We start from the raw sequence: 57,671 nt of genomic DNA on the forward strand, positions 1-57,671 counted from the left end.
CTTCCTGCGCCCGGTGTGCTACCAGAACCTGCCCCAGGGCCTGTTGCCCGAGGCCATCCGCGACGGCAACCCGGCCGGCGTCAGCCGCCTGGTCGGCGGCAAGCGCGAGGCCTGAGGCCAGACGTTCACGTACAGATTGGCAAGCGGTAAGTGTTTGGCGGCCCTCGGGCCGCCTTTTTTATGACGCATCGCAAACGGCGTCGAGCAGGCGAGAGGATGATCCATATCCGGCTGGCGATTAATTCAAACGTTCGTTACATTTTGGTGGTGACGCCCAATAACCACAATGCACGAGGAAACCGCCATGCCCACACATCGATTGCTCTCCCTTGTTCTCGGGATAGGGCTCGTGTTCGCACCGACGCTCTCGGCCCTGGCCTGGGAAAACGAGCTATTCTCGCTACGCAGCCGCTGGGAGCACACCACCACCGCCATGCCGGAGGCACGGCGCGCCGACGCCCTGGAGGCCCTCGCCGCGGAGGCGAAGACGCTGGCGCAGGTCAATCCCGACGCCGCGGCCGTGAGGGTCTGGCAAGGCATCATCCTGGCATCTCTGGCCCGGGAGAGCGGCGGCCTGGACGCCCTGGGAGCGGCCAAGGAAGCGCGTCGGGTGCTGGAATCGGCCCTCGAGCTCGATCCCCAGGGCTATCATGGCTCGGCCTATGTGACCCTCGGCGCGCTCTATGATCGGGCGCCGGGGTGGCCGGTGGCCTTCGGCGACGACGATACCGCCGCACAGATGTTCCAGCGTGCCGAAGCGATACGTCCCGACGGCATCGACGTCAATACCTATTACGCGGCTTTCCTCGAGGACGAGGGGCGGGACGCCGAGGCCTTGGCCCATGCGCGGCGCGCCCTGAATGGCCCGATCCGAGAGGGGCGCGAGGCCTCCGACGCCGCGTTGCGCGCCCAGGCAAGGGCCATGGTCGAGCGCCTGGGGAACGAATAGCCCGCGGCGGATTTCAGGGCGGCTGACGACGGTTCGATGAGCCGCGAGGTTGGCAGGCCTGCCACGGACCCTGATAATGGACCCTTTCGTATTCACCGGAGGGGCCATGTCGGACACCGATCGCACCCAGCCGCTCGATGCCCTGGCCGCCGCGCCTTTCGATGCCGGCGACGTGGAGCTGACCGAGCGCCGCTGCCTGCACCAGGGGTTCTTTCGCCTCGATGAGCTGCATTTGCGGCACCGCCTCTTCGAGGGGGGCTGGAGTGCTCCGATGGTGCGCGAGGTGCATCACCGCCATGACGCCGTGGGCGTCCTGCTCTACGATGTGGAACGAGACGCCGTGGCGCTGGTGGAGCAGTTTCGCCCCGGTGCCCTGGCCGATCCCGACTCGCCCTGGAAGCTGGAAATCGTGGCGGGGCTGGTCGAGCATGGCGAGAGTCTGGCCGAGGTGGCCCGTCGGGAGGCCGAGGAAGAGGCCGGTTGTACGGTGGGCGAGCTGATCGAGCTGCATACCTACTATCCGAGCCCCGGGGCCTGCGATGAGCGGGTCACGCTGTTCTGCGGCCTCGTCGACAGCCGCGGCCTGGGCGGTATCCATGGCCTCGACGAGGAACACGAGGATATTCGCGTGCATGTGCTGTCCTTCGCCCGCGCCTGGGAACTCCTGATGGCCGGTCGACTCGACAATGCCATGTGCCTGATCGCCTTCCACTGGCTGGCGGCGGAGCGGGCCTCATTGAGAGCGAGGAGGTAGCGTGTCGAGAAACGCCTACGTGACTGACCTGAAGACCCTGCAGGGCGAGTGCACCGCCAACTACGTGCGGCTGAGCCGCCTGCTGGGCGACATGGAGGTCGGCGAGACGCGTGAAGTGGAGCTGGTCAGCCATGGGCGCCGGGTCGGCGCGCTGTGCCTGGAGCTCCTGGAGCGAGCGCCCTACACCAGCATCGTGCGGGTCTCCCAGCGCGGTGTGCTCGATGGGGTGCTCGAGACGCCGCGCATGCGGGTGCACCTCTATCACGACGTGCGCATGGCCGAGGTCAACGACTTCCAGCGCCAGCGGCACTTCGATGGTCGCTATCGCTACCCCAACGCCCGCATGCACCAGCCCGACGAAAAGCTCCAGCTCAACCGCTTCCTCGGCGAGTGGCTCGACCACGGGCTGGCCCACGGCCATTCCCTGGATCTGCCCGAACTTCCCTGACGCCTTTCCTCGACAAGCTTCACCGATGAGCCGCCTGGTCCAATGCGACTGATCCAACTGACCGACTGCCACCTGCATGCCGACCGCCACGCACGCTCGCGCATCGGCGTGCCGCAGCGACAACTCGAGCGCGTGGTAGCCGCTGCCTTGCGCCTGCGCCCCGACCTGGTGCTGGTTACCGGAGACGTCAGCGAGGATCGCTCTGCGGCGTCCTATGCCGAGGCGGCACGCCTGTTCTCGGGCTTCGGCTGCCCATGGAGCTGGCTGCCCGGCAACCATGACGAGCCCCGCCTGATGGCCGAGTGCCGCCACTTCGACGCGACCCTGGCGCTGGGCGAGCGTCGGTTGCTGCTGCTCGACACCCAGCGAATTGGCGAGGAGGCCGGCGAACTCGGCGTGGCGCGCCTGGCGGCGCTGGACGAGCGGCTCGCCGAGGATACCCGTCCGACCCTGGTGGCCATGCACCATCCGCCCGTGGCGGTGGGCTCCGCCTGGATGGACGCACTAGGCTTGAGGGATGCTGCGGCCTTCTGGGACTGCCTGGCCGGCCACCGGCACGTCGAGGCGGTGTTGTGTGGCCATATTCACCAAGCCTTCAGCGGCCACGGCCCCGCATCGGCCGGCAGGGTGCCGGTCTACGGCTGTCCCTCGACCAGCGACCAGTTCCTGCCGGGCTCCATCGACTTCGCCGTGGACGAGGCCGCCTGGCCAGGTTTCAGGGTGATCGACCTGGGAGTAGGGAAACTCGAGACCTGGGTCGAGCGCGTTGCGCCTTGATAGCTCTATTACGTCTAAAAAGATAGATATTAATTCTTTTACGTTATTATCGCGAAGACGGTACCCTCTGTCGCATGATTCCCTTTCCGCCCACGTCATGCGAGGTAGCCGGGCCATGAACAGTCTTCATGCACCGACACGCGAGAGCGCCGTCCAGGCCGAGGGCAGCAGCGCCCCCGCCGGCCTGACGCCGCGGCGGCTGACCCATCTGCAGCAGCTGGAAGCCGAGTCCATCCATATCATCCGCGAGGTGGCGGCCGAGTTTTCCAACCCGGTGATGCTCTATTCCATCGGCAAGGATTCCTCGGTGATGCTGCATCTGGCGCGCAAGGCCTTCTATCCGGGGCCGCCGCCGTTTCCGCTGATGCACGTCAACACGACCTGGAAGTTCCGCGAGATGATCGAGTTCCGCGACCGCATGGCCGCGGAGTCCGGGATGGAGCTGATCGAGCACATCAACGAGGAAGGCCGGGCCGCCGGTATCAACCCGTTCGATCATGGCTCCAGCGGTTATACCGACGTGATGAAGACCCAGTCCCTCAAGCAGGCCCTGGACAAGTACGGTTTCGATGCCGCCTTCGGCGGCGCGCGCCGCGACGAGGAAGCCAGCCGCGCCAAGGAGCGAGTGTTCTCGTTCCGCGACAAGTATCACCGCTGGGATCCCAAGAATCAGCGCCCCGAGCTGTGGAACCTCTACAACGCCCGGGTCAACAAGGGCGAGTCGATCCGCGCCTTCCCGCTCTCCAACTGGACCGAGCTGGACATCTGGCAGTACATCTATCTCGAGTCGATCCCCATCGTGCCGCTGTATTTCTCCGCGCCGCGTCCGGTGGTCGAGCGCGACGGCATGCAGATCATGGTCGACGACGACCGCATGCCGCTCGAAGAGGGCGAGGTGCCCGAAGAGAAATGGGTGCGCTTCCGCACGCTCGGCTGCTACCCGCTGACGGGCGCAGTGGAGTCCAGGGCTACCACGCTGCCCGAGATCATCCAGGAAATGCTGCTGACCCGCACCAGCGAGCGCAGCGGCCGCGCCATCGATCACGACCAGGCCGGCTCGATGGAGAAGAAGAAGCGCGAGGGGTACTTCTAACGCGCCTCCGGCGTGTTAGAAAGCCGGAAGCCCTAAGCTTGAAGCTGAAAGACACCCCAGGAGGGATTCCTGGCAGGATTCGGGAAGCTTCAGGCATGCAGGTCACCGGCAAGGTTATCCAACGCAAGATATTCAGCGGTGAGTCGGGGAACTCCGGGGTTCTTCCAGCTTCCGGCTTACAGCTTACAGCTACAGGTGTGTTACATGGCACATGCATCGGATTTGATAGCCGACGATATCGAAGCCTATCTCCACGAGCACGAGAACAAGGACCTGCTGCGCTTCATCACCTGCGGCAGCGTCGACGACGGCAAGTCGACCCTGATCGGCCGGCTGCTGCACGACTCCAAGATGATCTTCGACGACCAGCTGGCGGCCATCACCCAGGCGTCGAAGAAGAGCGGCACCACCGGCGAAGAGGTGGACCTGGCGCTGCTGGTCGATGGCCTGCAGTCCGAGCGGGAGCAGGGCATCACCATCGACGTGGCCTATCGCTTCTTCTCCACCGACAAGCGCAAGTTCATCATCGCCGATACCCCGGGACATGAGCAGTACACCCGCAACATGGCCACCGGGGCTTCCACCGCGGGTCTGGCAGTGATTCTGATCGACGCCCGCTACGGCGTGCAGACCCAGACCAAGCGGCACAGCTTCATCGCCGACCTGGTCGGCATCCGCCACCTGGTGATCGCGATCAACAAGATGGACCTGGTGGACTACAGCCAGCAGCGCTTCGACGAGATCGTCGCCGAATATCGCGCCTTCGCCGAGCAGCTCGGTGCCGATGACATCCGCTTCGTGCCGCTCTCGGCGCTCAAGGGCGACAACGTCGTCAACAAGAGCGAGGCGATGAGCTGGTACGCCGGCCCGGCGCTGCTGGAACTGCTCGAGAGCGTCGAGGTGCGTGCCGACCATAACCTGACCGACCTGCGCCTGCCGGTGCAGTACGTCAACCGCCCGAACCTGGACTTCCGCGGCTACGCCGGGACCCTGGAGGCGGGCGTGCTGCGCCCCGGTCAGGCGATCAAGGTGCTGCCGTCCGGCAAGACCTCCACGGTCGAGCGCATCGTCACCTTCGACGGCGATCTGGAGGATGCCTGGCCGGGTCAGGCGATCACCGTGACCCTGGCTGACGAGATCGACATTTCGCGTGGCGACTGGATCGTCGCCGCCGACGCCGAGGTGGCCGAAGCCATTGCCTTCGATGCCGATCTCGTGTGGATGAACGAGCAGGCCCTCGAGCCGGGCCGTCAGGTCGACATTCGCCTCGCCGGGCGCTCCGTGGCCGGTCAGATCGAGGCCATCCACTACCAGGTGGACGTCAACACCCTGGAGCATCACGACGCCGAACGTCTCGAGCTCAACGCCATCGCCCGCTGCCGTGTGGCGCTGACCGGCGAAGTGCCGATCGACGCCTACGAGCGCAGCCCGGGTACCGGCAGCTTCATCGTCATCGACCGGCTGTCCAACGTCACCGTGGGGGCGGGCATGATCCGCGGCGCGGCCGAGGCCGGTGACGGCGTGGCGTCGGGCGAGGTCGACTGGGCCGGTTTCGAGGTCGAGCTCAATGCCCTGGTGCGCAAATACTTCCCGCACTGGGAGGCCAAGGACGTTCGCGAGCTGCTCAAGTAAGCGTATGCTCCTGCCATCAAGGGCCCGGCGACCTCGGTCGCCGGGCCCTTGGCGTCTCATCGGGTGGCATCATGTGGCGGTGACACCGATCTGCCGGTTCGCCGCACAACGAGAAAGCCGCTCTTTCGGAGCGGCTTTCTCGCGTCTGCCCTGTGGATGGGACGACCCCGAGGGCGCGTCAGGCCTTCTTGAGCATCCGGTAGCCGGCCAGCAGGACCAGTGCGCCCACGATGGCCGTGACGAAGCTGCCCAGGCTGAAGTCACCCATCGAGCCGACCCCGACGAGGGAGCCGAGCCAGCCGCCCACGAAGGCCCCGGCGACACCGATCAGGATGGTCACGATAATGCCGCCCGGGTCCTTGCCCGGCATGATCCATTTGGCGAGGACGCCGGCGATCAGGCCGAACAGAATCCACGATAGAAATCCCATGATGGCTCTCCTTGCTTGGTAGTGGTCCGTCTCGATGACGGCCACAGGCCCCGTTCCCGTGCGGCAGGTGCCGACAAGGTGGGAGTGGGCGTGTGGCGCCGGCCACCACGGTATCACACCGCTTTCCAGGGAAGCGCTGAATAAATGTGAAGCGACTTCCTCGCAGCCAATGTCCGCGGTAGCCGATATCAGCCCGGCCGGTTGGCGATCAGCACCGCGCGGCGCGGTGCCGGGTGACCCTCGCGAGTCTGCGACGGATCCTCCGGGTCGAGGAAGTCGGCCAGCGACTGGAAGGTCATCCAGTCGGTGGCGCGCTGCTCGTCCAGCGAGGTGTCGGCCTCGTCGACCACCCGCACGTTGTCGAAGCCGGCGCGCTCGAGCCACTGGCACAGCGCGGCGGAGGAGGGCAGGAAGTAGACGTTGGGCATGGCGGCATAGCGCTCGCCCGGTAGCAGCACCGTGGTGGCGTCGCCCTCGACCACCAGGGTCTCCAGCACCAGCTCGCCGCCGGGGCGCAGCGCGGCCTTGAGCTGAGCCAGGTGCTCGAGCGGCGAGGGACGGTGGTAGAGCACGCCCATCGAGAACACGGTGTCGAAGAAGGCCAGCTCTTCCGGCACGTCCTCGATGCCCACCGGCAGGAAGTGCACTGCGCCGCCGTCGGCATCGCCGACGAAGTGGCGCACCGCCTGGAACTGCCAGTAGAAGCGTGGCGAGGGATCGATCACCAGCACGAAGTCGGCGCCGTCGCCGGCCATGCGCCAGGCGTGATAGCCATTGCCGCCGCCCACGTCGAGCACCTTGCGGCCGCTCAGCTGTGCCAGGTGCGGGGCCACTCGCTGCCACTTCCAGTCGGAGCGCCACTCGGTGTCGATGGTCACCCCGCCGAGTCGATAGGGGCCCTTGCGCCAGGGTGCCAGCACGCGCAGCAGGCTCTCGCTCTGGCGGCGTCGCGAGGCGTCGAGGGCGACGTCCACGGTGACGTGGTCGGCGTCGAGGCGCACCTCGCGGCCCTCCGGCAGCGGCGGCAGCTTGGCCACCGCCTTCTCCCAGGCCGGCAGGTCGCCGAATCGCGAGCGGTCGAGGCCACGAGCCAGCTGCTCGGGCAGCCGGGCCAGCCAGGCGTCGAGGCCGCGGTCGAGGAAGGCCTGGTAGAGCGGGCGGTGGGCGGCGGGAATCGGCACTTCAATCCTCCTTGAAGGCGATCAGCGAGGCGAAGTTCAGGTACTGGAACCACACCAGCGAGCGCGAGAAGCCGGCACGGGCCAGCCGCGCCTGGTGGGCTTCCAGGGTGTCCGGCACCAGCACGTTCTCCAGCGCGGTACGCTTCTGGCTGATCTCCAGTTCGCTGTAGCCGTTGGCGCGCTTGAAGTCGTGGTAGCGCTCCACCAGCCAGGCGTTGTCCTGCTCGTCGGCGGCCTTGATCTTCTCGGAGAGCACCAGCACGCCGCCGGGCTCCAGGGCGTCATAGAGGCTTGCGATCACGGCGTCGCGATCTTCGGGCGCCAGGAACTGCAGGGTGAAGTTGAGCAGGATCATCCCCGAGGGTTCGTAGTCGAGGGCGCGGATATCGCCCTCGGTAACCGTCAGGTCGTGATCCGGACTTTCGGTGGTCAGCGTCTCGCGGGCCCGCTCGACCATGGTGGGGGAGAGGTCCACCCCGGTGTAGCGGAAGGCCGCCGGTGGCAGCTGGCCGGCCAGGGCCAGGCCGGCGGCACCCAGCGAGCAGCCCAGGTCGTAGACATGGCCGCCGTGGCGCAGGTGTCGACGGGCCAGCGGGCCGAGCATGGCCAGGATCTGGCCGTAGCCTGGCACCGAGCGGCGAATCATGTCGGGAAAGCAGGCCACTACCCGCTCGTCGAACGAAAATCGTGCCACCCGGTCCAGGGGTGTGGAAAAGATGGCGTCACGGTAAGATGCGTCACACATGGGCAGGGCTGGGGAAGTGGGCTGAAAGGCCGCCATTCTACGCCTCCCTGCCGTCGGCTGCACGAAAGACCCAGGAGGCCACCATGAGCCACCCCCCCGTCGATCAGCGGGGTGCTTGGCGCGCCCTGAAGGACCATGCCGCGAGCATGGGGCAACGCCACCTGCGCGAGCTCTTCGCCGAGCACCAGGGACGATACTCCACCTTCACCCGGCACGCCGCCGGACTGACGCTGGATCTCTCCAAGCAGCGCTGGAGCGAGCAGACGCTCGACATGCTGCTGGACCTGGCCCGGGATGCCAAGGTCCCCGAGGCCGTTCACCGGCTGCTGGCCGGCGAGCGTGTCAATCGCAGCGAGGACCGGCCGGCGCTTCACACCGCCCTGCGGCTGCCGGCGGATGCCCGGCTCGAGGTCGAGGGGCAGGACCTGGTGGCCTCGGTGCATGCCACCCTGGATCGCATGGAGGACATGGTCGAGCGCTTTCATGCCGGCCAGTGGCGCGGTGCCACCGGCAAGCCGATCCGTGACGTGGTCAATCTCGGCGTCGGCGGCTCCGACCTGGGGCCGCTGATGGTCACCCATGCGCTGGCCGACTACCGCCCCGACGATGTCCATCGCGTCGACGTGCACTTCGCCTCGACCATGGACGGCTCGCAGCTCGCCGACTATCTGGCGCGGCTCAATCCCGAGACCACGCTGTTCGTGCTGTCGTCGAAGTCGTTCACCACCATCGACACCCTGTCCAACGCCCGCACCGCCCGCGACTGGCTCAAGGCGCGGTTGCTGGGCGGCGCACGCCAGGAGGGCGTCGACGAGTCGCTGGTGATGCGCCAGCACTTCATCGGGGTCTCGGCGAGCCCCGAGAAGATGGCCGAATGGGGAATCGCCCCGGCGCACCAGCTCGAGTTCTGGGAATGGGTGGGCGGACGCTACTCGCTGTGGGGCGCCATCGGGCTGCCCATCGCCCTGGTGGTGGGCATGGCGAATTTCCGCGGCCTGCTGGCCGGGGCCCATGCCATGGATCGCCACTTCCACGAGGCGCCGCTGGCCGACAACCTGCCGGTGCTGCTGGCGCTGGCGGGGATCTGGAACGTCAACTTCCTCGATATCCGCGCCCACTCCATCCTGCCCTACGACGGCCGACTGGAGTACTTCGCCGCCTACCTGGAACAGCTCGAGATGGAGTCCAACGGCAAGTCGGTGACCAACGACGGCGAGCCGGTGGGCTACTCCACCTGCCCGGTGCTGTGGGGGCAGCTCGGCCCCAACGCCCAGCACGCCTTCTACCAGCTGCTCCACCAGGGCACCCAGGCCGTGGAGTGTGACTTCATCGCGCCCCGGGTGCGCTACGACGATGTCGCCGACCCGGCGACCCGCGATCACCTGATGGGCCAGCATCGCCTGACGCTGGCCAACTGCTTCGCCCAGTCCCGGGCGCTGATGCTCGGCGACGCCGCCGTGGCCGATGACGGTCCGCGACCCGGCCATCGCCGCTATCGCGGCAATCAGCCGTCCAGCACCCTGCTGCTCGACCGGCTCACTCCCCAGACGCTGGGAGCGCTGGTCGCCCTTTACGAGCACAAGGTGTTCGTCCAGGCGACGATCTGGGACATCAATCCCTTCGACCAGTGGGGCGTGGAGCTGGGCAAGACCCTGGCCGGAGAGACGCAGCGCATCCTCCAGCGCGAGGCCGGCCTCGAGGGCATGGACGACTCCACGCGCGGGCTGATCGAGGCGGTGTGGGCGGCCGAACCGCAGGCGGACGCATGATCCGCTCGAGGTCCATGATCGGTGTCGGGCTGGCCATTTATACAGGGTGTCGGGTATGCTGAGCGCCGGTCTGCCGCGGGTGCCGACCAGCGGGGTGCTCTACCTGCATGGCTTCAACAGCGGCGCCGCCTCGCCCAAGGCGGCGCTGGTGCGCGAGGCCTGCGCGGGACTCGGCTTGCCCTGTGCCACGCCGGACCTGCCGCATCGTCCCGAACAGGCTTTGGACGAAGCCGCCGCCCGGCTCGGCGCATTGGGCGATCGTCCGCTGGTGGTTGGCAGCTCCATGGGCGGCTTCCTGGCCACGGTGATTGCCGAGCGCCACGATCTGCCGGGGGCGCTGATCAATCCGGCGGTCACCCCGGCACGGCTGGTGGACGCCTGGATCGGCGAGGCCTTCGTCAACCCGTACAGCGGCGAGCGTTTCGTGGTCGAGGCCGCCCATCGTCGGGCGCTGGAGCACATGACGCCGACCCGGATCACGGCTGAGCGCTACCTGCTGCTGCTGGGCACCGCCGACGAGACGCTGGACTGCCGCGACGCCTTCGCGTTCTATCAGGGGGCCAGGACCATCCTCCACCCCGGCGGCGACCACGGTTTCTCGTCACTGGCCGACTACCTGCCGGCGATCCTCGCCCAGGGCGGTCATGCCCTGGCGCCTGGCCGAGTGGCAGCCCGCGGCTGAACGCGTGGATTCGAACATGCATAGGAAACAGACGACGCCATGACCCAATACAGTGCCAGCTCGATCGAGGTGCTCGCCGGGCTCGAACCGGTGCGCAAGCGCCCGGGCATGTACACCGACACCGCGCGCCCCAACCACCTGGTGCAGGAGGTCATCGACAACAGCGTCGACGAGGCGCTGGCCGGTCACGCCAAGCGCATCGGCGTGCGACTGTTCGAGGACGGCGGCGTCGAGGTCAGCGACGACGGCCGCGGCATGCCCATCGACATCCACCCGGAGCACGGCGTCTCCGGGGTCGAGCTGATCATGACCAAGCTGCACGCCGGCGGAAAGTTCTCCTCCTCGAGCTATCGCTTCTCCGGCGGCCTGCACGGCGTCGGCGTCTCGGTGGTCAACGCGCTCTCCAAGCGTCTCGAAGTCGAGGTGCTCAAGGGGGGCGAACGCCACGGCATGGCGTTCGAGCACGGCGAGACGGCTTCGCCGCTGGAGGTCATCGGTTCCGCCGCCAAGCGCGCCACCGGCACCCTGGTGCGTTTCTGGCCGGAAGGAAGCTACTTCGATTCGCCGCGGCTGTCCCTGTCGCGCCTCAAGCACCTGCTGCGTGCCAAGGCGGTGCTCTGTCCTGGGCTCGAGGTCACTCTCACCGAAGCCGACGGCACCCAGAGCGTGTGGCAGTTCGAGGACGGCCTGCGCGACTACCTGGCCCAGGCCACCGACGGCTATGAGGTGCTGCCGTCCTCACCCTTCGTCGGCCACTTCGCCGACGAGGAGCACGGCGTGGACTGGGCCGTGCAGTGGCTGCCGGAGGGCGGCGAGCCGCTGCTCGAAAGCTACGTCAACCTGATCCCCACGCCCCAGGGCGGCACTCACGTCAACGGCCTGCGCGCCGGCCTGCTGGAAGCGCTGCGCGAGTTCTGCGACTACCGTAGCCTGCTGCCGCGCGGCGTGAAGCTGACCGCCGAGGACCTCTGGGAGCGGGTCGCTTTCGTGCTCTCGGTGAAGATGCTCGATCCCCAGTTCGCCGGCCAGACCAAGGAGCGGCTGTCGTCGCGCACCGTGGCCGGCTTCGTCTCCGGGGTGGTCAAGGATGCCTTCTCGCTGTGGCTCAACCACCACGTCGACCAGGCCGAGGCGCTGGCCGAGCTGGTGATCAGCGCCGCCCAGCGGCGCCAGAAAAGCGCCAAGAAGGTGGCGCGCAAGAAGGTCACCTCGGGCCCCGCTCTGCCCGGCAAGCTGGCCGACTGCAGTGGCCAGGATCCCGCCGCCAGCGAGCTGTTCCTGGTCGAGGGCGACTCGGCAGGCGGCAGCGCCAAGCAGGCCCGGGACCGCGAGAGTCAGGCGATCCTGCCGCTGCGCGGCAAGATCCTCAACACCTGGGAGGTGGAGTCCCACGACATCTACGGTTCCCAGGAAGTCCACGACATCGCCGTGGCGATCGGCATGGACCCGGGCAGCGACGACCTCTCCAAGCTGCGCTACCACAAGATCTGCATCCTCGCCGACGCCGACTCCGACGGCCTGCACATCGCCACCCTGCTGTGCGCGCTGTTCGTGCGCCATTTCCCGGCGCTGGTCGACGCCGGCCACGTCTTCGTGGCCATGCCGCCGCTGTATCGCATCGACCTGGGCAAGGAGGTCTTCTACGCCCTGGACGAGAGCGAGAAGGCGGCGATTCTCAAGCGCCTGGAAGGCAAGCGTGGCACGCCCAACGTCCAGCGCTTCAAGGGCCTGGGCGAGATGAGCCCGCTGCAGCTGCGCGAGACCACCATGGCCGCCGACACCCGTCGCCTGGTGCAGCTGACCCGCGAGGAAGGCGACGGCACCCTCGAGATGATGGACATGCTGCTGGCCCGCAAGCGCGCCTCCGACCGCAAGAGCTGGCTCGAGGACTACGGCAACCTCGCTGAGATAGAAGTTTAAGCTGGAAGCCGGAAGCTTGAAGAAAACCCGCGATGTTCCGGGGGAAACTTCCAGCTTCAAGCTTCCAGCTCATCACAGAGGTTGAAGAGGGCACTCTCCTCAAAGATCCCACGATCGTATAAGAAGGTCACCGTGCTATGACCATGGATATCCAGGTGGCGGAGGGCGACGTCGAGCGCCTGTCCCTCCGCGAGTACACCGAGAAGGCGTACCTCGACTACTCGATGTACGTCATCCTCGACCGGGCGTTGCCGCATATCGGCGACGGCATGAAACCGGTCCAGCGGCGCATCGTCTACGCCATGCGCGAGCTGGCGCTGAACGCCAGCGCCAAGTACAAGAAGTCGGCGCGTACCGTCGGCGACGTGCTCGGCAAGTTCCATCCTCACGGTGACAGCGCCTGCTACGAGGCCATGGTGCTGATGGCGCAGTCGTTCAGCTATCGCTATCCGTTGGTGGACGGCCAGGGCAACTGGGGCAGCCCCGACGATCCCAAGTCCTTCGCCGCCATGCGCTATACCGAGGCGCGGCTGTCGAAGTTCGCCGAGGTGCTGCTCGCCGAGCTCGGCCAGGGCACCGTGGACTGGACGCCCAACTTCGACGGCACCATGCAGGAGCCGGTGGTGCTGCCCTCGCGGCTGCCCCACGTGCTGCTCAATGGCGGTACCGGCATCGCCGTGGGCATGGCCACCGACATTCCGCCCCACAACGTGGGCGAAGTGGTCGAGGCCACCTGCCATCTGCTGCGCCATCCCGAGGCCACCACCGGCGATCTGGTGGAGTACCTGCCGGGGCCGGACTTTCCCACCGCCGCCGAGGTCATTACCCCCCGGGCCGAGCTGCGCAAGGTCTACGAGAGCGGCCGCGGTTCGGTGAAGATGCGCGCCCGCTACGGCCTGGAGGAGGGCAGCGTGGTGATCAGCGCGCTACCCTACCAGGTCAGCGGCGCCAAGGTGCTCGAACAGATCGCCGGCCAGATGCAGGCCAAGAAGCTGCCCATGGTCGCCGACCTGCGCGACGAGTCGACCCATGAGGAGCCCACCCGGCTGGTGATCGAGCCGCGTTCCAACCGCGTCGATATCGAGGCGCTGATGGCGCACCTGTTCGCCACCACCGACCTCGAGAAGAACATCCGCATCAACATGAACGTGATCGGCCTGGACGGCCGGCCGCGGGTCATGCCGCTGCCCGACCTGCTCGGCGAGTGGCTGCGCTTCCGGCGCAGCACGGTACGCCGGCGCCTCGAGCACCGACTGGGCAAGGTTCAGGATCGCCTGCACATCCTCGAGGGCCTGCTCGCGGCCTACCTCAACATCGACGAGGTGATCCGCATCATCCGCGAGGAGGACGAGCCCAAGGCCGCGTTGATCGAGGCCTTCGGCCTCAGCGAGCGTCAGGCCGAAGCGATCCTCGAGCTGCGCCTGCGTCACCTGGCCAAGCTCGAGGAGATGAAGATCCGCGGCGAGCAGGACGACCTCGAGGCCGAGCGCGCCCGCCTGGAAGAGCTGCTCGGCTCCGAGGCCGCGCTCACCGACCTGATCGAGGAGGAGCTGCGCACCGCCGCGCAGGACTACGGCGACGAGCGTCGCTCGCCGCTGGTCGAACGCGAGGAGGCCAAGGCGCTGTCCGAGGTCGAGCTGCTCGGCGCCGATCCGATTACGGTCGTGCTTTCCGAGAAGGGCTGGATCCGTGCCGCCAAGGGCCACGACATCGACCCGACGGGGCTCTCCTACAAGGCCGGCGACCGCTTCGCCCTGGCTGCACGAGGCAAGACCAACCAGCCGCTGGTGCTGCTCGACGACACCGGCCGCGCCTACACGCTGGCCGCGCATAACCTGCCCAGCGCCCGCAGCCAGGGCGAGCCGGTCACCGGTCGGGTCAACGTGGCGGCCGGCGCGCATATGGCAGGCGTCATGCTGGCGCTGCCGACCACCCGTTACCTGCTCGCCTCGGATGGCGGCTACGGCTTCGTCGCCAGCCTCGAGGCGCTCACCGGCAAGAACAAGGCCGGCAAGGCGGTGCTCAGCGTGCCCAAGGGCTGCAACGTGGTGCCGCCCCTGGCGGTGCCGGACGGCGAGGGCATCAGCGTCGCGGCGGTCTCCAACGAGGGGCGGCTGCTGGTCTTCCCACTGGATCAACTGCCGGAGCTGGCCAAGGGCAAGGGCAACAAGATGCTCGACATCCCCGGGGCGCGGGCGGCGCGACGCGAGGAATTCCTGCGCGACCTGGCGCTGCTGTCACCCGGCCAGGCCCTGGTGGTGCACGCCGGCAAGCGCAAGCTGACGCTCAAGGCCGAGGATCTCGACTACTATCGGGGAGAACGCGGCCGCCGTGGCAGCAAGCTGCCCCGAGGCCTGCAGAAGGTCGACCGCCTGGAAAGCTTGAAGCCGGAAGCTTGAAGCGTGAAGAAAACCCGGCTCGGCGCTGGCAACCGGCACACTTCCGGCTTCCAGCTTCGAGCTTCTAGCTATCGGGGTTGCAATGACTAGACGACTATTGATCCGCGCCAGCGGTCCCGCCAGGCCTGGCCAACTGGCCGGCCTGGGCCGGGCCCTGGCCCAGAGCGGCGCGCGGCTGCTCGACATCAACCAGAGCGTGACCTTCGGCATCGTGTCGCTGGAGGCGCTGGTGGGGCTCGATCATGACGTGGACCTGGAGGGGGCCCTGGCGGCGGCCGGCGATCACCTGGGGCTCGATGTCCAGGCCATCCAGGTCAGCGCCGAGGACTATCACCGCTGGAGCGTGCAGGCCAGCCAGCCGCGGCTGATCATGACCCTGCTGGCGCCGCACCTGCCGGCGGGCATCCTGGCCGAAGTCGGCGCGCTGACCGCCGAGCACGGCCTGACCGTGGAGCTGATCCATCGGCTCTCCGGACGCGAGCCGCTGGACGGTGGCGTCCCCGGCGAGCATGACGCCATCCAGGGCGCCTGCGTCGAGTGCTGGCTGCGCGGCGAGGAGATCGACCTCGAAGCCCTGCGCGAGAAGGCCCTGGCGCTGGGGGCGGCGCACGGCGTCGACATCGCCCTGCAGGAAGATTCGATCTGGCGCCGGCACCGGCGCCTGGTGTGCTTCGACATGGATTCGACCCTGATCCAGGCCGAAGTGATCGACGAGCTGGCGCGCCGCCACGGCGTCTACGACGAGGTGGCCGAGGTCACCGAGCGGGCCATGCGCGGCGAGCTGGACTTCCAGCAGAGCTTTCGCGAACGCATGGCGAAGCTCCGCGGGCTCGACGAGTCGGTGCTCGCCGAGATCGCCGAGGAGCTGCCGCTGATGGACGGCCTGGAGCGCCTGATGGGCCAGCTCAAGCGGCTGGGTTACCGCACGGCTATCCTCTCCGGCGGTTTCACCTACTTCGCGCGTCACCTGCAGGACAAGCTTGGCTTCGACGAGGTGCATGCCAACGAGCTGGTGATCGAGGGCGGCAAGGTCACCGGAGAGGTTCGCGAGCCGATCGTCGACGCCGACCGCAAGGCCGCGCTGCTCCACGAGATCGCCGAGCGCGAGGGGCTGGCCATGGAGCAGACCATCGCCGTGGGCGACGGGGCCAACGACCTCAAGATGCTGGCCGCCGCCGGGCTCGGCATCGCCTTTCGCGCCAAGCCGCTGGTGCGTCAGAGGGCCCGGCATTCCATCTCCACGCTGGGGCTGGATGCCGTGCTGTACCTGATCGGCTACCGGCAGGGCGATCTCGAGGAGGGCTGAGGCGGTTTTCGCTGGCGTCGTCGGGCCAGGCGGGGTAGCGTCGAGGGACGCTCACCACAACGCCAAGGAAAGCGCCATGCCACAGCCCAGCTATACCCCGGAACTGCTCGACGAACTCAAGGTGCTCGGCCTGTTCAACCCGGTCAATCATCAGGAAGGCATCAAGGTGCATTCGAATGCCGAACCGGAGATGATCGAGGCCACCCAACGCCTGCATCGCAAGGGGCTGGTCACCCAGGCCGATGGCGGTTATCTCACCACCCTCGGGCAGGAAGCGGCCGAGCATGCCCGCGACCTGATGACCATCCTCGGCTCGGCGGAATTGAGCACCTGAGCCTCGCACGGAGCGGCCCGGAGGCAGGCAGGAGTTGACAAGCCGTCTCCGGGCTGATTTGCTAGAGCCATGAACACGACATCGTACAACCTCGTTCTCGACCTACGACTACTAGCCCGCCGCTGAGTGCGCTGGGCGATGCCGCTTGCATCGTCGTCTGTTTCGTCGAACCGAGGTTGTCACATGTCCCACACCGCTAACGCTATTCCCATGAACATCGCCGCTGCCTGTGTCGTACGCGCCGCCCGACCGGTTCGTGGGGTCGCGATGGTCATGACCGAACACTTCGACGACGCCCCGTCTGCCTTCCGGCAGCCGGGGCGTCGCCGTTTCTGAATCCGACAAACCGTCCCTGGGAGAACGCCGCCATGATGCTCGATAACCCCTCCGCCAAGTACCGCCCCTTTGTGGCCGTCGACCTGCCCGATCGCCAGTGGCCCAGCCGCCGCATCGAGACGCCCCCCCAGTGGTGCGCGGTCGACCTGCGCGATGGCAATCAGGCGTTGATCGATCCCATGGACCAGGAACGCAAGCAGCGCTTCTTCGACCTGCTGGTGAAGATCGGCTTCAAGCAGATCGAGGTCGGCTTTCCCTCCGCCTCCCAGACCGACTTCGACTTCGTGCGCTCGTTGATCGAGGATGGCAAGGTGCCGGACGACGTCACCATCCAGGTGCTCACCCAGGCCCGTCCGCATCTCATCGACCGCACCTTCGAGGCCCTGAAGGGCGCCACGAATGCCATCGTTCACGTCTACAACGCCACCGATCCGGTGTTCCGCCGCGTGGTGTTCAACGTCAACAAGGCCGAGTGCATCCAGATCGCCGTGGATGCCACCACTCGCATCCGCGAGCACATGGCGGCGGCCCCTGAGACGAACTGGACCTTCCAGTACTCCCCGGAACTGTTCTCCACCACCGAGATGGACTTCGCGGTCGAGATCGTCGATGCCGTGGAGGCCACCTTCGGGGCCAGCGCCGACAAGCCGATGATCGTCAACCTGCCGGCCACCGTGGAATGCGCCACGCCCAACAACTATGCCGACCAGATCGAGTGGTTCTGCCGTCATATCGCTCGTCGCGACCACATGATCGTCAGCGTCCATCCGCACAACGACCGTGGCACCGGCGTCGCCGCCGCCGAGCTCGCGGTGATGGCCGGCGCCGACCGGGTGGAGGGCTGCCTGTTCGGCAACGGCGAGCGCACCGGCAACGTCGACCTCGTCACCCTGGCCATGAATCTCTACACCCAGGGCGTACACCCGGGGCTCGACTTCTCCAACATCACGCCGATCATGCGTGAGGTGGAGTATTGCAACCAGCTGCCGGTGCACCCGCGTCATCCCTATGTCGGCGACCTGGTGTTCACCGCCTTTTCCGGCTCCCACCAGGATGCCATCAAGAAAGGCATGGCCGAACGTCGCGAAAACCCGGACGGCGTCTGGGCCGTGCCCTACCTGCCGATCGATCCGCTCGACGTGGGTCGCAGCTACGAGGCGGTGATCCGCGTCAACAGCCAGTCCGGCAAGGGCGGGGTCTCCTACCTGCTCGAGCAGGAACACGGCATCGAACTGCCGCGCCGGCTGTCCATCGAGTTCAGCCAGGTGGTACAGGAAGTGGCCGACCGACTGGGCAAGGAGATCACCTCCGAGATGATCTACCAGGCGTTCGTGGACGAGTATCTCGATCAGCGCGTGCCGTTCGGCCTGATCAGTCATCGCATGTCTTCCGAGCCGGACAGCCCCACCGTAAGCCTCGAGGCCACCATCGAGGAGGGCGGCGAGCGGCGCGTCATCCAGGGGCAGGGCAACGGGCCGCTGGCGGCCTTCATCAAGTCGCTGGCCGCCGAGGGCCACGACGTGGAGATCATCGACTACCACGAGCATTCCCGGGGCCAGGGCGCCGACGCCGAGGCGATCGCCTACGTGGAAGTGCGCGTCAACGGCGAGGCGGTGTTCGGCGTCGGCACCGACGAGAGCATCACCAGCGCCTCCATCAAGGGCGTGCTGAGTGCCATCAACCGCAAGCACTCCACCGAAGCGCCGGCGGCCAACGTGACCGCCGCCTCCTTGGCTTGACGCCATAAGCTGGAAGCTCGAAGAAAGAGCAACCCCATCGGGCCCTCCCGGTGGGGTTGTTCTTTATGGGGCGCTAATATGCCGGGCTGCGGGCTGCGGGCTGCGGGCTGCGGGCTGCGGGCTGCGGGCTGCGGGCTGCGGGCTGCGGGCTGCGGGCTGCGGGCTGCGGGCTGCGGGCTACGGGCTACGGGCTATTGGCAGCGGCTGCGGGCTGCGGGCTGCGGGCTGCGGGCTGCGGGCTACGGGCTACGGGCTACGGGCTACGGGCTGCGGGCTGCGGGCTACGGGCTACGGGCTACGGACTACGGACTACGGACTACGGACTATTGGCAGCGGCTGCGGGCTACGGGCTAAGGGCTTCGAGCAATTACAAGCGTGGATCGGCCTCGGCTGCCGCCGGCCCGGTTCGGGTGGCGGCGCGGCATTCGCTGGGCGTGAGGCCGAACTCGCGCTTGAAGGCGGTGGCGAAGTTGGGCGCGCTGCTGTAGCCGGCCAGCTCGGCGGCGCTCTCGATGCCGACCGCATCGCGCGTCAGGGCATCGCGGGCCAGTGTCAGGTAATAGCGTCGCAGAAAGCGTCCCAGGGATTCGCCCCGCTGGGCACGGAAGCGCCGCTGCAGATTGCTCAGGCTCATGCCTAGTCGGCGGGCCAGCTCGGCCTGGGTGCTGCCCCCCGCCTGGCCGCTGTCGATGAGCTCCATCAGCAGTGTCAGGCGGCGATCGCCCGGGGCACCACGCGCTGTGAGCGATCGCTGGCGGGTAAGGGGGCCCGACGCTATTGAGGTAAGCGCCTCGCCCGCCAGTGAGAGAGCGACGCCGCTCAACTGCAGGTGATGAGCCGTATCGTCGCGTGCCAGGACGTCGGGCGTGAAGAGTCTCGAGGCCTGGGCGAGGAGGCCCTGTGTAGGGTTCCAGCGCACCAGGCGAGGGCTGTCAGCTTCCAGCAGCTCCTTGAGGCCATGGCGTGCCAGCCAGTGTGGCGACAGGCCAAGGGTCAGGGTGCGCTCGAAGCCTCCGGGCCGGCCCAGTCGGGCGAATTCGGTGGCTGTGGGCAGGGCAACCACTAGACCGGTGCTGTCGGCCTCGGGGCCCAGATGGACCTCATGGGGGCCGTAGCGCACCCGGGCTGTTCCCTTGATGACCAGGGCGATCTTGAGACCGGCCGGTAGCTCCGCCCGACTGGTGAGGCCGAAGCGGTCGCGAACGTCGGCCAGCCGCAGCCGCATGCCCGGCTGCAGCTCGGCGACGCTCATATGGCCGTCGAGCAAAGCAGTGCGTCGATCCCAGGCGGGCGCCTCCAGGCGCTGGCGATTGACCAGCGGCTTGGACAGTTCCCGCAGTTCTCGAGCGCCGATCCCGTGTTTGAACGCTGGTTGGCCCACGTCACTCTCCCGTCGATGTCGATCGGACGCCGATGCCGAGGTCATTCGCAGCATCGGCAAAGGCATCCGCCGTATTCGCAAAGGCGGCCGCTCCCCCGCGGCTGGCATAATGCGATGCCGCTTTCGTGATTGTAACGCATTCTCATTTGAATCGGCGCGCCGGCGGTGGATCGAAACGACAAGGGAACGCAGCATGACGATACGAGAAGGAGGCATCCGTCGCTCGACGACGGTGGTCGGTGGCGTGGTGGCCGTGTTGAGCTTCACCCAGAACGCCCTGGCGCAATCGATCGAAGAGGCCACGCGCCTCGAGACCATCACCGTCGAGGGCAACCGGCTCTATGAGATGCTGCCTTCCGAGACGACCGGCGGCTATGGCGTCGATGCCGCTACCGTGGGCACCAAGACTCCGGCCGCGCTGCGCGACATTCCCCAGTCGGTGAGCGTGGTGACGCGCGATGCCATCGAGGATCAGAACTTTTCCACCCTGGACGAACTGGGTCGGCGCACCCCGGGAATGCGCGTGCTGTCCAACGACAACGGTCGCTCCTCGATCTATGCCCGCGGCTACGAATACGACGAGTACAACATCGATGGCCTGCCGGCGCCGATGTCGAGCATCACCGGCTCGGTGCCCTCGCTGGCCGCCTTCGACCGGGTCGAGATCATGCGTGGCCCCTCGGGGCTGTTCAACAGCACCAGCGAGATGGGCGGCATCGTCAATCTGGTGCGCAAGCGACCCACACGCGAGTTTCAGGGACATGCTACCGGCAGTCTCGGCAGCGACGACCGGCGAGGCGCGCAGGTCGATATGTCGGGACCGATCGATGCCGACGGGCGCATCCGAGGCCGGCTGGTGGTCGACCACACCGAGCATGCCCGGTTCGTCGATCACAACGACAACGATCAGGACGACATCTACGCGGCACTGGACATCGACCTCGACGAGGCAACCACCCTGGGGCTCGGCTACCTGCACAACCGCAAGGACATCGTGGTCAATAACGGCCAGCCGGTGGGTAGCGAGGGAGAGCTGCTATACGGGTCGCGTTCGGACTTCTACGGCGCCGACTGGAACGACTTCGAGAGCCGTTCCAGCGACTGGGTCGCCGAGCTGACCCATCGCTTCGATGGTGGTGGCATCGGCCGATTCGCCGCACGCTACGTCGATCGCGAGGCAGACTATAACTACGCCTTCGGCGGCAGCGCCCTCGACGAAGACGAGACGCTGTCGGTGGCGGGGGCCGCCGGCGAGGTCGACCAGCAGGCGCTATCGCTGGATGCCAGCTACAGCCAGCCGTTCTCGGCGTTCGGCAACGTCAGCGAGTTCGTGGTCGGCGCCGATCACAAGCGCTACGACACCGATACCCGGTCCGGTCGCTCGCGTGGCGTGGTGTCCGGCCGCGTGACCCGCGACGAGCTCCACGACCTGGCCTTCGTCGACGTACTCGGCAACGCTCGTGCCAGCGGGAGGGGATACGGCGATACCGAGACCACCCTCGAGGAGACCGGGCTCTACGGCAAGTTGACGCTACGTCCCGTGGCGTCGCTGGCGCTGATCGCCGGGGGACGACTGAGCCACTACGATGTCGAGCTGACGGATCGGGTGGCCGACGACCGGCAGCGCCGCAGCGACGATGAGTTCACGCCCTATGCCGGCCTGGTCGTCGACCTCGACGCCAACCACTCCCTCTATGCCAGCTATTCGCAGGTGTTCAAGCCGCAGACATCCTACGACGCCGACGGAGACCTGCTCGAGCCGCGTGAAGGCGAGCAGTATGAAGCCGGGATCAAGGGCAGTTACTTGGGCGGCGCCTTGAACGCCCGGGCCAGTGCCTTCCGGCTGTATGACGAGAATCGGGCGGCCACGCCGGACGATCCCGGCGCCGACTATTCCGTCGGGGTGGGCAAGATGCGCATCCAGGGTGCCGAGTTCGAGGTCACCGGCAGCCTGACCGACCAATGGGACCTGATCGCCGGCTACACCTATCTCGACACCGAGATCGAGCGGGCTTCCACGACCCGTGACGACGGCGTCTTCCTGTTGATGCCGAACAATATCGTCAACCTGTGGACCCAATACGCCTTCGCGGACGGGGCGCTGGACGGCCTGAGCATCGGCGGCGGGGTGATGGCAATGAGCGACTTCGCCTCGAGCAGCGGCGTCGAGGCGCCCGGCTATGCGGTGGTCGATGCCATGATCGGCTACGACTTCAGCGCCAATCTGAGTGGCCAGATCAACGTCAACAACGTGCTGGATCGCGACTATTACAACCGCGTCGGTGGAGTGAACACCTTCAACATGGCCGGTGCCCCGGCCAGCGCCGTCGCCTCGCTGCGCTATGATTTCTGATCCGAGTCTCACGTTGACGAACCAGTGGCGCCACGGCATGTCGTGGCGCCCGCCCTTCCTGCGAGCAGTGCTTGTGCGAGGGCTGCTGTCGCTCTGTTGCCTGGTACCGGTCATGGCCCAATGCGCGACGCCCCATGGCGTTACTCTGCCCGATACACGCACGTTCACCCTGAGCTCGGCCGAGAGCGGTGGCGATTACCTGATCCAGGTGGCCCTGCCCGAAGCGCCGCCGCCGGCAGAGGGCTATCCGGTGCTTTACCTGCTCGACGGCAATGCGCGCCTGCCGCTGGCTCAGGCTGCACGCGATACCCTGACCCGAGGTAGCCCCGATGAGGACGGCAGCTCGCTGCTGATCGTGGCCATTGGCTATCCCGGAGTGGAACGCTTTGCCCTCGAGCGACGCGCCCTCGACTACACGCCGACGGTGGCGGGGAGTGACGATGTCGATGGCAACTACGGTGGGGCGGAAGCCTTTCTGGACTTCATCGAGGCACGGCTCAAGCCGGAGATCGCCGCTCGCTTCTCGGTCGATACCCACCGAGAAGCGCTGTTTGGCCACTCCTTCGGTGGGCTGTTTGCATTGCATGCCCTCATGACACGGCCGGCGAGCTTCGAGCGCTTCATCGCGATCAGCCCGTCGTTGTGGTGGTACGGGCAACATCCCCTCGAGGCCCTGGTCGACCTCGAGACGACGCAGGCGGTGGAGGGCGCGGCTCCACGGGTGCTGATCGGCGTCGGCGGGGACGAACAGACGCCGCGCGAGGTCGATTGCGGCACGCCGCGCGCCGAACGGCTGCGCGAGCGGGCCATGGTCGACAACGCCCGGGACTTCGCCGACTGGCTCGCCGAGCGCCACGACGGCTGGCGAGTGCGCTTCATGAACTTCCCCGGCGAGGATCACGGCAGCGTGATGTGGCCGGCGACCCGGGCGGCGCTGGCGTTCCTCGAGGAACCGTGAGCTGCAGCTCGAAGCGGGACTTCAGCTTGAAGCGGGAAGAGCGCGGCTGGCGCCGCTGGAAGCTGGAAGAAAACACCTGCTGCCACCAGGTTTGGGTTCAGCATTGCTTCCAGCTTCCAGCTTCCAGCTTCCAGCTTCCAGCTTCCAGCTTCCAGCTTCCAGCTTCCAGCTTCCAGCTTCCAGCTTCCAGCTTTCAGCTTTCGGCTTCAGAGCGGCGTCTTGCTGGCCTCGCCCGGCACCTCGCGCACCAGGGTCGGCATCAGGAAGCCAGGCAGTCGCGTGCGCAGCGTGGCGACCAGCGTGCGGGCCGCGTCGTCGGCCACGTCGAAGTGGGCGGCACCGCTCACCGGGTCGAGCACGTGCAGGTAATAGGGCAGGATGCCGGCCTCGAACAGCCGCTCGGAGAGCGCGGCCAGCGACTCGACGTCATCGTTGACGCCGCGCAGCAGCACGCTCTGGTTGAGCAGCGTCACGCCCGCCGCCTGCAGCCGCCGACAGGCCTCGATCACGGTCGCGTCGATCTCCTGGGCGTGGTTGATGTGCAGCACCATGACCTTCTGCAGCCGCGTGCCGCCCAGCCAGTCGAGCAGGGCGCCATCGATGCGGTCGGGGATCACTACCGGCAGCCGGGTGTGGATCCGCAGTCGCTTGAGGTGGGGAATTGCGGCCAGGCGCTCGACCAGCCAGGCAAGCTGGCGGTCGCTGGCCGCCAGCGGATCGCCGCCGGAGAGAATCGCTTCAACGATGGAAGCGTCATCGCGCAGGTAGGTCAGCGTCTCCTCCCACTGTGCCCGCGAGGGCGCGTTCTCCTCATAGGGGAAGTGGCGACGGAAGCAGTAGCGGCAGTTCACCGCGCAGGCGGGGCTCGCGATCAACAGCACCCGGCCGGCGTACTTGTGGATCAGCCCGCGGCGGGGCGTGTGGTCGGCTTCCTCGAGGGGGTCGGCCACGTAGCCGGGCGTGGCCTCGGCCTCCTCACCGAGCGGCAGCACCTGGCGCAGCAGCGGGTCGTGTGGGTCGCCGGCGCGGATGCGGGCCAGGTAGGACTCGGGTACGCGCACCTCGAACAGCGCATGGCCGGCCTCGGCGCCGGGCACCCATTCGGGATCTAGGCCCAGGCGGCGGCAGAGTTCGTGCGGGTCGCGGATAGCGCCGGCCAACTGGGCCTGCCAGGCGCCGGGAGCGGGCTCGGCGGGGTGGCACTGCAAAGGAATCGGGCTTCGGGTTATCATGCGGGGCACACTTCGAGGCGAGCGAGGGATAGCCCCTCGGCCACTGTCATTTGCTTGCTCGCGCCCGCGGCATCGGCCGCCGGCGCGCTGGAATATGGAACGATCATCATGGCGAACTATTCTACCAACGAATTCAAGGGCGGTCTGAAGGTCATGCTGGATGGTGACCCCTGCGCCATCCTCGAGAACGACTACGTCAAGCCGGGCAAGGGCCAGGCCTTCAACCGCGTCAAGCTGCGCAACCTGATGACCGGCCGCGTCTGGGAGCGCACCTTCAAGTCCGGCGAGTCCCTGGAAGGCGCCGATGTTCTCGAGCTGGACATGGAGTACCTCTACACCGACGGCGACATGTGGCACTTCATGAAGACCGACGGCTCCTTCGAGCAGTACGCCGTGGAGAAGAAAGCCCTGGGCGATACCGACAAGTGGCTCAAGGAGCAGGTCGTCTACACCGTGACCCTGTGGAACGACAACGCCATCGCCGTTAACCCGCCGAACTTCATCGAACTGGAAGTGACCGAGACCGACCCCGGCCTCAAGGGCGACACCGCCCAGGGCGGCTCCAAGCCGGCGACCCTGTCCTCAGGTGCCGTGGTGCGCGTGCCGCTGTTCATCAATCAGGGTGAAGTGTTGAAGGTCGATACGCGTACGGGTGAGTACGTCTCCCGCGCCTGAGCCGGGCTTTGCCCGGAGGTTGAAGCTGGAAGAGCGGCGCTTCGCGCCTGGAAGTTGGAAGACAACCCGACCCGGCTTCGCCGGGAGCTTGAAGCGGGAGGAAAAACCCTGACGCCAGGGTTGGGTGGCAAGCTGTTTTCCAGCTTCCAGCTTCCAGCTTCCAGCTTCCAGCTTCCAGCTTCCATCTCCGATGGCCACACTCTCTCGGGTGTGGCCTTTGTTGTCTCAGGAGATGTATCGATGACGGTTGATTGGCGGCCTACGGCCGAGATAGCGACGCTGCGCGAGCGGGCGCGGCTGCTGGCCGAGGTGCGGGCCTTCTTCGCCGAACGTGGGGTGTGGGAGGTGGAGACGCCGGTGCTCGGTCACGGCGGCAGCACCGACGTGCACCTGGCGTCGCTGTCATGCGAGGCCGTGACGCCTTCGGGCCGCGAGCGGCTGTGGCTGCAGACCTCGCCGGAATTCCACATGAAGCGACTGCTGGCCGCAGGCGCGGGGCCGATCTTTCAGATCGCCCGCAGCTTTCGCGACGGCGAGGTGGGTGGCCGTCACAACCTCGAGTTCAGCATGCTGGAGTGGTATCGCCCGGGGCTCGAGCTGGACGGCCTGATGGCCGAGACCGAGGCGCTGATTCGCCGGGTGCTGCCGTCCGACCCCGGGCCGCTGCGCCGACGCCGCTATCGCGAGCTGTTCCGCGAGCATCTCGCACTCGACCCCTTTCGTGAGCCGCTAGGTGCGCTGCGCCGCCTGGCCGCCGAGACCGGTGGGCTCGGCATGGCCGAGGCCACCCGCGACGACTGCCTCGACCTGCTGATCAGCCTTTCCATCGAGCCGCATCTGGGCCGGGACGGCATCGACGTGGTGGTGGACTATCCCGCCAGCCAGGCGGCGCTGGCCCGCCGCCATCGCGACCCGGAGGACGGCGAGTGGGTCGCCTCGCGCTTCGAGGTCTACCGGGACGGTATCGAGCTCGCCAACGGCTACGACGAGCTCACCGACGCCGAGGAACAGCGCACTCGCTTCGAGGAGGACAATGCCGCCCGCCGCGCGGCTGGCCTTCCCGAGGTGGATGTGGACGAGCGTCTGCTGGCTGCGCTCGAGGCCGGCATGCCGGCAGGCAGCGGCGTGGCCCTGGGCCTCGACCGCCTGATTCAACTGGCATTGGCAAAGGCTGGCGTGGCCGAGGTGATGGCTTTCGCCACGCCAAGGGCCTGAGAGGAGCGGGCAACTTTTTGCCCGCTGGGCAACTTTTTGCTCGATCTGGGCAAGATCTTGCCTAAACAAACTTAATCATTATAGTGAGTATTTTTACAAATCATTGATTTATAAATAAAATGTGTTTATTGGCACAGCGCGTGCTCCTTTTAGGGTGTCCATCGGACATTATCATTCAACGTCAAGGAGCAGACCCATGCCCACGCCGTGTTATATCAGCATCGAAGGCCAGACCCAGGGCAACATCACCGCCGGAGCCTTCACCCCCGAGTCCGTCGGCAACATCTACGTCGAGGGCCACGAGGACGAGATGCTGGTGCAGGAGTTCAAGCACATCGTCACCGTGCCGACCGACCCGCAGTCCGGCCAGCCCGCCGGCCAGCGCGCCCACAAGCCGTTCATCTTCACCGTGGCCCTGAACAAGGCCGTGCCGCTGATGTACAACGCCCTGGCCTCCGGTGAGATGCTGCCCAACGTCGAGCTGAAGTGGTATCGCACCTCCGTGGAGGGCAAGCAGGAGCACTTCTTCACCACCGCGCTGACCGACGCCACCATCGTCGACATCAACCTGCGCATGCCCCACGCCCAGGATTCCAACAGCGCTGAATTCACCCAGCTGATGGACGTGTCCCTGGCCTATCGCAAGATCGACTGGGAGCACACCGTCGCCGGCACCTCCGGTTCCGACGACTGGCGCGCCCCGATCGAGGCCTGATCGCCTCGCGCCTTGGCGGTGTCCCGCCCATGCTCGCGTTGGCGGGCACCGTCTTCGCCGCCAGGGCCGAGGCCCTGGCGGCGGTATATGTCAGCGTTGGCGACTTCCTGGTGAGTGAGCGCTGATGCATGCCGCCGCTGCCTTGCGCTGAAGACGCATTCGCGCAACCTGCTATCGCAATTATCGCGGTCCTGCACCCCAGGTGACGTCGTCCAATTGGAGCGGACATCCTGCAGGCCTGCCCAGGTACGCCGCCCTGGAATGAAACCGGCAGCCCCCTCCACGCGAAAAAAGTGATTCTCATTTGTCGTCTTGTGTCTTATTCGCTCGATGCGCAATGTGCGTGATCGCAGGCCCTTAATGTAAGAAAAGTCTTACATATATGGCATCGTTGTACGCCCAGATATCGCCTTGTGCGAAATTGACGACAGATGGTGGCTTTTTTTGAGGATATTTCCCGGAGAAGTTTCTTTGAAACTCTTTGTAACATCACCTGTCGCCATCTGGCGTCAGGCTGCGATGGTCTTTGGTTGGGTGTTAGCGTCACGCACTTTCACAGGCCGGTCGATGGTTCAAGCATTCCACTCGCCGCCGAATTCAGCTGGCTAACCACGTTCGTTTCATGCGATTTGCTTCGCTTGAATTCGGAGGTGGTTCGTCGTGCTCCATACGAGTTCGAGTCGTCATTCGCAGGGAGAGGTTCGCCATGTCCAAGGAAGGCTCCGTTGCGCCCAAAGAGCGCATCAACATCAAGTACGTTCCCGCTACCGGTGATCAACAGGCCGAGACCGAGCTGCCCCAGAAGCTGCTGGTGGTCGGCGACTTCAAGGGCGGGGGCGAGGAGACGCCCATCGAGGAGCGCGAGGCGGTCTCGGTGGACAAGAACAACTTCCAGTCCGTGATGCGCGAGGCTGGCCTGGGGCTGCAGGCAAGCGTGCCGAATCGCCTCGAGGAAGGCGCCGAGGCAGAGGGCCGCGAACTGGGCGTCGAGCTCGAGTTCAACTCCCTGCAGGACTTCGCACCGGACAGCGTGGCGCGCCAGGTGCCGGAGCTGCGCAAGCTGGTCGAGCTGCGTGAGGCGCTGGTGGCGCTCAAGGGCCCGCTCGGCAACGTGCCGGCGTTTCGCGAACGCCTGCAGGCCCTGATCGAGAACCCGGAAGCCCGGGACCAGCTGTTGAGCGAGCTCGAGCTGCTCGACGGCGAGTCTCCCGCCAGCGATTCCTGATTTCCACGCACGGAAGCGAGGCACGTACCATGACCGAATCTACCCAGACTCAGGCCCAGTCCGCCAAGAACACCGAGACCGAGGACGTTTCCCTGCTCGACCAGGTGATGGCCCAGACCCGCATGGCGCCGGCCGACGAAGGCTACGACGTGGCCAAGCAGGGCGTCGCCGCCTTCATCGGTGAGCTGCTCAAGAGCGACGACGGCCAGCAGCAGGTCAACAAGTCGGTCGTCGACCGCATGATCGTCGAACTCGATCGCAAGATCGGCCACCAGGTCGACGAGATCCTGCATGACCAGCAGTTCCAGCATCTGGAATCGGCCTGGCGTGGCCTCAAGCTGCTGGTCGACCGCACCGATTTCCGCGAGAACATCAAGCTCAACGTGCTGCACGCCACCAAGGAAGAGCTGCTCGATGACTTCGAGTTCGCCCCCGAGATCAGCCAGAGCGGGCTCTACCAGCACGTTTATGCGGCCGAGTATGGCCAGTTCGGCGGCGAGCCGGTGGCGGCGATGATCGGCCACTACGATTTCACCCCTTCGACGCCGGACATCAAGCTGCTGCAGTACACCGCCTCGGTGGGTGCCATGTCGCACGCCCCCTTCCTGTCCTCGGTGGCGCCGAGCTTCTTCGGCATCGACAGCTTCGAGGAGCTGCCCAACATCAAGGACTTCAAGGCGATCTTCGAGGGGCCAAAGTATGCCCGCTGGCGCAGCCTGCGCGAATCCGAGGATGCCCGCTACCTGGGGCTCACCGCGCCGCGTTTCCTGCTGCGCATGCCCTACGACCCGGTGGAGAACCCGGTCAAGTCCTTCCACTACGAGGAATCGGTCAGCGAGCGCCACGACCACTACCTGTGGGGCAACACCGCCTACCTGCTTGCCGAGCGCCTGAACGACAGCTTCGCCAAGTATCGCTGGTGCCCGAACATCATCGGCCCGCAGAGCGGCGGGGCGGTGGAGAACCTGCCGGTGCACACCTACGAGGCGCTGGGCCAGCTGCAGAGCAAGATTCCTACCGAGGTGCTGATCACCGACCGGCGGGAATTCGAGATGGCCGAGGAGGGCTTCATCTCGCTGACCATGCGCAAGGGCAGCGACAACGCCGCCTTCTTTTCCGCCAACTCGGTGCAGAAGCCCAAGTCCTTCCCCAACACTCCCGAAGGGCGCGAGGCCGAGACCAACTACAAGCTCGGCACCCAGCTGCCCTACATGTTCATCGTCAATCGCCTGGCCCACTACATCAAGGTGCTGCAGCGCGAACAGATCGGCTCCTGGAAGGAGCGCCAGGATCTCGAGCGCGAGCTCAACACCTGGATTCGCCAGTACGTCGCCGACCAGGAGAACCCGCCGGCCGACGTGCGCAGCCGTCGTCCGCTGCGCGCCGCCTCGGTGCAGGTCTCCGACGTCGAGGGCGACCCGGGCTGGTATCAGGTGTCGCTGGCGGTGCGTCCGCACTTCAAGTACATGGGCGCCAACTTCGAGCTGTCGCTGGTGGGACGCCTCGACAAGGACTGAGCCCATGACCGCCTTCAGGGATCGAAGCGGACCGCTCGGGGCTCGGCTGTTCGAACGCCTGTCGTCGCCGGCACGGCCCGTGCCGACCGACGATGAGGCGGTCGAGGCCACCCTGACCTCCATCAAGCGTCATCTGGTCGACCTGCTCAACAGCCACCCCGGGCACAGCGAATGTGCCCCGGCGCTGGGGCTCCTCGACTTCAACGACGCCACGCTCGGGGTGCTTGACCTCGAGCTCAAGGTCGAGCGTGCCATCCGCGAGTGCATCGAACGCTTCGAGCCGCGGGTGAGTCGCGTCGAGGTCGAGGCGATGCCCAACGAGGACACCCCGCTGCAGCTGCGCTTCCAGGTCCAGGCCACCCTGGACCTGGGGCGCGACTCGACCCAGACCACCATCGATCTGCTGCTCAACGACAAGCGCTACCAGTGCCTGAACTGAGGCCGACATGTTGAACCGCTACTACCGGGACGAACTGGACTTCCTGAAGCGCCAAGGCCGGGAATTTGCCGAGGGCAATCCCGGGCTCAGCCGCTTCCTGTCCGAGCAGAGCACCGACCCCGACGTCGAACGCCTGCTCGAGGGCTTCGCCTTCCTGTCCGGGCGGCTGCGCGAGAAGGTCGACGACGAGTTCCCCGAGCTGACCCACTCGCTGATCGGCATGCTGTGGCCCAACTACCTGCGCCCGGTGCCCAGCATGACGGTGGTGCAGTTCACCCCGCACTGGCACGGCCTGAGCGGGAGCCAGGCGGTGCCGCGCGGCACCACCCTGGCCAGCCGCGAGGTGGAGGGCACGGCCTGCGAGTTTCGTACCTGCCATGAGCTGGCGCTCTACCCGCTGGCCCACGACGGGGTCTCGGCCCATCACTCCCGTGAGTCGTCGGTGGTGGAACTGGACCTGGCGGTACACAGCGACCAGCCCCTGGACGCCCTGGGCGTGGGTGACCTGCGCCTGCACCTGGGCGGCAGCGGCTACACGGCCCGCACCCTCTACCTGTGGCTGAGCCACTACCTGGCCGGGCTCGAGCTGGAGGTCGACGGCCAGCGCCTGGCGCTGCCCACCCGGCTGCTGGCGCCGGTGGGGTTCGCCGCCGAGGACGCCCTGCTGCCGTACCCGCGCAACGTCTACCAGGGCTACCGCATCCTGCAGGAATACCTGTGCTTCCCCGAGGCCTTCCAGTTCTTCGACCTGCAGCGGCTCGGCGACTTCCTGCCGTCGCGGCTGGCCGAGCGGGTGACGCTGCGCTTCACGTTCTCGCGTACCCTGCCGGCGGATGCCCGGATCGGCGACGAGAGCCTGGCGCTGTACTGCACCCCGGCGATCAACCTCTTCGCCCACGATGCCGACCCGGTGGACCTCAGCGGCGAGCGCAGCGAGTACCGCATTCGCCCCAGCAGCCGCTTTCCGGCCCACTTTGAGGTGTTCAGCGTCGATGGCGTGGAGGGTTGGCTGGAGAGCGAGAGCGGGCGCATCCGCGGCGAGCCGCGCCGCTACGTGCCCTTCGAGAGCTTCGAGCACCAGATCGAGCGTGACCGCGGCCGCGAGGCTCGCTACTACCGGGTACGGGTTCGCGACAGCCTGCGCGGCGACGGTTTCGACCATGACATCGGCTTCGTGCGCGGCGACGAACAGGCCTGCCTGGGGCTGCGCGAGACCATCTCGCTGCGCCTGACCTGCAGCAATCGCGAGCTGCCCGAGCGGCTGACCGTGGGTGACATCTGCGTGCCCACCCAGGACAGCCCGGCCTTCGCCGAGTTTCGCAACATCACCCGGCCGACGCCGGCCATGCGGCCGACCCTGGACGGCAGCCTGCTGTGGACGCTGATCTCCAACCTGTCGCTGAACTACCTGTCGCTGCTCGACCGCGACGCCCTGTGTTCGGTGCTGCGGGTCTACGACTTCCGCGCGCTGGTCGACCGCCAGGCCGAGCGCATCGCCCAGAAGCGCCTGGCCGGCATCGTCGATATCCAGACCCAGCCGGTGGACCGGCTGCATCGTGGCCTGCCGGTACGCGGGCTGCGCTCCGCGATGACCCTGGACCAGGAAGCGTTCGGCGACGAGGGCAGCCTGTTCCTGTTCGCCAGCGTGCTGTCCCGGTTCTTCTCGCTGTACGCCAGCATCAACTCCTTCCACGAGTTGCACGTCACCAACCTCCATAACCGCGAGCGCTACGCATGGACCTTGCAGCCGGGCCAGCAGCCCCTGATGTAGCGCTCGCCCCCCTGGTCGACAGGGCTCGACGCTACGACTTCTACCAGCTGGTGGAGCTGCTTCACCGGCACCATGGCGATGACCTCGAAGGCGATCGCGAGGCCGATCCGACCGCCGAGCGCGTGCGCTTCGAGGCTTCGGCCTCGCTGGGCTTTCCGGGCAGCGACATCCTGGCCCTGGCGCCCCGCGATGACGGGCGCTATGCGATGCGCGTCAGCTTCCTGGGGCTGCAGGGCGCCCAGTCGCCGCTGCCGGGCTATTACCTGGAGGCCATGGCCCACGCCGAGGCCCATCGCGAAGGGGCGGCCGGCGACTTCCTGAACCTCTTCAACCATCGGGTGCTGTCGCTGCTGCATCGCGGCTGGCGCAAGTACCGCCATCACGTGCGCTACCAGGACGGGGCCGAGGACGGCTTCTCGTCCGCGATCTTCGCCCTGGTGGGCCTGGCCGACGAGCGCCTGCGCGGCGAGACGCCGATCAACTGGAGCAAGATGCTGGCCTACGCCGGCCTGCTGGCCGGTCGCTCGCGCTCGCCGGACGTGGTGGCGGGCATCGTCGGCCACTGCTTCGACCTCGACGGGGTCGAGATCGAGTCCTGGGTGCATCGGCGGGTCGAGATCCCGCCGGACCAGCGCACCCGTACCGGCCTGGGCGCCTCGACCCTGGGGCAGGACATGGTCGCCGGCAGCCGGGTCGACGACATCAGCGGCAAGTTCGCGCTCTGCCTGCGCGGCCTGGACCTGGCCCGCTTCCGCGACTTCCTGCCCGACGGCCGCGACCACCAGGCGCTGCGCACCCTGATGGAATTCGTGCTGCGCGAGCCCCTGGCCTACGACCTGGAGCTCGAGCTCCTGGAACGCGAAGTGAGACCCATGCGCCTGGGCGAAGGGGGCAGCTGCCAGCTGGGCTGGACCACCTTCGTCAAGCCCGAGGCCGACGCGGCGGCCCGGCGCCGCCGGGTACGCATTCAGATGACACGGTGAATCCATGAACGCGACGCTCTCCCAGCAGCAGGCCATCACCCTGGTGGTCACCAACAGCGAACGGCTCGAGGGCCGTTCCACCAGCAGCCACGTCTTTCCGGCGGCGGGCGGCACCCTGGGCAGCGCGGCGGTCGACGACTGGCTGCTGCAGGACCATGCCGGCCGGGTGCGCCCCGGTCACGCCGAACTCGAGCGCATCGACGGGCATTTCTGCCTGATCGATCGCAGCGGCCAGACCTTCGTCAACCACGCGACCCTGCCCGTCGGCCGCGGGCGCCGGGTGGCGCTGCGCGATGGCGACGAGCTGCGCGTGGGCGAGTATCGGCTGCGGGTGCATCTTGGCGACCTGCAGGCCGACGCCACCGGCGTGCAGCCGCTGGCCACCCTGGTCGACGAGGAACACGAGACGCTGGAAGCGACCGAGATCCTGCCGGCCGGCGCCCCGCGGGCCCAGCACGATCCGCTGGAGGCCCTGGGCGAGGCGTCGCCGGCCCAGCGCCACCAGGACCCCATGGCCGCGCTGAGCGACGAGACCATCGCCGGCGACGACGATCATCACCCACTGCTCGATGCCCTGGAAGGGCAGGGCGCGACCGCCGGTGAGCCGGCCGCGCCGAGGAACCGACGCTACGAGGACCCTGACATGGACGAACGCCTGTTGAACGATCTGGAACGCTCGGTCGGCGAGCAGCTCGAGGAGCGCTGGCAGGAGCCGGCGGCGGGGGAGGTCGGCCATATCGGCGCCTCGCCGCTGCTGCAGACCCTGGGCGGCGAGCTGCGCTTTCGCGACAGCGCCGAGCAGCACGCCTTCCTCGAGGAGGCCGGGCGCACGCTCAAGGCCGCCGTGGATGGCCTGCTGGCGCTGCACCAGGCCCACGACGGCAGTCGCTATCCGCTGCGCGACCGGCGCCTGCAGCCCATCGAGGACAACCCGCTGCGCCTCGGCCAGTCCTATGAGCAGACCCTGACCACCCTGTTTGCCGCCCAGCGCAGCCCGGTGCACCTCTCCGCGCCGGCGGCGGTGGCGGAGTGCCTCGAGCATCAGCAGCAGCACCAGGCCGCGGTGGAGGAAGCCATCGGCATGGCCCTCAAGTCGATCCTCGACGCCTTCTCGCCGGATGCCCTGCTCAAGCGCTTCCATGCCTACCGCGGCGCCGGTCGCCAGGGCGAGGACGAGGGCGGCTGGGCCTGGGAGATGTATCGCCACTATTACCAGGAGCTCAACTCCGGTCGTCAGCAGGGCTTCGAGAAGCTGTTCTGGGAGGTCTTCGAGCAGGCCTACGACCACTCGGTGCGCCGCCAGCAGCGGGAGGGCGCATGATCCCCCGGTGGGCCGGGGCCGCGTCGCTGGCGCGGTGCCTGGTGCTCGCTGGCCTGCTGGCGGGGCTGGCCGGTTGCGCCTCCACCTTCGAGGCCGCCGGCAAGACCTACCAGGTGATGAAGGACCCCTCGATCCCGGTGGGCTACCCCGAGGATCGCCCTTCGCGGGTCGACCTGAGCATGCTGGCCGCCTCCGATATCAACCCCAACGTCGAGGGCGAGGGCACGCCGCTGCGCTTCCAGATCCTCCAGCTCAAGGACGACTCGATGCTGATGTCGGCCGATCACCGCCAGCTGCAGAAGGACCTCGAGGAGGCGCTCGGCACCAACTACCTGGCCCATGACGACTTCACCCTGCTGCCCGGTCAGTTCAAGTTCTACGAGCCCTTCGAGGTCGAGGAAGACACCCGTTACATCGGCATCATCGCCTTCTACGCCGACCCCAACCAGGCGCAGTGGAAGAAGGTGGTGGAAGTCGACGCCCGCGGGCGCGACTACCACCTGCTGGTGCACCTGCTGGAGCGCGAGGCCGCGCTGAGGAAGGAGACCTGATGGCCAGTCGCAACCCCGTGGTCTGGAGCGAGGGGCTGTTCATCAAGCCCCAGCATTTCCAGCAGCAGCGGCGCAGCCTCGAGGGGCTGGTCGACACCCGCCTGCGCGGCGTCGGCGGCTACCTGCACGGCTTCTTGACCCTGACGCTCAACACCGAATACCTGAGCTTCGGGCGCATCGCCCTGAGCGAGGCCAGCGGCGTGCTGCCCGACGGCACCCCCTTCCGGCTGCCCGACGACGACCTGGAGCCGCCGGCGCTGGAGATCGACGACGCCTCGGTGGCCAACCAGGTGGTCTACCTGGGCGTGCCGCTGGCCACCGACGGCGTGGCCGAGGTGAACTGGGAGGCCACCTCGCTGCCCTCGCGCTACCGCGCCGAGTCGCGCGGCGTGCGCGACCTGCACTCGCGGGTCGGCGACCTGGCGGACCTGGACCTGGCGCGGGTGGCGCCGCGGCTGCTGCTCGAACAGGAGGATCGCAGCGCCTACGCCTGCCTGGCGGTGGCGCGCATCCTCGAGTGGCGTCCGGACGGCAGCCTGGTACTCGACGAGGACTTCCTGCCGACCCTGCTCAACGTCCAGGCCGCGCCGGTGCTGCAGCGCTTCGTCGGCGAGATGGCCGGGCTGATGCGCGAGCGGGCCCGCAACCTGGCCCAGCGCCTGGCCACGCCCAACCAGTCCGGGGTCGCCGACGTCACCGACTTCATGCTGCTGCAGTCGCTCAACCGCGCCCAGCCGCGCTTCCAGCACCTGGCGCGGCTCGGCCACCTGCATCCCGAGCGGCTGTATGCCGACATGCTGGAGATCTGCTGCGAGCTGACCACCTTCACCGCCGAGTCTCGGCTGCCGCCGGAATTTCCGGCCTATGACCACGACCGGCCGGAGGCCGCCTTTCGCCCGCTGATGCAGAGCCTGCGCCAGTCGCTGTCCACGGTGCTCGAGCCGCGCGCCATGGCCATCCAGCTGCAGACGCGCCGCTTCGGGCTCAAGGTCGCCACCCTGGCCGACCGCAGCCTGCTCGACGACGCCGACTTCATCCTGGCGGTGCGCGCGGACCTGCCGCCGGAGCGCCTGCGCAAGCTGTTCGTGCAGCAGACCAAGGTGGCCAGCGTCGAGCGCATCCGCGACCTCATCAGCCTGCAGCTCCCGGGCATCCCGCTCGAGCCGCTGCCGGTGGCGCCGCGCCAGCTGCCGTTCCATGCCGGCTACACCTACTTCCGCCTCGACCGCCAGAGCGAGGCCTGGAGCATGCTGAACGGGGCCAGCGGCTTTGCCTTCCACGTCGCCGGCGACTTCCCGGGGCTTGCCATGCAGTTCTGGGCGATCAGGAGCTAAGCCATGAACGAACTCGCCACCCGCGACGACGCTCGTCGCCACGAGGACAGCATCGACGTCCAGGGCCTGGAGCGGCTGATCCACAGCCACGCCAACCACCTGGACGCCGATGAGGACTACTGGTTCCGGCTGCGCGGCCACAACCTCAACCCGCTGGTGGATGCCGCCAGCTCGCTGCTGGGGATGGTGGTGCGGGTCCGTCAGCTCGACCGTCTCGACGACATCGAGCGGCTCTACCGCCAGGTGGTCGACGAGATCGCCGCCATCGAGGTCGAGCTCACCGAGCAGGGCTACGACCGGCCGACCCTGCTGGCCTACCGCTACGTGCTGTGCTCGTTCATCGACGAGGCGGTGATGAGCACCGACTGGGGGCAGCAGAGCCAGTGGGCCGGCCACTCGCTGCTGGCGCGCTTCCACAACGAGACCTGGGGCGGCGAGAAGGTGTTCTCGATCCTCGCCAGGCTGCGCCAGGAACCGCGCCGCTACCGCGACCTGCTGGCCTTCATCTACCTGTGCCTGTGCCTGGGCTTCGAGGGTCGCTACAAGGTCATGCCCCATGGACGCGAGGAGTACGAGCAGGTGCTGCGCGAGCTCGGCGACCAGCTGGTGGCCCTCGACGAACCCGGTGAGGAGGGCCTGACCCATCCGCTGGACAACGTGCTCGCCGCCGGTCGCCGCCAGGGCGACGGCCTGCCGCTGTGGGGTATCTTCGCGCTGTTCGCGCTGGCCATGGCGCTGGTCTATGCCGGCTTCTCACTGTCGCTGGAGGAGCAGGCCGACCAGGTCGGCCTGCTGCTGGAACGCATCATCGACTAGCCGCCGGGCGGCTCGAACCACCGCTTGCTTACGATATCGAGGGAGAGACCATGCTCAGGGTAGAGCTACCGGCACTGATCGGCCGACTGAACGCCATCGCCCGCCAGGCACTGGAAGGGGCCGCCGCGCTGTGCGCCGAGCAGCAGGCCGCCGAGGTGGGCGTCTCCCACCTGCTGCTGGCCGGCCTCGACCAGCCGCTGTGTGACCTGCGGGTGCTGCTCGACGCCGAAGCGATCGAGCCCGAGGCGCTGCGCCGTGCGCTCACCGAGGACGCCCGGCCGCCCCGCGACCTGGAAGTGGCCACGCCGAGCTTCTCGCCGCTGCTGGTCGAGCTGCTGCAGGACGCCTGGCTGCTGGCCAGCACCGAGCTCGAGCATCGCGAGCTGCGCACCGGGGTAATCTTCACCGCCCTGTTGCACCATGCGGGGCGCTACCTGGGGCCGCGCGGCGAGCGGCTGCTGGCCGGCATCAACCGCGAGCGGCTGCGTCGCGACTTCGCGCGGCTGACCCGCGAGTCCGCCGAGGCCGCCGATCCCGAGGGCGAGCGCCCGGCCCCCGCGCGGGGCGCGGCCGGCGACGACAGCGCGCTGGCGCGCTTCGCCACCTCGCTGACCGAGCAGGCGCGCCGCGGCGAGCTCGACCCGGTGCTGTGCCGCGACCCCGAGATCGACCAGATGCTCGATATCCTCGGCCGCCGGCGCAAGAACAATCCCATCGTGGTGGGCGACGCCGGGGTCGGCAAGAGCGCCGTGGTGGAGGGCCTGGCCGCGCGCATCGTCGAGGGCCGGGTCCCCGACGCGTTGGCCGGCGTGGAGCTGGTGTCGCTGGACCTCGGTGCCCTGCAGGCCGGGGCCTCGGTCAAGGGCGAGTTCGAGAAGCGCTTGAAGGCGGTGATCGAGGAGGTCAAGGACGCCGCCGTGCCGACGCTGCTGTTCATCGACGAGGCCCACACCCTGATCGGCGCCGGCAACCCGGAGGGCGGCGCCGATGCCGCCAACCTGCTCAAGCCGGCGCTGGCCCGCGGCGAGCTGCGCACCATCGGCGCCACCACCTGGCGCGAGTACAAGAAGCACATCGAGAAGGACCCGGCGCTGTCGCGGCGCTTCCAGCCGGTCGCCCTGGGTGAGCCGAGCGTCGAGCAGGCGCTGGTGATCCTGCGCGGCCTGCGCGACGTCTACGAGTCGACCCACGGCGTGCTGATCGGCGACAGCGGCCTGCGCGCCGCCGCCGAGCTCTCGGCCCGCTACCTGGCCGGACGCCAGTTGCCCGACAAGGCCATCGACGTGCTCGACACCGCCGGTACTCGCCTTGCCCAGGCCCTGGACACGCCGCCGCGCCGGCTCAGCCACCTGATGAGCGAGCAGCTGGCCGCCCGGCGCGAGCACGAGCAGCTCGAGCGCGAGGCGCTGCTCGGCCGCCATCCCGACGCCGCCCACCGCGACGCCCTGGCCGAGCGCCTGGCCCGGCTGGACGAAGAGCGCGAGACGCTGGAGGCCGCCTGGCGCGAGCAGCGCGAGTGCGTCGACGCCATCCTGACCCTGCATCGTGAGCTGCTCGATGGCGCGCAAGACGAAATGAGCGATGGCGAGGCGGAAGGCGAGACAGAAGGCGAGAAAGAAGGGGAGAACGAGGGCGGCGAGAGCGCCGACCAGGCGCGCACCCGGCGCACGGCCGCGCTGGCCGAGCACGAGGCGCGGCTCGCCGAGCTGCAGCACGAGTTCGCGCTGGTCAACGCCAGCGTCGAGGAGGCCCAGATCGCCCAGGTGATCGGCGACTGGACCGGCGTGCCGGTGGAGCGCATGACCCGCGACGAGCTGGCGCGCCTCACCGAGCTGCCGGAGGAGCTGGGCCGGCTGATCAAGGGCCAGGACCTGGCCATCGAGCGCCTGCACCGACACCTGCTCACCGCCCGCGCCGACCTGCGCCGCCCCGGGCGCCCGCTGGGCGCCTTCCTGCTGGTCGGCCCCAGCGGCGTGGGCAAGACCGAGACCGTGGTGCAGATCGCCGAGAGCCTCTACGGCGGCCGCCAGTTCCTCACCACCATCAACATGTCCGAGTACCAGGAGAAGCACACCGTCTCGCGGCTGATCGGCTCTCCGCCCGGCTACGTGGGCTTCGGCGAGGGCGGCCTGTTGACCGAGGCGATCCGCCAGCGGCCCTACTCGGTGGTGCTGCTCGACGAGGTCGAGAAGGCCCACCCGGACGTGCTCAACCTGTTCTACCAGGCCTTCGACAAGGGCGAACTTGCCGATGGGGAAGGGCGTGCCATCGACTGTCGCAACGTGCTGTTCTTCATGACCTCGAACCTGGGCTATGACGCCATCGTGCGCCACGCCGACGACCGCGAGGCGATGGACGCGGCGCTCTACCCGGTGCTGGCCGACTTCTTCAAGCCGGCGCTGCTGGCGCGCATGGAAGTGGTGCCCTACCTGCCGCTGTCCCGCGAGATCCTCCACGACATCGTCGGCGCCAAGCTCGAGACCCTGGCCGGACGCATCCGCGACCGCCATCGCCAGGCCGAGGTGACGCTGTCGCCGACGCTGGCCGAGGCCATCTGTGCCCGCGCCACGCGCAGCGAGAACGGCGCGCGGATGCTCGAGTCGGTGATCGACGGCGAGCTGCTGCCGCCGGTGTCCCGGGCGCTGCTCGAGCGCCTGGCGCGCCGCGAGCCGGTAAGCCGCGTCGCGCTCGGCGCCGACGAGCACGGCTTCACCGCGGAGGTGGACTGAAGTGAGCGGCGACGGCGTGCTCGACGTGGCCCACGGCGAGGCCCCGGCGCTGGCCGGCATGGCCGAGGCGCTGCGGCTGGTCGAGGGCCACTCGCCTGCCGAACTGCGCCAGCGCGGCCTCGCGCTGCTGCGCGAGCGGCTGGGCGTGGCCTGGGCACGCTGCCTGTTCCTGGATGCCAGCGGCCGCTGGCTGGGCGAGGACGGCGACGACGCCTGGCTTGCCTGCGACGATTTTCGTCACCCCTATGCCCATGCCATCCGCGGCGGGAAGCCGCTCGTGCTGGGCCTCGGCGAGGCCCGAATCCGGCTGGATCACGAGGCGTTCCAGGCGGCCATCGCTGGGCTGCCCGCGGCCTGGCGCCTGGCGGTGCGCCCGCTGCGGGCCCAGGACGGCAAGCGCGAGTGGCTCGGCGCGCTGGCCTTCGCAGGTCCCGCCGAGCGCGTCGAGGCGCTGAGCGAGTGCGACGACTTCCTGGCCTTCGAGTCGCTGCTGTGTCGCCTGTGGGCCTGGCTGGCTCGCCAGCACGACGAGCGCCGCGACCAGGCGCGGCTGCGCGACTCCCTGGCCGAGCTCAACGACGGCGCGCGCCGGCGCACGCTCGGCGAACGCCTCGCCCAGCGCATCCTCGGCGAGTCGCCGGCCATCCGCGCGCTGCGCGACCAGCTGGTGCGCGCCGCCGAGACCCATCTGGCGGTGCTGCTGCAGGGCGAGACCGGCACCGGCAAGGAGCTGGTGGCGCGGGGCATCCACGAGGTCTCGGCGCGCCACGAGGCCCCCTTCATGGCGATCAACTGCGCGGCGATTCCCGAAAGCCTGCTCGAGGCCGAGCTGTTCGGCCACGTGAAGGGCGCCTTCTCCGGCGCCGAGCGCAGCCGCGAGGGGCTGTTCGGCGAGGCCGACGGCGGCACCCTGTTTCTCGACGAGATCGGCGACATGCCGCTGGCGCTGCAGGCCAAGCTGCTGCGCGTGCTGGAGTCGGGCTGCTATCGCCCGCTGGGCGGCGACCACGAGCGTCGGGTCGACCTGCGCCTGGTGGCGGCCACCCATCAGCCGCTGCACCGGCGCATCCGCGAAGGCGACTTCCGAGCCGATCTCTATTACCGGCTCGGCCAGTTCCCGCTCACGCTGCCCGCGCTGCGCGAGCGGCGCGAGGACATCCCCGCGCTGGCCCAGTCCTTCGTCGATGACTTCTGCCGGCGTGAAGGCCGCGAGGACATCGGCCTCGGCCGCGCCACGCTGCGCGCGCTCGCCGAGCGTGACTTTCCCGGCAATGTGCGCGAGCTCAGGAACCTCGTCGACTACGCCTGCGCCATGACCCGCGACGGCGAGGACATCGCGCCCGAGGCGCTGCCCGTCGCCGGGACGGCGCCGTTCGGCGACAACGATGAGGCGTCCGGCGCCGGTCACGAGGAGATCTTCGACCTGCGCCGGGCGCTGCGCGACTACGAGGCGACGCTGATCCGCCAGCGCCTGGCCCGCTTCGACGGCAATCGCACCCTGGCCGCCGAGAGCCTGGGCCTGCCCAAGCGGACCCTGGCCCACAAGTGCCGACAGCTGCAACTGGATAGCCCATGAACACCACAGACCTTTTCTCCGGTTCGCGCGCCCCGCGGCGCCGACTGGCCGGCCTGGCCCTGCTGCTGGCCGCCGGGCTGTCGCCGGCTCCGGCTCTGGCCCAAGACCAGGACAGCCGCCTGCAGGCGGCCGAGGCCTGCGCCGAGCAGCCCTCTCGGCTGGGACGGCTCGAGTGCTACGACGGCCTGTTTCGCGATCGCCCCGTGTCGGCCGACGCATCGGCCACGCGTTCGACGCTGTGGCAGGCGGTCGCCGACCAGGAGACCGAGCGCGGCCCCGACGATGTCGGCGTGCTGGTGCGCGAGAGCCCCGACCGGGTGCTGATGAGCGCCCCGGCGCTGGGCACGCTGCCGCCGCGTCCGTTGCTGGTGATCAGCTGCGACGACGCCATCACCCGCTTCCAGCTCCATCTGCACGAGCCCATCGAGGCCACGCGGGCGCCGCTCAGGCTGCGCGGTGACGGCGTCACCCTCGACCAGACCTGGCGGGCGCTCGACGACGGCCACGTGGTCAGCGGCGGGCGAGGACTGCCGGCCATCGGCACCCTGAAGCGCCTGCTGGGCGGCGAGAGTCTGGAACTTGGCAGCGAGCTGCCCGCCATCGATGGGCTGCGCTTCGATCTCGACGGCTGGCGCGCGGCGATCGAGCCGCTGCGCACCATGTGTCGCTGGTAGCGAGGAGGATCATGCGTATCACCCAGCCCCCCCAGCTCGAGCCGTTGCTCGCCCCGCTCGGCGAGGGCGTCGGCGTCCCGGTCGCCGACCACGAGTACTACGACTGGCTCGACGAGCAAATGATGAAGGTCGGCTCGCTGCAGCACGGCGAGGTCGACTGGGCCGGCGCCGAGACGCGGGCCGCGCGGTTGCTGGCCGAGACCGGCAAGGACCTCAAGGTGCTCGGCCACTTGCTGCACTGCTTGCAGCACGATGCCGACCCGGCGCGCTTCGCACTGTCGCTGTCGCTGCTGGCCGGCGCGCTGGACGCCTGGTGGGAGGACGCCTATCCCTTCGCCGGGCCGCGCGGCAAGCGGGCGCGCCCCAAGCTGTTCCAGCAGTTCGCCCAGCGGGCGCTGAGCCTGGCCGGCGCGCTGGACTTCCTGGGCGCCGCCGAGGAGCACCAGGCCTGCCGCGAGGCGCTGGCGCGGCTGCGCGACCGGGCCGCAGGCCATGAACTGCCGGACGAGCCGCTGGCGGAGCTGGCGCGGCTGTTCGAGAAGTCTGCGCCCTCGGCACCGGCGCCGTCGACCCGCTCCGAGGCAACCGCCACCGCCAGCGCAGGCGGTACGACCACCGGGCCATCCGTCGGCGAGGCAGAGCCCGCCGCGACCCGGGCGCCTGAGGCGCGGCTCGAGTCCGGCAACGAGCGGGGCAATCGCCAGGCATTGCTCAAGATGGCCGACTTTCTCAACGAACAGTCGCCCGGCGAGGCGCTCGGCTACCGGCTGCGGCGCCATGCGGTCTGGCACGCCATCCAGGGCCTGCCGATGACCCGCGACGGCCAGCGCACCGAGCTGGCACCGGTGTCCGCCGACCGGGTCGCGGAATATCGCGAGGCCGCGGCGGGCCGGCCGACGGCGGAGGACTGGCGGCGCATCGAGAACAGCCTGGCGCTCGCCCCTTACTGGCTCGAGGGCCATCGGCTGAGCGCCGAGGTGGCCCGCCGGCTCGAGCATCCGCGCTGCGCCGAGGCGATCCGCGACGAGGCCGCGCGCTTCGTCGAGCGGATGCCGGGCATCGAGGCGCTGACCTTCAGCGACGGCACCGCCTTCCTCGATGGCGCCACCCAGGGCTGGCTGGCGGACGTGGCCGGCCCCGGGGCGCCGGCGGCGCCCATGGGCGGCGGCGATCCCTGGCAGGCCGGCCTGGACACGGCCCGGGAACGGCTCGCCGAGGAGGGGCTGGCGCCGGCGCTGGCGGTGCTCGACCAGGGGCTGGCGGCGGCGGCGTCGCCCCGCGAGGGCGTCTACTGGCGCCTGGCCAGCGCCGACCTGCTGCACGAGGCCGGTCTCGCCGCGCTGGCCCGGCAGCACTATCAAGCATTGCAGGATGCCGTGGCGAATCTCGCGCTGGAAGGCTGGGAGCCGGCGCTGCCGGCTCGCCTCGCGGCGGCGCTCGAGGCATGACACACGGCGATCCGACGGAATCGACAGGGACGAGGGAGCAAGGCTCATGTGGAAACAAGTGAAGGCCGGGCTGAGCCGCTGGGTGCCGGGCATGTCCCGGGCGGAAAGCCAGCTCAACCAGGCACGCGGACACGCCAACAAGGCCAAGGGCCTGAAGCGCCTGGGCGCCTGGCTGTGGGGGCTGGCGGCGATCGCCCTGCTGGTGGCGATCTGGTGGCTGGGGCCGCAGTGGCAGGCCTTTGGCGGCCGCCCGCTGGGGCCCTGGGTCAACCGCCTGCTGGCCAGCCTGGCGCTGGCCGGCGTGGTGGCGGTGGTATGGGGCATTCGCCTGGCGCGGCGGCTGCGTGCCATCGACGAGGAACGCCTCCACGACGAGCAGCGCCTGCAGGACCCGGTGATCGCCCAGCTCGAGCGCCAGGAGGAAAGCCTCGACGCCACCCTGCATGAGCTCACCGACAGCCTCGGTGGCGGCGCCAACGCCCGCTACAAGCTGCCCTGGTACCTGGTGATGGGCGTCGAGAACGCCGGCAAGACCAGCCTGGTCAACCGCTCGGGGCAGAACTTTGCCCTGACCCACGTGATGAAGGCCTCCGGCCAGGGCAAGCGCGGCCGGCTGGGCTTCGACTGGTGGATCGGCGACAAGGCGGTGCTGATCGATCCCGACGGCGAGCTGCTGACCCAGGGCGCGCTGCAGGGCGGCGAACCGGCGGAGCTGGAGAGCCGGCTGTGGGATCACTTCGTCGACTGGCTGGAGCGCCACCGCGCGCGCCGGCCACTGGACGGCGTGGTGCTGGTGCTCGACCTGGCGCGGCTCAGCGACGCCGAGGTGGCGGTGCGCAAGGCCTACGCCTCGCTGCTGCGCGCCCGGCTGCGCGAGCTGATGGAACGCCACGGCAGCCGGCTGCCGGTCTACGTCACCTTCAGCAAGATGGACCTGCTGCACGGCTTCGACGACTTCTTCCGCCACTACTCGCGAGCCGCCCGGCGGGCGCCGCTCGGCTTCACCTTCTCCGCCGCCTCCCTCGAGCGCCCCGGGCGCTGGGAGGAGGAGTTCGCCGAGGCCTACGACGGCATGCTGGAACGGCTCAACCAGACGCTGCCGAGCCTGCTCGCCGAGTGCCGCGACCGCGACGAACGCGAGGCGGTGTTCCGCTTCGTGCGCCAGCTCGCCGGGCTGCGCGACGTGCTGCTGGGCTTCCTCGGCGAGGCGCTGTCCAGCGACCGATTCTCCACCGCGGCGCTGGTCCGCGGCGCCTACTTCACCTCGGTCTACCAGCAGGGCGTGCCGGAGGATCCCTTCGTCGACGCCGCGGCGCGCCGCTACGGCATGACCGACGGCGTACAGCCGGCCCACCGGGCTACCCGCTCGGCGCTCTATTTCACCGAGGAACTGTTCGAGCGCATCATCTATCCGGAATCGGGGCTGGCCGGCGACAACGCCCGGGCGGCGCGCCGCCGGCACCGGATACATCGTGCCAGCGCCCTGGCCTGCCTGTTCGTCGGCGCGGCCCTGGTCGGCGGCTGGTATCACTTCTACGAGAAGAACACCCAGGCCCTGGCCGCGGTGGAGGACAAGGCCGAGGCCTTCCTCGCCGTGCGCCCGGGCAACTGGCAGAGCGACGATCCCACCGGCTACGCGCAGCTCGAGCCGCTGGACCGCCTGCTCGGCGCCACCCAGGAGTTCGGCGACTATCGCTCGCGGCCCTGGCTGCTGGCCGACATGGGGCTCTACCAGGGCCACGAGCTGGGCGTCGAGGTCGACAACGCCTACCTGCGCCTGCTCGAGCAGCAGTTCCTGCCGGCGCTGATGATCGGCATCATGGATGAGATGAACCGCGCGCCGGAGGGCAGCAACCGGAAGCTGGCGCTGCTGCGCATCCTGCGCATGATGGCCGACCCCAGCGGTCGTCAGCCCCAGCGCGTCCACGACTTCATGGAGGATCGCTGGCAGGAGGCCTTCCCGGGCCGCGGCGACGTCCAGCGTCGGCTGCTCGGTCATCTCGACTACGCCCTGGCCTACACCGACCTGTCGGGCCACGCCGCGGCGGGGCTGGCCGGCGCCCGCCAGGCCATGGCACCGCTCGAGGGCAGCATCGATGCCGCCCAGCGGGAGCTCGCCCGCCAGCCCATGGCCGAGCGCGTCTACGCCTCGCTCAAGGCCGGCATGGCGCGACGGAGCGCCGCCCAGCTGGACCTGCGCTCGAGCGTCGGCTCGTCCTTCAGCCTGGTGTTCATGGCCCGCAACGACGAGGCCGAGCGGGTGCGCATCCCGGCGCTGCTGACCCGCAACGGCTTCGAGGGCTACTTCCTCGACCAGCTGGATCAGGCCACCGAGCTGGCGCTGATCGATACCTGGGTGCTCGGCCAGCGCGACGACATCGACTTCAGCGACGCCGATCGTCGCCGCCTGCAGGATGCCCTGCGCGAGCGCTACATCAGCGACTATCACGTCACCTGGCGCGAGGCCCTGGCCGACATTCGCCTGGTGCCGCTGCCCGACCTGCATCAGGCGGTGGTAGTGGCCGACGGCCTGCTCGGCGCCAGCCGCCCGCTGGACCGGCTGCTTGGCGAGGTGGCCGAGCAGACCCGGCTCTACCCGGAGCTGCCGGCCGACGACGAGGCCGCCCGCCAGGCCCTGCAGCAGTCGCCGCGCTATCGGCTGGCCAGCGAGATCGAGCGCCACTTCGCCGCGCTCAACGAGCTCGGCGAGGCACGCGGCGACAATCCCTCCAACCTCGACGAGATCAAGGCCGCCATCGGTGACCTGCGCGATTACCTGCGCCAGGTCGACGAGGCCAGCGACCGCGGCCAGCGGGCCTTCCTGCTGGCCCGCGACCGCCTTTCCCTGCAGGGCGAGGACCCGATCGCCAGGCTCCAGCGCATCGCCGAGGATACCCCGGCACCGGTGGGCGGCATGCTCGAGAGCCTGGCCGACCAGAGCTGGCAGCTGCTGATCGGCAGTGCGATTCGCCATCTGGAAAGCCAGTGGATGGATGAGGTGGTAGTGCCCTTCCAGCAGCGCCTGGCCGGCCGCTATCCGCTGGCGCCCCAGGCCTCCCGCGAGGTGGCGCTGGCCGACTTCGAGGCCTTCTTCGCCCCGGACGGCACCCTGGACGCCTTCTACCAGCGCAACCTCAAGCCGTTCATCGAGGGCGCGCCGGAGGCCCTGCGCAACGCCGAGGGCGACTCGCTGCTGCGCCAGGGCGTGCTCGACGCCGTGCAGCGCGCCGAGCGCATCCGCGAGGCCTACCTCAGCCGCGACGGCGTGCTCGACGTGCCCTTCAGCCTGGAGCCGCTGAGCCTCAGCGCCGACAAGCGCCGCGGGGTGATCAGCGTCGACGGCCAGTTGATCGACTACGCCCACGGCGCCAGCCGCCGGGTGCCGATGATCTGGCCCAACGGCCTGCGCGACACCAACGAGAGCCGGGTCACCCTGGTGCCGAGCGAGGTCAACCGCTCGCCGCGCACCCTGCGCCGCGACGGCCCCTGGGCCTGGTTCCGTCTGCTCGACGAGGCCCAGCTCACCGGTGCCGGCGAGAGTGAGCTGGAGCTCAGCTTCGAGGTCGACGGCGGCAGCATGCGCTATCGGCTGGTCGCCGACGGGCCGCGCAATCCCTTCACCCGGTCGCTGGTGGCGGGCTTCCGCCTGCCCACGGCCCTCTACGCCGAAGGAGGGCAGGACGATGCTGGCGACGCTTAAGCGCTGGCTGGGCGCGGCATCGGCCGAGCCCGCCAAGGGAGACAGCGGTGAATCGGCGCCGCAGGACGTGCCGCCGGCACTGGTGGCCGCCGGTGAGGAAGACATCGCGCTGCTGCTCGAGGCCGCCCGGCGCGCCGAGGGGGAGGGGCTCTCTCCCTGGGTGCTGCGCGACGAGGCGCGCCTGGAGACCCTGCGCCGTTCGCTGGAGTTCGTGGTGCACCGCGGCCTCTGGCTGCAGCGCGAGGCCGGCGAGGTGGCGCACTGGCAGGGCCGGCTGCTGGCGCTGCGCCACGGCGAGGGGCCGGTGCTCGGCATGCTGCTGGTGTGCCGGCGCGACGACGAGGCCGCCTGGCAGCTGCGCTTCTTCTTCATCGCCCCGGAGTGGCAGGGCCGTGGCCACGGCGCCCGGCTGCTGCTGGCCGCCCGCCGCGAGCTGCAGGGCACGCCGCTCAAGACCCGGCTGCCGCTGGCGGGGGCGGCGCCGGCCAGCCTGGAAGCGGCCGGCTTCCGGCGCATGCACGTGGACGCCGGTGGCGTGGCCAGCTTCGAGGCGCCCGTACAGTGGAACGATCAACGCCAACGCACGCGCGGCGCCTGAACGGCGCCCGCATCGGCAGGAGGACGACGCATGGGACGCAAGTTCGTATGGCTGGGGGATCTCGGCACCGATCACGAGGGCATTCCCCCCACGCCGGTGATGGCCGGCAGCCCGACGACGATGGTCGACGGCAAGCCGATGGTGCTCACCGGCCATGCCGTGAACGGCGGCGGCGTGGTGATCGGCAGCGCCAGCGGGGAGGGCAGCTGACATGGCCGACCGTAGCGGACTGCAGTTCACCCTGAGCCTCGCCGGGGCCGGCGAGGCGGCGCTTTCGGTGATCGACTTCACCTTCGATGAGGCGCTCTCTTCGCCCTTCCACCTGCGGGTGCGCTTCGCCAGCCGCGCCGGCGACCTCTCGCCGGAGGCGCTGCTCGACCGGCCGGCGAGCCTGACCGTGTGGCAGCACGGCGTGGCCCAGCGCCGGGTCCACGGCATCGTCGCCGAGTTCGGCCGCGGCGACCGCGGCCATCGTCGCAGCTTTTACGATGTGGTCATCCGCCCGTCGCTGTGGCGCCTCTCGCTGCGCCAGAACTCGCGGATCTTTCAGCGCGTCTCGCCGCTGACCATCCTCAACACGCTGTGCGACGAGCGCGGCCTGACCGACGTGGCCTTCGCGGTGACCCGTGAGCCCGCCGAACGCGAGTACTGCGTGCAGTATCGTGAAACCGACCTGGCCTTCATCGAACGCCTGGCCGCCGAGGAGGGGCTGTTCTACTTCCATGAATTCGAGGATTCCGACCTCGGCGCCCATCGGCTGGTGTTCGCCGACGACCCTCAGGTGCTCACCGGGCTCGGCGAGCGCACCTACCACCATCGCGCCGGCGGCACGCCGCCCCAGCGCCACCTGCGGCGGCTGACACAGACCGCCCGGGTGCGCCCGGCCCGCGCCCAGCTCAAGGACTATTCGTTCAAGCGCCCGGCCTATGCGCAACTGCACGAGCGCCAGGGCGACGGACTGGAGCAGCACAGCCAGCGGGAAGACTACGAGCACTACGACTATCCGGGGCGCTACAAGGCCGATGCCTCGGGCCAGGCCTTCACCCGCCACCGCCTCGAGCACCTGCGCCACGACGCCCTGACGCTGGGCGGCGAAAGCGACCTGCCGGAGTTGGCCCCTGGCACGCGCTTCAGCCTGGCCGACCACGACGTCGGCGAGTTCAACCGCGGCTGGCAGGTCGTCAAGGTGGTCCATCAGGGCGAGCAGCCCCAGGCGCTGGAGGAAGACAGCGTTGTCCAGGGCGATGGGGCCGGCATGACCCGCTACCACAACAGCCTGACGCTGACCCCGGACGACGCCACCTGGCGCCCGGAACCCGAGCCCAGGCCGCGGGTCGACGGCCCCCAGGTGGCCTTCGTGGTGGGCCCCGAAGGCGAGGAGATCTACTGCGACGCGCACGGCCGGGTCAAGGTGCAGTTCCCCTGGGACCGCTACGCGCCAGGGGACGAGACCAGCAGCGCCTGGCTGCGCGTCAGCCAGGGCTGGGCCGGCGGCGGCTACGGCTTCCAGGCCATCCCCCGGATCGGCCACGAGGTGATCGTCTCCTTCCTGGAGGGCGACCCCGATCAGCCGCTGATCACCGGGCGCACCTACCACGCGGTCAACACGCCGCCGTACCCGCTGCCCGAGCACAAGACGCGTACCACCTTCAAGACGCAGACCCATCAGGGGGACGGGTTCAACGAGCTGTGCTTCGAGGACAAGTCGGACGCCGAGTTCATTTACCTGCACGCCCAGCGAAATCTCGAGCTCCAGGTCAACAACTCGCGCCAGAAGCGAGTGGAATTCGATGACAGTGCTTCCATCGGCAACAACTCCTATCTGGCCGTGGCCAAGGACCGCGTCGAGACCATCGAGGGCAAGCGGGATGTGACCGTCGTCTCCGACCTGACCGAGAAGGTGGAAGGCAACCACGGCCAGACGGTCGGCGGCGACAGCCAGGCACGGATCGGCGGTGATCTTACCCTCAAGGCCGACGGCGAGATCGTGCTCGATGCCAGCAAGATCACCCTGGTCTCCGGAGGCACGGCGCTGGTGGTCGCCAACGGCAGCGTCGACGTCACACCGGCGCTGAACGTCGGCTCGGCGTCTCCCGGGGCCGCCGCCACGCCCGCCATCCCGGCGGTGCTGGAAGCCGCCGCCGGCGAAGGCGCGCCGTTCGTTTCACACTGCCCGGCCGAAGAGGAATGACTCATGGCAGAGCGTGATCTGTGGGTCGGTCGCTGCCATGTGAAGGCCCGCTATCCCGAAGCCCGCCAATGGTCGGCGGCGGTCGACGAGGCCGTGCTGGTCGCCGTGGTGACGGCAAGCGACGCCGCGACCGGGCAGGCACTGGTGGCGCAGCGGCTCGAGGAAGCCGGGCTCGACCTGCTGACGTTCGAACACGTGCAGACCCTGCTGCAGCGCTTCCGCGAGCAGGGCATGTCCAAGCCCCTGGTGGACCTCGCCGACCGCACGTCCACCGCCTCACCCGTGGCCTTCGGCGAGATGCTGCCGATCCTGCTCGAGCCGGAGGCGGCGCCAGCGCCGCAGGAGGCAGCTCCGCCCCCGGCGCCGACCTACGCCGAGATTGGCTGGGACGATCTGTTCGGCGCCACTCAGCCCCCGCTGTGGGCGGTCATCGATGGCGTGAACTGCCGCGAGGTCATGGCACGGCTCGCCGAGACCGATGTGCAAAGCGCCTGCCTCTACGCCTCGACGGACGCCGACACCCGCGCCATGGCCCCCTGGCTGGTGCGCCTGGAGCCCGACAGCGAACTGGTCAGCTGGCTCAAGGGCCTGCCCCAGGACCAGCACTGGGGCATCCTGCTGCAGTCCACGGCCACCCTGAAGCAGCTGCGTACCCACCTGCGCAAGTTCACCATGCTCTGGACCCCGGCCAACGACCAGGCGCCGGTCTACTTCCGCTTCTACGATCCGCGGGTGGCGCTGGACATGAGCCAGGCGTTGGCGTGGTGGAAGCTGACCGCCCTGATGGCGCCCATGGAAAGCCTGGTGATGAGCCTTTCGCCTTCGATGACCTTGCCGGCCGATCTGGAGCCGATGCCGGCGATTGGCCTGGATACCGGCGCCGACGAGGTGCAGGGGCGGTTGTTGCGCGTCACGGCCAATGCAGACACGCCTGTCGGCAACGCCCCGGGTCGCCAGTTCGTGATTGGCGACAAGGAGTACCGGCGCTTCGGTGAGCTGGCCCAGGCTCGATCACGACAGGCGTTGGCCCGGTCGCTTGCCGAGCCTTATCCCCAATCCTCAGAGGACAGGCGGCGGCGCGTTGCCGAGGAGGCAGTTCAACTGGGACAGCGCTATCGACTGTCCTCCACTCGGCAGATCGAGACGCTGGCCAGGTGCGTGATGGAAGTGGGAGCGGACTTCCCGCAGCGCTATCCGGAGGCCGGCCAGATACTCGACAACCCGTGCACCGCCGGCTGGCGAAAGCGTGAGCTGTTGGCGGCCTGGTTGCCCCGTGGCCGAGTCCGGCATGCGCTGATGAACGCCGCAGACGACGCGGCAAGCCTGGATAACTATCGGCCCATCACGGACGAGGAACGCTCATGAGCTATCAGCCGAGCCTCGAAGACATGGCGGTACTGGTGGAGCAGCAGCCGGAGCATTTCTCCAGCCCGGTGCAGACCCTGCGCTCCCTTCGATCGGCACTGCAGCAGGGTGACAACGCGGTGGGGCAGGTCGTGCAGGAGAATACGGTACGTGCCCAATACGAGGATTACCTGAACCACGGCGGCCAGCCGCTCACGGAAAGTCCGATCACGACCACACCGGAACCCGATGCCCCCACGCACGATAGCGAGTTCGGTGGCAGCTGTGTCGAGTGCGCATCACTGACGCCCTGCATAAAGAAAGTCGAGGTGGTGTGTCATGGTGGAGACAACCACCGCGTTACCCTGCAAGGAGGAAATGAGCTTGAGGATACAGACGGCACGATCTACTTCGTGGCCCATCAGTTTGTGACAGGCGAGGGGACGTTAGAGGATTTCCTGGAGGGGACGCAGCTCAAGGACGAGGGCCAGGTAGCGATCACGCTCGACAACTGCTCACACGGAGAGCACCGAGTGTACTGGACCGACGAAATCGACGGCACTGTGCTCAGCCCAGGAACGACCACGACCGTTGACTTTACGCTGATGACTGAGCCAGTTTCGCCCATCACCATTCCGCCCATGGGGGTGATACCACCGGAAGCGGGGCTCGCCGTTAAAGCAGCCACCATGCTGCTGGGTATCATCATGAATCGCACCGCCATGATAAGCGAGCAGCGCTTCCGTATCAGTCATGATGGCACCAATGATTTCTGCTTTACCTCGGTGACGTTGCCGCAACTCAAATTTGATGGTCTGGTGACGGTGGCGCCGCCCAGCGTGGATACACGCCCCGTGGGAAAACGCGAAGGTCGCGCTCTGGCTGCCCAACAGAACATGGGGCCGCGGGTCAGACAGGTCACGGCGCGGGAGGGCTGGGGGATCCATGCCGGACTTACCGTCGTGTGTGGTGCACACAATGAAGAGCTAAAAGTGGGGACAAGCCCCAGTGACACCATAACCTATGATACCGGCCCCTCGCTTCATCAAGCGCGAAACCAACGGCAACAGCAGAGCATGATTGGGCGATTCATCGGCACCTTGAGCGATGCATCGCAGCGTATCGCGCAAAATATCAGTGCGACAGAAAGTGATGGCAGTAAGCTGTTCAGCTTCTATAGCCACGGGCCAGAGTTGATGTTCGGTGCCACGACCGAACAGGCCGAAGAAGAAGGCACCCCCGGGGCCAGCTGGAAGATCACACCTGGACTTTCCATCGCCTATGAATGTGGCATCAGGCTGGATATCTATGAAGCCCTCAAGAGGGTGTTAGAGGCGCTGCCCTTGACGACCCCCGCGGGTGCTGCCGGACGGTCCCTGCTTGCTTTTCTGGAAGATGCCGAATCGGGCCGTGATTTGTTGGTAATAGAATATGGTTTTACTCCCTCGTTGTTTATGGAAGTGGGGCTGGGTATTGGCCCATCGCCCACGGAAGATACGCTCGGAAGCCATATGCTACGAGCCGATTACAGTGTGAAGAAAAAATGCTTTGAGAATGAGGCAGGACAGATCAGCATCAAGTTGGGTGCTGTTGTCGGTGGCGGAATGATGGGCTATTTTGATAGCCTTTTTACCGAAAAAACCGTCTTCAAGTATAGCGTGGAAGTGGCTACCAGTGGCAGCATCGATATTACTATTCAGGATGGGCAATGGGGTTACCAGCTTTCCCATGCCGGCGCTATGCTTCGCGTGCAAGGCTATAAAAAAGCGGATGTAGAGTCTAGTGAGGACGAGTCGGCTAGTGGTGGTAATACAAGGCGTCGCAGCGCCCAAGTAATTGAGACCGCCGATGGTAGTCGTTGGCAAGAAGATGGCAGCACCCACTCCTACCGCTTGGCCGAATCCTGGGAAGGAGAGTTTCATGCATTTACATAACGAAGGTTTACGGCGCCGTATGAGATCGCTGACTGCATTTATTTTATCGCTTATACTCAGTATGGGGGCACAGGCAATGGCACAGAGTGAAGAGTATCAGTTTGGCGTTCGGTGGAGTGTTAACGGCTTGCCATCATCTCTATACATGCATGGTATTATGCTCGATTTTGCCGGAACTCCAAGTAATTTTGATCGTCGTCAGCCGGTTAGTGAGTATATCAAAAGTGGTAAGAATTTTATTGATTTAAATACTTTTCCATATGAGTACGATTCCGAGCACGAAGTGCGAATTTCACTATTGTACTGGGAGCCGGGACAAAATCCCAACACCGACGCCAGTACCGCCTTTGAAGTCGTGATGAGGCCTGGAGTGGAAGGTGCTGATCCCGAGATCGTCTCGAGAGCCTTAGTCGCTCCCTTGCAGCCACGGGAAAGTGAGATACGATTTGTCAGGAAAGAAGACTTTGATACGTTACATATATCCTTTGATAACCGCCAGCCGATGCCCACCTGGTGTTGGGAAGAGGGTGACATGCTGCGTGACAACGAGGCAACTCGCGATAGCCTCACTCGCGAATACCGCCGCCTTCACTCGCTGTTTGCCGAGGGCAACAACGATGCGTTGTTGGCGGCCGCGTCGACAAGAACCAAGGAACTCGCCCTGGCCTCGGGTACCCCGGAAGACTATGTGAGACACCGCTTCAGCTACAACATGTTTTTCGACAATCCTGATATCTATCAATTAAATGATTTTCCGAAAGAGCCATTAACCCTGAATTTGGCGGCAGATAATCGAGTAGCTTGGCTGACAACGGAGGGGGTTCAGGTCCCTCTCAGGTTTAATCATGTGCACGAAAAGGGCGTTTCAAGCAAGGTGAGGCCTTACTTCATCCGCCGCAACGGTCAGTGGGAAATCTGCCGATGAAACCCATCGCACGCCAGGGCGACCTGCACCGCTGCCCATGCAGCGGCCACGGCGTCACGCCGATTGTCTCGGGCTCGCCCCAGTCTCGCGTCGAGGGTCAGCCGGTGGCCCGCGTCGGCGACAAGACCGCCTGCGGTGCCACCATCATCGAGGGCTCGGGCAGTGCCACCACGGATGGCCAGCCCACCGCGTATCTCGGCTGCAAGACCGACCACGGCGGCGAGATCATTTCCGCCGCCAGTCAGGCCATGGTCGAGCCGTGAGCTAAATCCCATCACGGCACAGGGAGGTGCCCCCCATGAAAACCTGGCCACGATGGCTGTATGGCCTCTGTCTCGTCCTGCTCTGGCAGGGCTTTCAAGCCCCTGCCATGGCGGATAATGCGGAAAACCTATATTTTGCTCATGTCCACACTCAGGGGTCGGCCTGGTCATTGCGGGTCAACGATATCTTCGTACGCGATAACAGCAAGGTCGCTTATGCCGACTATTCGCCCAGCATTGGCATGGAGGTCCGTGAGGGACGTAACACGCTTTCTCTCCTGTTTTCACCGGTGACCGGAAAAAACGATGAGACGGGAGAGTATGAGTATGCGTTGCACGATGGCGTCGAGATCGATATCGCCATCGAGCGCAATCATTGGAAGACACAGGACCAGGAACGCCTGCATCTGTTGCGGCTGCGTTATAACGAGGACAGTGGGCGGTTCGAGTCGCTGGACGAGACCGCGGGTGGCGAGCCCCGTCAGCTCAGTCAAGCCCATATGAGAAGCAGCGGCGACTGGCAGCTCGGTGAATACCGCAACATCATCTTCGGTGGTGGCTGGACCCTCGACGGCTATCGCCTGGATATTCATTTCCGTCTGGACGATGCGATTTCCCCTCCCGACTGGCGGGGCCGTGCTGTCGAGCTGGAAGATACCCCGCAGCTGCGTCGGGAACTGCGCGAGGCCTACCGCCGCATCTACGGGATGATCGAGCGCGGCGATGGCGAAGCCATCTTCCAGGAGCTAGAGCCGATTTGGCAAAGAGCAGCTTATATGTTGACAACAGAATCTTCTGCGAGAGCCTTCATTGAAGAAGGTGAATTGGGTTTAGCCCGATATCGTCAGAATCGTCCAGATGGTGCGGTGCTGTTACCGGAACCCTATTGGGAGGGAAGCCCCGAGGACGATCAGGTGGAGTTTATGGCCAACAACCGCCTGGTGCGAATCCGGCCCAACCCGATCCTCTGGGAACGCCCGCCAGAGGGTAGCGAGAACTTCATCGCTTTTCCGGTCGCCTTCTACCGCACCCAGGACGGTAAATGGCATGTCGGCGATGTGGTTAATAATCTATGAAACCCATCGCACGCCAGGGTGACCTGCACCGCTGCCCGTGCAGCGGCCACGGGGTCACGCCGATCGTCTCGGGCTCGCCTCAGTCTCGCGTCGAGGGCCAGCCGGTGGCTCGGGTGGGCGACAAGACCGCCTGCGGTGCGACCATCATCGAGGGCTCGGGCAGTGCCACCACCGATGGCCAGCCCACCGCGTACCTCGGCTGCAAGACCGACCACGGCGGCGAGATCATCTCCGCCGCCAGTCAGGCCATGGTCGAGCCATGAGCTAAATCCCACCACGGCACAGGGAGGTGCCCCATGACAATCTGGCCACGATGGCTGTATGGCCCTGCTCTGGCAGGGCTTTCAAGCGCCCGCCATTTCTCTCACACTGCCCGGCCGAAGAGGAATGACTCATGGCAGAGCGTGATCTGTGGGTCGGCCGCTGCCATGTGAAGGCCCGCTATCCCGAAGCCCGCCAATGGTCGGCGGTGGTCGACGAGGCCGTGCTGGTCGCCGTGGTGACGGCAAGCGACGCCGCGACCGGGCAGGCACTGGTGGCGCAGCGGCTCGAGGAAGCCGGGCTCGACCTGCTGACGTTCGAACACGTGCAGACCCTGCTGCAGCGCTTCCGCGAGCAGGGCATGTCACAGCCCCTGGTGGACCTCGCCGACCGCACGTCTACCGCCTCACCCGTGGCCTTCGGCGAGATGCTACCGATCCTGCTCGAGCCGGAGGCGGCGCCAGCGCCGCAGGAGGCAGCACCGCCCCCGGCGCCGACCTACGCCGAGATCGGCTGGGACGATCTGTTCGGCGCCACTCAGCCCCCGCTGTGGGCCGTCATCGATGGCGTGAACTGCCGCGAGGTCATGGCACGGCTCGCCGAGACCGATGTGCAAAGCGCCTGCCTCTACGCCTCGACGGATGCCGACACCCGCGCCATGGCCCCCTGGCTGGTGCGCCTGGAGCCCGACAGCGAACTGGTCAGCTGGCTCAAGGGCCTGCCCCAGGACCAGCACTGGGGCATCCTGCTGCAGTCCACGGCCACCCTGAAGCAGCTGCGTACCCACCTGCGCAAGTTCACCATGCTCTGGACCCCGGCCAACGACCAGGCGCCGGTCTACTTCCGCTTCTACGATCCGCGGGTGGCGCTGGACATGAGCCAGGCGTTGGCGTGGTGGAAGCTGACCGCCCTGATGGCGCCCATGGACAGCCTGGTGATGAGCCTTTCGCCTTCGATGACCTTGCCGGCCGATCTGGAGCCGATGCCGGCGATTGGCTTGGATGCCGGCGCCGACGAGGTGCAGGGGCGGTTGTTGCGCGTCACGGCCAATGCAGACACGCCTGTCGGCAACGCCCCGGGTCGCCAGTTCGTAATTGGCGACAAGGAGTACCGGCGCTTCGGTGAGCTGGCCCAGGCTCGATCACGACAGGCGTTGGCCCGGTCGCTTGCCGAGCCTTATCCCCAATCCTCTGAGGACAGGCGGCGGCGCGTTGCCAAGGAGGCGGTTCAACTGGGACAGCGCTATCGACTGTCCTCCACCCGGCAGATCGAGACGCTGGCCAGGTGCGTGATGGAAGTGGGACCGGACTTCCCGCAGCGCCATCCGGAGGCCGGCCAGATACTCGACAACCCGCGCACCGCCGGCTGGCGAAAGCGTGAGCTGTTGGCGGCCTGGTTGCCCCGTGGCCGAGTCCGGCATGCGCTGATGAATGCCGAAGATGACGCGGCAAGCCTGGATAACTATCGGCCCATCACGGACGAGGAACGCTCATGAGCTATCAGCCGAGCCTTGAAGACATGGCGGTATTGGTGGAGCAACAGCCGGAGCATTTTTCCAGCCCGGTGCAGACCCTGCGCTCCCTTCGATCGGCACTGCAGCAGGGTGACAACGCGGTGGGTCAGGTCGTGCAGGAGAATACGGTACGTGCCCAATACGAGGATTACCTGAACCACGGCGGCCAGCCGCTCACGGAAAGTCCGACTCCAGCCATGCCGGAAGAAGAGGAGGGCGGGCAACATGACTCCGTGATGGGCTCCGCTTGTGTCGAGTGTGCATCACTGACGCCCTGCATCAAAAAGGTCGAAATTGTTTGCCACGAGGGAGACAATTCCAGGATTGCATTGCAGGGTGAGGGCGAGTTGCTAGATACCGATGGCAAGATCTATTTCGTGGCAGAGCATTTTTTATCGGGCGATAGCGGCTTTGAGGGCTTCCTGCGGGGGGCGCCTCTTGCGGATTCTGGTCAGGTAA

The 57,671-nt window shown here is 67.5% G+C and carries 48 protein-coding genes (1 of these 48 running past the window's edge); 43 read left to right on the forward strand and 5 right to left on the reverse strand.

Annotation, left to right across the window (positions count from 1 at the left end; all coding sequences use genetic code 11):
* The first annotated feature begins 304 nt into the window (after positions 1-304).
* The 6 genes from FHR96_RS16960 (at position 305) to cysN (ending at position 5,653) form a co-directional block, all read left to right on the forward strand.
* On the forward strand, positions 305-949 hold the full coding sequence (locus tag FHR96_RS16960) for a hypothetical protein (RefSeq protein WP_183388914.1): 645 nt from the start codon (positions 305-307) through the stop codon (positions 947-949).
* A gap of 106 nt (positions 950-1,055) precedes the next feature.
* Entirely contained in the window at positions 1,056-1,703 is a 648-nt protein-coding gene (locus tag FHR96_RS16965; protein WP_183388915.1) for an NUDIX domain-containing protein, read from the forward strand.
* A 1-nt stretch (position 1,704) separates the two neighbouring features.
* Positions 1,705-2,151, forward strand: coding sequence for a DUF1249 domain-containing protein (locus FHR96_RS16970; RefSeq protein WP_183388916.1), 447 nt, complete (start codon positions 1,705-1,707; stop codon positions 2,149-2,151).
* 42 nt (positions 2,152-2,193) lie between these two features.
* The gene (locus FHR96_RS16975; RefSeq protein WP_183388917.1) at positions 2,194-2,928 is read left to right on the forward strand and encodes a metallophosphoesterase; all 735 of its coding nucleotides are present in this window, start codon (positions 2,194-2,196) and stop codon (positions 2,926-2,928) included.
* Positions 2,929-3,043: 115 nt separating this feature from the next.
* Entirely contained in the window at positions 3,044-4,021 is a 978-nt protein-coding gene (gene cysD, locus FHR96_RS16980) for a sulfate adenylyltransferase subunit CysD (protein WP_246393006.1), read from the forward strand.
* Between the two features lie 204 nt (positions 4,022-4,225).
* Positions 4,226-5,653 (forward strand): sulfate adenylyltransferase subunit CysN, encoded by a 1,428-nt coding sequence (cysN, locus tag FHR96_RS16985; RefSeq protein WP_183388918.1) that lies wholly within the window; start codon positions 4,226-4,228, stop codon positions 5,651-5,653.
* 178 nt (positions 5,654-5,831) lie between these two features.
* On the opposite strand, the gene FHR96_RS16990 is transcribed toward cysN, so the two are convergent.
* From FHR96_RS16990 to cmoA, 3 genes are all read right to left on the reverse strand, one after another.
* Positions 5,832-6,083, reverse strand: coding sequence for a GlsB/YeaQ/YmgE family stress response membrane protein (locus FHR96_RS16990; RefSeq protein WP_183388919.1), 252 nt, complete (start codon positions 6,081-6,083; stop codon positions 5,832-5,834).
* A gap of 188 nt (positions 6,084-6,271) precedes the next feature.
* A complete protein-coding gene (cmoB, locus tag FHR96_RS16995) occupies positions 6,272-7,264 on the reverse strand; it encodes a tRNA 5-methoxyuridine(34)/uridine 5-oxyacetic acid(34) synthase CmoB (RefSeq protein ID WP_183388920.1) in 993 nt (330 codons plus the stop codon).
* Position 7,265: 1 nt separating this feature from the next.
* Positions 7,266-8,009, reverse strand: coding sequence for a carboxy-S-adenosyl-L-methionine synthase CmoA (gene cmoA / locus FHR96_RS17000; RefSeq protein ID WP_183388970.1), 744 nt, complete (start codon positions 8,007-8,009; stop codon positions 7,266-7,268).
* An 83-nt stretch (positions 8,010-8,092) separates the two neighbouring features.
* Between cmoA and pgi the strand changes: the two genes are divergently transcribed.
* From pgi to leuA, 7 genes are all read left to right on the forward strand, one after another.
* Positions 8,093-9,778, forward strand: a complete 1,686-nt coding sequence (gene pgi / locus FHR96_RS17005; RefSeq protein ID WP_183388921.1) for a glucose-6-phosphate isomerase — start codon at positions 8,093-8,095, stop codon at positions 9,776-9,778.
* A gap of 55 nt (positions 9,779-9,833) precedes the next feature.
* Entirely contained in the window at positions 9,834-10,460 is a 627-nt protein-coding gene (locus tag FHR96_RS17010; RefSeq protein WP_183388922.1) for a YqiA/YcfP family alpha/beta fold hydrolase, read from the forward strand.
* Between the two features lie 39 nt (positions 10,461-10,499).
* Positions 10,500-12,380, forward strand: coding sequence for a DNA topoisomerase IV subunit B (gene parE, locus FHR96_RS17015; protein WP_183388923.1), 1,881 nt, complete (start codon positions 10,500-10,502; stop codon positions 12,378-12,380).
* 137 nt (positions 12,381-12,517) lie between these two features.
* Positions 12,518-14,779 (forward strand): DNA topoisomerase IV subunit A, encoded by a 2,262-nt coding sequence (gene parC, locus FHR96_RS17020; protein WP_183388924.1) that lies wholly within the window; start codon positions 12,518-12,520, stop codon positions 14,777-14,779.
* 82 nt (positions 14,780-14,861) lie between these two features.
* A complete protein-coding gene (serB, locus tag FHR96_RS17025) occupies positions 14,862-16,085 on the forward strand; it encodes a phosphoserine phosphatase SerB (RefSeq protein ID WP_183388925.1) in 1,224 nt (407 codons plus the stop codon).
* A gap of 76 nt (positions 16,086-16,161) precedes the next feature.
* Positions 16,162-16,419, forward strand: coding sequence for a TIGR02647 family protein (locus tag FHR96_RS17030; RefSeq protein WP_183388926.1), 258 nt, complete (start codon positions 16,162-16,164; stop codon positions 16,417-16,419).
* A gap of 368 nt (positions 16,420-16,787) precedes the next feature.
* Positions 16,788-18,494: a 2-isopropylmalate synthase gene (gene leuA / locus FHR96_RS17035; RefSeq protein WP_183388927.1), complete on the forward strand. Its 1,707-nt coding sequence runs from the start codon at positions 16,788-16,790 to the stop codon at positions 18,492-18,494.
* Between the two features lie 367 nt (positions 18,495-18,861).
* Here the strand turns inward: leuA and FHR96_RS22695 are convergent, their stop codons facing one another.
* Entirely contained in the window at positions 18,862-19,875 is a 1,014-nt protein-coding gene (locus FHR96_RS22695) for a helix-turn-helix domain-containing protein (RefSeq protein ID WP_183388928.1), read from the reverse strand.
* 193 nt (positions 19,876-20,068) lie between these two features.
* Here FHR96_RS22695 and FHR96_RS17045 point away from each other — a divergent pair, with 193 nt between their 5' ends.
* Positions 20,069-22,228 (forward strand): TonB-dependent siderophore receptor, encoded by a 2,160-nt coding sequence (locus tag FHR96_RS17045; RefSeq protein ID WP_183388929.1) that lies wholly within the window; start codon positions 20,069-20,071, stop codon positions 22,226-22,228.
* 112 nt (positions 22,229-22,340) lie between these two features.
* On the forward strand, positions 22,341-23,186 hold the full coding sequence (locus FHR96_RS17050) for an alpha/beta hydrolase (protein WP_183388930.1): 846 nt from the start codon (positions 22,341-22,343) through the stop codon (positions 23,184-23,186).
* Between the two features lie 206 nt (positions 23,187-23,392).
* Here the strand turns inward: FHR96_RS17050 and epmB are convergent, their stop codons facing one another.
* A complete protein-coding gene (epmB, locus tag FHR96_RS17055) occupies positions 23,393-24,418 on the reverse strand; it encodes an EF-P beta-lysylation protein EpmB (protein WP_183388931.1) in 1,026 nt (341 codons plus the stop codon).
* A 108-nt stretch (positions 24,419-24,526) separates the two neighbouring features.
* On the opposite strand from epmB, the gene efp reads away from it, so the two are divergent.
* From efp to FHR96_RS17195, 28 genes are all read left to right on the forward strand, one after another.
* Positions 24,527-25,093 (forward strand): elongation factor P, encoded by a 567-nt coding sequence (efp, locus tag FHR96_RS17060; protein ID WP_183388932.1) that lies wholly within the window; start codon positions 24,527-24,529, stop codon positions 25,091-25,093.
* A 240-nt stretch (positions 25,094-25,333) separates the two neighbouring features.
* Positions 25,334-26,308, forward strand: coding sequence for an EF-P lysine aminoacylase EpmA (epmA, locus tag FHR96_RS17065; RefSeq protein WP_183388933.1), 975 nt, complete (start codon positions 25,334-25,336; stop codon positions 26,306-26,308).
* Positions 26,309-26,504: 196 nt separating this feature from the next.
* Positions 26,505-27,023, forward strand: a complete 519-nt coding sequence (locus tag FHR96_RS17070; RefSeq protein ID WP_183388934.1) for an Hcp family type VI secretion system effector — start codon at positions 26,505-26,507, stop codon at positions 27,021-27,023.
* A gap of 706 nt (positions 27,024-27,729) precedes the next feature.
* The gene (tssB, locus tag FHR96_RS17075) at positions 27,730-28,248 is read left to right on the forward strand and encodes a type VI secretion system contractile sheath small subunit (RefSeq protein WP_183388935.1); all 519 of its coding nucleotides are present in this window, start codon (positions 27,730-27,732) and stop codon (positions 28,246-28,248) included.
* Positions 28,249-28,277: 29 nt separating this feature from the next.
* Positions 28,278-29,765: a type VI secretion system contractile sheath large subunit gene (tssC, locus tag FHR96_RS17080; protein WP_183388936.1), complete on the forward strand. Its 1,488-nt coding sequence runs from the start codon at positions 28,278-28,280 to the stop codon at positions 29,763-29,765.
* 4 nt (positions 29,766-29,769) lie between these two features.
* Positions 29,770-30,204, forward strand: a complete 435-nt coding sequence (gene tssE, locus FHR96_RS17085) for a type VI secretion system baseplate subunit TssE (protein ID WP_183388937.1) — start codon at positions 29,770-29,772, stop codon at positions 30,202-30,204.
* Positions 30,205-30,211: 7 nt separating this feature from the next.
* Positions 30,212-31,975: a type VI secretion system baseplate subunit TssF gene (gene tssF / locus FHR96_RS17090; protein WP_183388938.1), complete on the forward strand. Its 1,764-nt coding sequence runs from the start codon at positions 30,212-30,214 to the stop codon at positions 31,973-31,975.
* Positions 31,939-32,958: a type VI secretion system baseplate subunit TssG gene (gene tssG, locus FHR96_RS17095; protein ID WP_183388939.1), complete on the forward strand. Its 1,020-nt coding sequence runs from the start codon at positions 31,939-31,941 to the stop codon at positions 32,956-32,958. The genes tssF and tssG overlap by 37 nt, the downstream gene beginning before the upstream one ends.
* Before the next feature lie 4 nt (positions 32,959-32,962).
* Entirely contained in the window at positions 32,963-34,279 is a 1,317-nt protein-coding gene (tagH, locus tag FHR96_RS17100) for a type VI secretion system-associated FHA domain protein TagH (protein ID WP_183388940.1), read from the forward strand.
* Complete coding sequence (gene tssJ / locus FHR96_RS17105; protein ID WP_183388941.1) at positions 34,276-34,830, forward strand: type VI secretion system lipoprotein TssJ; 555 nt, start codon at positions 34,276-34,278, stop codon at positions 34,828-34,830. The genes tagH and tssJ overlap by 4 nt, the downstream gene beginning before the upstream one ends.
* Positions 34,830-36,164: a type VI secretion system baseplate subunit TssK gene (tssK, locus tag FHR96_RS17110; RefSeq protein ID WP_183388942.1), complete on the forward strand. Its 1,335-nt coding sequence runs from the start codon at positions 34,830-34,832 to the stop codon at positions 36,162-36,164. The genes tssJ and tssK overlap by 1 nt, the downstream gene beginning before the upstream one ends.
* Positions 36,165-36,167: 3 nt before the next feature.
* Positions 36,168-36,980 (forward strand): type IVB secretion system protein IcmH/DotU, encoded by an 813-nt coding sequence (gene icmH / locus FHR96_RS17115; protein ID WP_183388943.1) that lies wholly within the window; start codon positions 36,168-36,170, stop codon positions 36,978-36,980.
* 50 nt (positions 36,981-37,030) lie between these two features.
* Complete coding sequence (gene tssH, locus FHR96_RS17120; protein ID WP_183388944.1) at positions 37,031-39,709, forward strand: type VI secretion system ATPase TssH; 2,679 nt, start codon at positions 37,031-37,033, stop codon at positions 39,707-39,709.
* A 1-nt stretch (position 39,710) separates the two neighbouring features.
* Positions 39,711-41,285 (forward strand): sigma-54 interaction domain-containing protein, encoded by a 1,575-nt coding sequence (locus FHR96_RS17125; protein WP_343066373.1) that lies wholly within the window; start codon positions 39,711-39,713, stop codon positions 41,283-41,285.
* Positions 41,282-41,959, forward strand: coding sequence for a type VI secretion system-associated protein VasI (gene vasI / locus FHR96_RS17130; RefSeq protein WP_183388945.1), 678 nt, complete (start codon positions 41,282-41,284; stop codon positions 41,957-41,959). Before FHR96_RS17125 ends, vasI begins: the two co-directional genes overlap by 4 nt.
* Before the next feature lie 11 nt (positions 41,960-41,970).
* The gene (gene tssA / locus FHR96_RS17135) at positions 41,971-43,407 is read left to right on the forward strand and encodes a type VI secretion system protein TssA (RefSeq protein ID WP_183388946.1); all 1,437 of its coding nucleotides are present in this window, start codon (positions 41,971-41,973) and stop codon (positions 43,405-43,407) included.
* A 46-nt stretch (positions 43,408-43,453) separates the two neighbouring features.
* Positions 43,454-47,107 carry a type VI secretion system membrane subunit TssM gene (gene tssM, locus FHR96_RS17140; protein ID WP_183388947.1) on the forward strand — a complete coding sequence of 1,218 codons (3,654 nt, stop codon included), beginning with the start codon at positions 43,454-43,456 and terminating at the stop codon, positions 47,105-47,107.
* Complete coding sequence (locus FHR96_RS17145; RefSeq protein WP_183388948.1) at positions 47,091-47,705, forward strand: GNAT family N-acetyltransferase; 615 nt, start codon at positions 47,091-47,093, stop codon at positions 47,703-47,705. Before tssM ends, FHR96_RS17145 begins: the two co-directional genes overlap by 17 nt.
* Before the next feature lie 30 nt (positions 47,706-47,735).
* A complete protein-coding gene (locus tag FHR96_RS17150) occupies positions 47,736-47,915 on the forward strand; it encodes a hypothetical protein (RefSeq protein ID WP_183388949.1) in 180 nt (59 codons plus the stop codon).
* A 1-nt stretch (position 47,916) separates the two neighbouring features.
* Positions 47,917-49,896, forward strand: a complete 1,980-nt coding sequence (locus FHR96_RS17155) for a type VI secretion system Vgr family protein (protein WP_183388950.1) — start codon at positions 47,917-47,919, stop codon at positions 49,894-49,896.
* Positions 49,897-49,899: 3 nt separating this feature from the next.
* Positions 49,900-51,261, forward strand: coding sequence for a DUF4123 domain-containing protein (locus FHR96_RS17160; protein WP_183388951.1), 1,362 nt, complete (start codon positions 49,900-49,902; stop codon positions 51,259-51,261).
* Positions 51,258-53,174 carry a hypothetical protein gene (locus FHR96_RS17165; RefSeq protein WP_183388952.1) on the forward strand — a complete coding sequence of 639 codons (1,917 nt, stop codon included), beginning with the start codon at positions 51,258-51,260 and terminating at the stop codon, positions 53,172-53,174. Before FHR96_RS17160 ends, FHR96_RS17165 begins: the two co-directional genes overlap by 4 nt.
* On the forward strand, positions 53,161-54,099 hold the full coding sequence (locus tag FHR96_RS17170; protein WP_246393009.1) for a hypothetical protein: 939 nt from the start codon (positions 53,161-53,163) through the stop codon (positions 54,097-54,099). The genes FHR96_RS17165 and FHR96_RS17170 overlap by 14 nt, the downstream gene beginning before the upstream one ends.
* Positions 54,096-54,362 (forward strand): PAAR domain-containing protein, encoded by a 267-nt coding sequence (locus FHR96_RS17175; protein ID WP_183388953.1) that lies wholly within the window; start codon positions 54,096-54,098, stop codon positions 54,360-54,362. Before FHR96_RS17170 ends, FHR96_RS17175 begins: the two co-directional genes overlap by 4 nt.
* 35 nt (positions 54,363-54,397) lie before the next feature.
* Complete coding sequence (locus tag FHR96_RS17180) at positions 54,398-55,438, forward strand: hypothetical protein (protein WP_183388954.1); 1,041 nt, start codon at positions 54,398-54,400, stop codon at positions 55,436-55,438.
* Positions 55,435-55,701, forward strand: a complete 267-nt coding sequence (locus FHR96_RS17185; protein ID WP_183388953.1) for a PAAR domain-containing protein — start codon at positions 55,435-55,437, stop codon at positions 55,699-55,701. The genes FHR96_RS17180 and FHR96_RS17185 overlap by 4 nt, the downstream gene beginning before the upstream one ends.
* A 131-nt stretch (positions 55,702-55,832) precedes the next feature.
* Positions 55,833-57,194 carry a DUF4123 domain-containing protein gene (locus tag FHR96_RS17190; protein WP_183388955.1) on the forward strand — a complete coding sequence of 454 codons (1,362 nt, stop codon included), beginning with the start codon at positions 55,833-55,835 and terminating at the stop codon, positions 57,192-57,194.
* Positions 57,191-57,671, forward strand: the start of a protein-coding gene (locus FHR96_RS17195; RefSeq protein WP_183388956.1) for a hypothetical protein. It continues 1,403 nt past the right edge of the window; 481 of the gene's 1,884 nt are visible here — the first part of the coding sequence; the start codon lies at positions 57,191-57,193; its stop codon lies off the right edge, out of view. The genes FHR96_RS17190 and FHR96_RS17195 overlap by 4 nt, the downstream gene beginning before the upstream one ends.

This window comes from Halomonas organivorans, assembly GCF_014192055.1.
Classification (GTDB): Bacteria; Pseudomonadota; Gammaproteobacteria; order Pseudomonadales; family Halomonadaceae; genus Halomonas; species Halomonas organivorans.

Coding starts and splice junctions, on each gene's coding strand:
- FHR96_RS17170 (WP_246393009.1), top strand. CDS start 53,161: ATGCATTTACATAACGAAGGTTTACGGCGCCGTATGAGATCGCTGACT.
- pgi (WP_183388921.1), top strand. CDS start 8,093: ATGAGCCACCCCCCCGTCGATCAGCGGGGTGCTTGGCGCGCCCTGAAG.
- FHR96_RS17155 (WP_183388950.1), top strand. CDS start 47,917: ATGGCCGACCGTAGCGGACTGCAGTTCACCCTGAGCCTCGCCGGGGCC.
- FHR96_RS17050 (WP_183388930.1), top strand. CDS start 22,341: ATGGCCCAATGCGCGACGCCCCATGGCGTTACTCTGCCCGATACACGC.
- tssM (WP_183388947.1), top strand. CDS start 43,454: ATGTGGAAACAAGTGAAGGCCGGGCTGAGCCGCTGGGTGCCGGGCATG.
- FHR96_RS17160 (WP_183388951.1), top strand. CDS start 49,900: ATGGCAGAGCGTGATCTGTGGGTCGGTCGCTGCCATGTGAAGGCCCGC.
- tssE (WP_183388937.1), top strand. CDS start 29,770: ATGACCGCCTTCAGGGATCGAAGCGGACCGCTCGGGGCTCGGCTGTTC.
- tssK (WP_183388942.1), top strand. CDS start 34,830: ATGGCCAGTCGCAACCCCGTGGTCTGGAGCGAGGGGCTGTTCATCAAG.
- epmB (WP_183388931.1), bottom strand. CDS start 24,418: ATGATAACCCGAAGCCCGATTCCTTTGCAGTGCCACCCCGCCGAGCCC.
- cmoA (WP_183388970.1), bottom strand. CDS start 8,009: ATGTGTGACGCATCTTACCGTGACGCCATCTTTTCCACACCCCTGGAC.
- tssJ (WP_183388941.1), top strand. CDS start 34,276: ATGATCCCCCGGTGGGCCGGGGCCGCGTCGCTGGCGCGGTGCCTGGTG.
- FHR96_RS17185 (WP_183388953.1), top strand. CDS start 55,435: ATGAAACCCATCGCACGCCAGGGTGACCTGCACCGCTGCCCGTGCAGC.
- parE (WP_183388923.1), top strand. CDS start 10,500: ATGACCCAATACAGTGCCAGCTCGATCGAGGTGCTCGCCGGGCTCGAA.
- tssB (WP_183388935.1), top strand. CDS start 27,730: ATGTCCAAGGAAGGCTCCGTTGCGCCCAAAGAGCGCATCAACATCAAG.
- tssG (WP_183388939.1), top strand. CDS start 31,939: ATGGACCTTGCAGCCGGGCCAGCAGCCCCTGATGTAGCGCTCGCCCCC.
- serB (WP_183388925.1), top strand. CDS start 14,862: ATGACTAGACGACTATTGATCCGCGCCAGCGGTCCCGCCAGGCCTGGC.
- FHR96_RS16960 (WP_183388914.1), top strand. CDS start 305: ATGCCCACACATCGATTGCTCTCCCTTGTTCTCGGGATAGGGCTCGTG.
- parC (WP_183388924.1), top strand. CDS start 12,518: ATGACCATGGATATCCAGGTGGCGGAGGGCGACGTCGAGCGCCTGTCC.
- FHR96_RS17045 (WP_183388929.1), top strand. CDS start 20,069: ATGACGATACGAGAAGGAGGCATCCGTCGCTCGACGACGGTGGTCGGT.
- FHR96_RS17030 (WP_183388926.1), top strand. CDS start 16,162: ATGCCACAGCCCAGCTATACCCCGGAACTGCTCGACGAACTCAAGGTG.
- leuA (WP_183388927.1), top strand. CDS start 16,788: ATGATGCTCGATAACCCCTCCGCCAAGTACCGCCCCTTTGTGGCCGTC.
- epmA (WP_183388933.1), top strand. CDS start 25,334: ATGACGGTTGATTGGCGGCCTACGGCCGAGATAGCGACGCTGCGCGAG.
- tssF (WP_183388938.1), top strand. CDS start 30,212: ATGTTGAACCGCTACTACCGGGACGAACTGGACTTCCTGAAGCGCCAA.
- icmH (WP_183388943.1), top strand. CDS start 36,168: ATGAACGAACTCGCCACCCGCGACGACGCTCGTCGCCACGAGGACAGC.
- FHR96_RS17010 (WP_183388922.1), top strand. CDS start 9,834: ATGCTGAGCGCCGGTCTGCCGCGGGTGCCGACCAGCGGGGTGCTCTAC.
- FHR96_RS17175 (WP_183388953.1), top strand. CDS start 54,096: ATGAAACCCATCGCACGCCAGGGCGACCTGCACCGCTGCCCATGCAGC.
- vasI (WP_183388945.1), top strand. CDS start 41,282: ATGAACACCACAGACCTTTTCTCCGGTTCGCGCGCCCCGCGGCGCCGA.
- FHR96_RS17070 (WP_183388934.1), top strand. CDS start 26,505: ATGCCCACGCCGTGTTATATCAGCATCGAAGGCCAGACCCAGGGCAAC.
- FHR96_RS16990 (WP_183388919.1), bottom strand. CDS start 6,083: ATGGGATTTCTATCGTGGATTCTGTTCGGCCTGATCGCCGGCGTCCTC.
- cysD (WP_246393006.1), top strand. CDS start 3,044: ATGAACAGTCTTCATGCACCGACACGCGAGAGCGCCGTCCAGGCCGAG.
- FHR96_RS17150 (WP_183388949.1), top strand. CDS start 47,736: ATGGGACGCAAGTTCGTATGGCTGGGGGATCTCGGCACCGATCACGAG.
- FHR96_RS17165 (WP_183388952.1), top strand. CDS start 51,258: ATGAGCTATCAGCCGAGCCTCGAAGACATGGCGGTACTGGTGGAGCAG.
- cysN (WP_183388918.1), top strand. CDS start 4,226: ATGGCACATGCATCGGATTTGATAGCCGACGATATCGAAGCCTATCTC.
- FHR96_RS16965 (WP_183388915.1), top strand. CDS start 1,056: ATGTCGGACACCGATCGCACCCAGCCGCTCGATGCCCTGGCCGCCGCG.
- FHR96_RS16975 (WP_183388917.1), top strand. CDS start 2,194: ATGCGACTGATCCAACTGACCGACTGCCACCTGCATGCCGACCGCCAC.
- tagH (WP_183388940.1), top strand. CDS start 32,963: ATGAACGCGACGCTCTCCCAGCAGCAGGCCATCACCCTGGTGGTCACC.
- FHR96_RS17190 (WP_183388955.1), top strand. CDS start 55,833: ATGGCAGAGCGTGATCTGTGGGTCGGCCGCTGCCATGTGAAGGCCCGC.
- tssH (WP_183388944.1), top strand. CDS start 37,031: ATGCTCAGGGTAGAGCTACCGGCACTGATCGGCCGACTGAACGCCATC.
- efp (WP_183388932.1), top strand. CDS start 24,527: ATGGCGAACTATTCTACCAACGAATTCAAGGGCGGTCTGAAGGTCATG.
- tssA (WP_183388946.1), top strand. CDS start 41,971: ATGCGTATCACCCAGCCCCCCCAGCTCGAGCCGTTGCTCGCCCCGCTC.
- FHR96_RS17180 (WP_183388954.1), top strand. CDS start 54,398: ATGAAAACCTGGCCACGATGGCTGTATGGCCTCTGTCTCGTCCTGCTC.
- tssC (WP_183388936.1), top strand. CDS start 28,278: ATGACCGAATCTACCCAGACTCAGGCCCAGTCCGCCAAGAACACCGAG.
- FHR96_RS17145 (WP_183388948.1), top strand. CDS start 47,091: ATGCTGGCGACGCTTAAGCGCTGGCTGGGCGCGGCATCGGCCGAGCCC.